The sequence below is a fragment of the Vibrio sp. 1CM7H genome (assembly GCF_023161645.1).
In the GTDB taxonomy this organism is placed as follows: domain Bacteria; phylum Pseudomonadota; class Gammaproteobacteria; order Enterobacterales; family Vibrionaceae; genus Vibrio; species Vibrio diabolicus.
On record NZ_JALNTV010000003.1, the window covers coordinates 197,702 to 255,372 of the forward strand.

Annotated in this window: 52 protein-coding genes (1 of these 52 cut by a window edge); 37 read left to right on the plus strand and 15 right to left on the minus strand. The window is 45.6% G+C overall.

All coding sequences use genetic code 11. From position 1 onward, the window contains the following. The first annotated feature begins 33 nt into the window (after window positions 1-33). Both MSG33_RS13000 and MSG33_RS13005 read left to right on the plus strand, forming a co-directional pair. Window positions 34-456 carry a MarR family transcriptional regulator gene (locus tag MSG33_RS13000; protein ID WP_005394653.1) on the plus strand — a complete coding sequence of 141 codons (423 nt, stop codon included), beginning with the start codon at window positions 34-36 and terminating at the stop codon, window positions 454-456. 124 nt (window positions 457-580) lie between these two features. Then, window positions 581-1,927: an MATE family efflux transporter gene (locus MSG33_RS13005; protein WP_248381252.1), complete on the plus strand. Its 1,347-nt coding sequence runs from the start codon at window positions 581-583 to the stop codon at window positions 1,925-1,927. Between the two features lie 52 nt (window positions 1,928-1,979). Here the strand turns inward: MSG33_RS13005 and MSG33_RS13010 are convergent, their stop codons facing one another. From MSG33_RS13010 to MSG33_RS13020, 3 genes are all read right to left on the minus strand, one after another. Then, window positions 1,980-2,858, minus strand: a complete 879-nt coding sequence (locus tag MSG33_RS13010) for a U32 family peptidase (protein ID WP_248381421.1) — start codon at window positions 2,856-2,858, stop codon at window positions 1,980-1,982. A gap of 20 nt (window positions 2,859-2,878) precedes the next feature. Beyond that, on the minus strand, window positions 2,879-3,892 hold the full coding sequence (locus MSG33_RS13015; protein WP_124008478.1) for a peptidase U32 family protein: 1,014 nt from the start codon (window positions 3,890-3,892) through the stop codon (window positions 2,879-2,881). A gap of 133 nt (window positions 3,893-4,025) precedes the next feature. Continuing rightward, window positions 4,026-6,065: a bifunctional diguanylate cyclase/phosphodiesterase gene (locus tag MSG33_RS13020; protein ID WP_005394646.1), complete on the minus strand. Its 2,040-nt coding sequence runs from the start codon at window positions 6,063-6,065 to the stop codon at window positions 4,026-4,028. A gap of 363 nt (window positions 6,066-6,428) precedes the next feature. Between MSG33_RS13020 and MSG33_RS13025 the strand changes: the two genes are divergently transcribed. Both MSG33_RS13025 and MSG33_RS13030 read left to right on the plus strand, forming a co-directional pair. Then, complete coding sequence (locus MSG33_RS13025) at window positions 6,429-6,956, plus strand: SCP2 domain-containing protein (protein WP_005394645.1); 528 nt, start codon at window positions 6,429-6,431, stop codon at window positions 6,954-6,956. After that, window positions 6,940-7,443: an N-acetyltransferase gene (locus MSG33_RS13030; RefSeq protein ID WP_104970909.1), complete on the plus strand. Its 504-nt coding sequence runs from the start codon at window positions 6,940-6,942 to the stop codon at window positions 7,441-7,443. The genes MSG33_RS13025 and MSG33_RS13030 overlap by 17 nt, the downstream gene beginning before the upstream one ends. A gap of 64 nt (window positions 7,444-7,507) precedes the next feature. Here MSG33_RS13030 and MSG33_RS13035 read toward each other — a convergent pair whose 3' ends face one another. Beyond that, entirely contained in the window at window positions 7,508-7,954 is a 447-nt protein-coding gene (locus MSG33_RS13035) for a hypothetical protein (protein WP_164666315.1), read from the minus strand. Between the two features lie 150 nt (window positions 7,955-8,104). Here MSG33_RS13035 and MSG33_RS13040 point away from each other — a divergent pair, with 150 nt between their 5' ends. The 10 genes from MSG33_RS13040 (at window position 8,105) to deoD (ending at window position 18,234) form a co-directional block, all read left to right on the plus strand. Beyond that, window positions 8,105-8,515: a DNA polymerase III subunit psi gene (locus MSG33_RS13040; protein WP_005394642.1), complete on the plus strand. Its 411-nt coding sequence runs from the start codon at window positions 8,105-8,107 to the stop codon at window positions 8,513-8,515. A 55-nt stretch (window positions 8,516-8,570) separates the two neighbouring features. Beyond that, window positions 8,571-9,026 carry a ribosomal protein S18-alanine N-acetyltransferase gene (gene rimI, locus MSG33_RS13045; protein ID WP_005394641.1) on the plus strand — a complete coding sequence of 152 codons (456 nt, stop codon included), beginning with the start codon at window positions 8,571-8,573 and terminating at the stop codon, window positions 9,024-9,026. Window positions 9,027-9,172: 146 nt separating this feature from the next. Then, on the plus strand, window positions 9,173-10,762 hold the full coding sequence (gene prfC / locus MSG33_RS13050) for a peptide chain release factor 3 (RefSeq protein ID WP_012841453.1): 1,590 nt from the start codon (window positions 9,173-9,175) through the stop codon (window positions 10,760-10,762). A 95-nt stretch (window positions 10,763-10,857) separates the two neighbouring features. After that, the gene (locus MSG33_RS13055; RefSeq protein ID WP_046875042.1) at window positions 10,858-11,055 is read left to right on the plus strand and encodes a DUF5363 family protein; all 198 of its coding nucleotides are present in this window, start codon (window positions 10,858-10,860) and stop codon (window positions 11,053-11,055) included. Then, complete coding sequence (locus MSG33_RS13060; protein WP_248381253.1) at window positions 11,042-11,815, plus strand: TatD family hydrolase; 774 nt, start codon at window positions 11,042-11,044, stop codon at window positions 11,813-11,815. The genes MSG33_RS13055 and MSG33_RS13060 overlap by 14 nt, the downstream gene beginning before the upstream one ends. A gap of 204 nt (window positions 11,816-12,019) precedes the next feature. Continuing rightward, the gene (locus MSG33_RS13065) at window positions 12,020-13,303 is read left to right on the plus strand and encodes a NupC/NupG family nucleoside CNT transporter (protein ID WP_006742377.1); all 1,284 of its coding nucleotides are present in this window, start codon (window positions 12,020-12,022) and stop codon (window positions 13,301-13,303) included. A 581-nt stretch (window positions 13,304-13,884) separates the two neighbouring features. Continuing rightward, the gene (gene deoC / locus MSG33_RS13070) at window positions 13,885-14,661 is read left to right on the plus strand and encodes a deoxyribose-phosphate aldolase (protein WP_006742378.1); all 777 of its coding nucleotides are present in this window, start codon (window positions 13,885-13,887) and stop codon (window positions 14,659-14,661) included. A 97-nt stretch (window positions 14,662-14,758) separates the two neighbouring features. Further along, entirely contained in the window at window positions 14,759-16,087 is a 1,329-nt protein-coding gene (gene deoA / locus MSG33_RS13075; RefSeq protein ID WP_248381254.1) for a thymidine phosphorylase, read from the plus strand. A gap of 68 nt (window positions 16,088-16,155) precedes the next feature. Next, on the plus strand, window positions 16,156-17,376 hold the full coding sequence (locus MSG33_RS13080) for a phosphopentomutase (RefSeq protein WP_248381255.1): 1,221 nt from the start codon (window positions 16,156-16,158) through the stop codon (window positions 17,374-17,376). 138 nt (window positions 17,377-17,514) lie between these two features. Continuing rightward, window positions 17,515-18,234, plus strand: coding sequence for a purine-nucleoside phosphorylase (deoD, locus tag MSG33_RS13085; RefSeq protein ID WP_006742381.1), 720 nt, complete (start codon window positions 17,515-17,517; stop codon window positions 18,232-18,234). A 96-nt stretch (window positions 18,235-18,330) separates the two neighbouring features. Here the strand turns inward: deoD and MSG33_RS13090 are convergent, their stop codons facing one another. Next, on the minus strand, window positions 18,331-18,936 hold the full coding sequence (locus MSG33_RS13090) for a YtjB family periplasmic protein (protein ID WP_041852892.1): 606 nt from the start codon (window positions 18,934-18,936) through the stop codon (window positions 18,331-18,333). Window positions 18,937-19,027: 91 nt separating this feature from the next. Here MSG33_RS13090 and serB point away from each other — a divergent pair, with 91 nt between their 5' ends. Continuing rightward, window positions 19,028-20,008, plus strand: a complete 981-nt coding sequence (gene serB / locus MSG33_RS13095; RefSeq protein ID WP_006742382.1) for a phosphoserine phosphatase — start codon at window positions 19,028-19,030, stop codon at window positions 20,006-20,008. Between the two features lie 64 nt (window positions 20,009-20,072). Here serB and MSG33_RS13100 read toward each other — a convergent pair whose 3' ends face one another. Continuing rightward, window positions 20,073-22,421 carry a PilZ domain-containing protein gene (locus tag MSG33_RS13100; protein ID WP_145473524.1) on the minus strand — a complete coding sequence of 783 codons (2,349 nt, stop codon included), beginning with the start codon at window positions 22,419-22,421 and terminating at the stop codon, window positions 20,073-20,075. A gap of 136 nt (window positions 22,422-22,557) precedes the next feature. Here MSG33_RS13100 and radA point away from each other — a divergent pair, with 136 nt between their 5' ends. Both radA and fusA read left to right on the plus strand, forming a co-directional pair. Beyond that, the gene (radA, locus tag MSG33_RS13105; RefSeq protein ID WP_046875036.1) at window positions 22,558-23,937 is read left to right on the plus strand and encodes a DNA repair protein RadA; all 1,380 of its coding nucleotides are present in this window, start codon (window positions 22,558-22,560) and stop codon (window positions 23,935-23,937) included. A 215-nt stretch (window positions 23,938-24,152) separates the two neighbouring features. Beyond that, entirely contained in the window at window positions 24,153-26,243 is a 2,091-nt protein-coding gene (gene fusA / locus MSG33_RS13110; RefSeq protein WP_012841459.1) for an elongation factor G, read from the plus strand. Between the two features lie 118 nt (window positions 26,244-26,361). On the opposite strand, the gene MSG33_RS13115 is transcribed toward fusA, so the two are convergent. After that, a complete protein-coding gene (locus MSG33_RS13115; protein WP_065645470.1) occupies window positions 26,362-27,312 on the minus strand; it encodes a LysR substrate-binding domain-containing protein in 951 nt (316 codons plus the stop codon). Between the two features lie 98 nt (window positions 27,313-27,410). Between MSG33_RS13115 and MSG33_RS13120 the strand changes: the two genes are divergently transcribed. Beyond that, a complete protein-coding gene (locus MSG33_RS13120) occupies window positions 27,411-27,620 on the plus strand; it encodes a DUF1127 domain-containing protein (protein ID WP_041852893.1) in 210 nt (69 codons plus the stop codon). A 68-nt stretch (window positions 27,621-27,688) separates the two neighbouring features. Here the strand turns inward: MSG33_RS13120 and MSG33_RS13125 are convergent, their stop codons facing one another. Continuing rightward, window positions 27,689-29,380, minus strand: coding sequence for an AMP-binding protein (locus tag MSG33_RS13125; RefSeq protein ID WP_012841461.1), 1,692 nt, complete (start codon window positions 29,378-29,380; stop codon window positions 27,689-27,691). A gap of 148 nt (window positions 29,381-29,528) precedes the next feature. After that, complete coding sequence (locus tag MSG33_RS13130) at window positions 29,529-30,254, minus strand: helix-turn-helix domain-containing protein (protein WP_006742387.1); 726 nt, start codon at window positions 30,252-30,254, stop codon at window positions 29,529-29,531. Window positions 30,255-30,584: 330 nt separating this feature from the next. Here MSG33_RS13130 and MSG33_RS13135 point away from each other — a divergent pair, with 330 nt between their 5' ends. From MSG33_RS13135 to MSG33_RS13200, 14 genes are all read left to right on the plus strand, one after another. After that, complete coding sequence (locus tag MSG33_RS13135; RefSeq protein WP_031781043.1) at window positions 30,585-30,758, plus strand: hypothetical protein; 174 nt, start codon at window positions 30,585-30,587, stop codon at window positions 30,756-30,758. After that, a complete protein-coding gene (locus MSG33_RS13140) occupies window positions 30,758-31,246 on the plus strand; it encodes an A24 family peptidase (protein WP_041852894.1) in 489 nt (162 codons plus the stop codon). The genes MSG33_RS13135 and MSG33_RS13140 overlap by 1 nt, the downstream gene beginning before the upstream one ends. Before the next feature lie 61 nt (window positions 31,247-31,307). Continuing rightward, entirely contained in the window at window positions 31,308-32,621 is a 1,314-nt protein-coding gene (locus MSG33_RS13145) for a hypothetical protein (protein WP_006742388.1), read from the plus strand. A 13-nt stretch (window positions 32,622-32,634) separates the two neighbouring features. Beyond that, window positions 32,635-33,390 carry a Flp pilus assembly protein CpaB gene (cpaB, locus tag MSG33_RS13150; RefSeq protein WP_006742389.1) on the plus strand — a complete coding sequence of 252 codons (756 nt, stop codon included), beginning with the start codon at window positions 32,635-32,637 and terminating at the stop codon, window positions 33,388-33,390. 7 nt (window positions 33,391-33,397) lie between these two features. Next, window positions 33,398-34,861: a type II and III secretion system protein family protein gene (locus MSG33_RS13155; RefSeq protein ID WP_006742390.1), complete on the plus strand. Its 1,464-nt coding sequence runs from the start codon at window positions 33,398-33,400 to the stop codon at window positions 34,859-34,861. A gap of 13 nt (window positions 34,862-34,874) precedes the next feature. After that, complete coding sequence (locus MSG33_RS13160) at window positions 34,875-35,099, plus strand: hypothetical protein (protein ID WP_012841463.1); 225 nt, start codon at window positions 34,875-34,877, stop codon at window positions 35,097-35,099. Between the two features lie 25 nt (window positions 35,100-35,124). Next, window positions 35,125-36,393, plus strand: a complete 1,269-nt coding sequence (locus tag MSG33_RS13165) for a pilus assembly protein TadG-related protein (RefSeq protein ID WP_048625933.1) — start codon at window positions 35,125-35,127, stop codon at window positions 36,391-36,393. A 1-nt stretch (window position 36,394) separates the two neighbouring features. Further along, a complete protein-coding gene (locus MSG33_RS13170) occupies window positions 36,395-36,859 on the plus strand; it encodes a TadE/TadG family type IV pilus assembly protein (RefSeq protein WP_048625932.1) in 465 nt (154 codons plus the stop codon). Further along, window positions 36,856-37,374, plus strand: coding sequence for a TadE family protein (locus tag MSG33_RS13175; RefSeq protein WP_041852895.1), 519 nt, complete (start codon window positions 36,856-36,858; stop codon window positions 37,372-37,374). The genes MSG33_RS13170 and MSG33_RS13175 overlap by 4 nt, the downstream gene beginning before the upstream one ends. Before the next feature lie 12 nt (window positions 37,375-37,386). Then, window positions 37,387-38,595 (plus strand): AAA family ATPase, encoded by a 1,209-nt coding sequence (locus MSG33_RS13180; RefSeq protein ID WP_048625931.1) that lies wholly within the window; start codon window positions 37,387-37,389, stop codon window positions 38,593-38,595. Window positions 38,596-38,607: 12 nt separating this feature from the next. Beyond that, window positions 38,608-40,053, plus strand: a complete 1,446-nt coding sequence (locus tag MSG33_RS13185) for a CpaF family protein (protein ID WP_006742393.1) — start codon at window positions 38,608-38,610, stop codon at window positions 40,051-40,053. A gap of 9 nt (window positions 40,054-40,062) precedes the next feature. Then, window positions 40,063-41,031 (plus strand): type II secretion system F family protein, encoded by a 969-nt coding sequence (locus MSG33_RS13190; protein WP_006742394.1) that lies wholly within the window; start codon window positions 40,063-40,065, stop codon window positions 41,029-41,031. 2 nt (window positions 41,032-41,033) lie between these two features. Beyond that, on the plus strand, window positions 41,034-41,975 hold the full coding sequence (locus tag MSG33_RS13195) for a type II secretion system F family protein (protein WP_047008928.1): 942 nt from the start codon (window positions 41,034-41,036) through the stop codon (window positions 41,973-41,975). A gap of 20 nt (window positions 41,976-41,995) precedes the next feature. Next, window positions 41,996-43,009 (plus strand): tetratricopeptide repeat protein, encoded by a 1,014-nt coding sequence (locus MSG33_RS13200; RefSeq protein WP_006742396.1) that lies wholly within the window; start codon window positions 41,996-41,998, stop codon window positions 43,007-43,009. A gap of 118 nt (window positions 43,010-43,127) precedes the next feature. Here MSG33_RS13200 and MSG33_RS13205 read toward each other — a convergent pair whose 3' ends face one another. Continuing rightward, window positions 43,128-44,243, minus strand: a complete 1,116-nt coding sequence (locus tag MSG33_RS13205) for a phosphatase PAP2 family protein (RefSeq protein ID WP_248381256.1) — start codon at window positions 44,241-44,243, stop codon at window positions 43,128-43,130. Between the two features lie 100 nt (window positions 44,244-44,343). Then, window positions 44,344-45,483, minus strand: coding sequence for a chromate efflux transporter (gene chrA, locus MSG33_RS13210; RefSeq protein ID WP_248381257.1), 1,140 nt, complete (start codon window positions 45,481-45,483; stop codon window positions 44,344-44,346). Window positions 45,484-45,571: 88 nt separating this feature from the next. Here chrA and MSG33_RS13215 point away from each other — a divergent pair, with 88 nt between their 5' ends. After that, window positions 45,572-46,516, plus strand: a complete 945-nt coding sequence (locus tag MSG33_RS13215; protein WP_248381258.1) for a LysR family transcriptional regulator — start codon at window positions 45,572-45,574, stop codon at window positions 46,514-46,516. Window positions 46,517-46,564: 48 nt separating this feature from the next. Here MSG33_RS13215 and MSG33_RS13220 read toward each other — a convergent pair whose 3' ends face one another. From MSG33_RS13220 to ebgR, 4 genes are all read right to left on the minus strand, one after another. After that, window positions 46,565-47,998, minus strand: coding sequence for an amino acid permease (locus tag MSG33_RS13220; RefSeq protein WP_248381259.1), 1,434 nt, complete (start codon window positions 47,996-47,998; stop codon window positions 46,565-46,567). A 78-nt stretch (window positions 47,999-48,076) separates the two neighbouring features. Next, complete coding sequence (locus tag MSG33_RS13225; protein WP_020835434.1) at window positions 48,077-48,529, minus strand: beta-galactosidase subunit beta; 453 nt, start codon at window positions 48,527-48,529, stop codon at window positions 48,077-48,079. Window positions 48,530-48,532: 3 nt separating this feature from the next. After that, on the minus strand, window positions 48,533-51,631 hold the full coding sequence (gene ebgA / locus MSG33_RS13230) for a beta-galactosidase subunit alpha (RefSeq protein WP_248381260.1): 3,099 nt from the start codon (window positions 51,629-51,631) through the stop codon (window positions 48,533-48,535). A 347-nt stretch (window positions 51,632-51,978) separates the two neighbouring features. Further along, entirely contained in the window at window positions 51,979-52,965 is a 987-nt protein-coding gene (gene ebgR / locus MSG33_RS13235; protein WP_005482344.1) for a transcriptional regulator EbgR, read from the minus strand. 379 nt (window positions 52,966-53,344) lie between these two features. On the opposite strand from ebgR, the gene galE reads away from it, so the two are divergent. The 4 genes from galE to galM all read left to right on the plus strand — a co-directional run. Further along, the gene (galE, locus tag MSG33_RS13240) at window positions 53,345-54,364 is read left to right on the plus strand and encodes a UDP-glucose 4-epimerase GalE (protein ID WP_248381261.1); all 1,020 of its coding nucleotides are present in this window, start codon (window positions 53,345-53,347) and stop codon (window positions 54,362-54,364) included. Between the two features lie 83 nt (window positions 54,365-54,447). Further along, window positions 54,448-55,500: a UDP-glucose--hexose-1-phosphate uridylyltransferase gene (locus MSG33_RS13245; RefSeq protein WP_140146706.1), complete on the plus strand. Its 1,053-nt coding sequence runs from the start codon at window positions 54,448-54,450 to the stop codon at window positions 55,498-55,500. A 109-nt stretch (window positions 55,501-55,609) separates the two neighbouring features. Then, window positions 55,610-56,770, plus strand: a complete 1,161-nt coding sequence (gene galK, locus MSG33_RS13250; RefSeq protein ID WP_248381262.1) for a galactokinase — start codon at window positions 55,610-55,612, stop codon at window positions 56,768-56,770. A 9-nt stretch (window positions 56,771-56,779) separates the two neighbouring features. Continuing rightward, window positions 56,780-57,671, plus strand: partial view of a galactose-1-epimerase gene (gene galM / locus MSG33_RS13255; RefSeq protein ID WP_248381263.1) — the 5' portion only. 173 nt of this gene lie beyond the right edge of the window; 892 of the gene's 1,065 nt are visible here — the first part of the coding sequence; its start codon is at window positions 56,780-56,782; its stop codon lies beyond the right edge, outside the window.

Here is a 57,671-nt window from a genome sequence, read left to right on the forward strand (position 1 = left end):
GTTAGTCTTGCTAACTAAGTGGCGGTGGCTTTTATGGCACTAGAAGAAAGCTTGATTGATTTAGAGCGTTTTTGCGCCAAAGCTTGGCGTGTTTATGCCAAAGAAGATCCGTTATCACATCTAAGCTTTAATGAGTTCGATTATTTACGTGTGATTCAGGTTTACCCTGAGGGTGTACGAATAACCGATCTTGCAGAAGAGTTGCAAGTGACTAAGCCTTCCGCATCGACAATGGTTGTTCGTTTGGAAAAAAAGGGTTTGGTGAAACGCATCGCATGTAATGAGGATGCCCGTGCTAAGCGTGTATTGCTGACAGAAGAAGTCGCAGAAAAAATGTCTTTGGAGCAGGTGGTTTACAAAGATATCTCTGAACAAATGATGCAACAATTAAATCAGCAAGAAGCTGAGCAGTTACAAGCTTTACTGAATAAAGCATTGAGCAATAAGTCATTTTAAATTAAACCAAAGGCCTCCGCTGTACGCATTAGCCTTTGGTGTTTCATTTTTCTTTTATTTAATTTAACCATTTAGTTAGCCTTGCTAATTAAATGGTTAGCTTTGCTAACTACTGGTGGCAGTCATGCAAAACTCAATTTATAGACAGTTTTGGAAATATACGATTCCAACCGTCGCAGCAATGCTCGTGAACGGTTTATATCAAATAGTTGATGGCATTTTTATTGGCCGTTATGTTGGTGCTGACGGATTAGCAGGGATCAATGTTGCGTGGCCGATCATCGGTTCTATCCTCGGTATAGGGATGATGATTGGCGTGGGGACTGGTGCGCTAACGTCGATTAAGCAAGGAGAAAACGATCATGAAGGTGCGAAGCGTATTTTAACGACCGGATTGGGGTTGTTGGCGATATTGATGCCGGTCGTTGCTACCATATTGTTCTATTTTGCCGATGAATTTATTCGCTGGCAGGGGGCGGAAGGGCGAGTGTTTGAACTCGCGCTGCAATATCTGCATATTCTGATTGTCGCGTGCGTATTTACGCTAGGCTCTATCGCGGTTCCATTTCTTTTACGCAATGACGACAGCCCGAACTTAGCAACGATGCTGATGGTCATCGGTGCCGTCATTAATATTGTATTAGACTACGTATTTATTGCTTGGTTGGGGTGGGAGTTAACCGGAGCGGCCATTGCTACAGCGCTGGCACAATTGGTGGTAACCGGGCTTGGTATTGGTTACTTCTTTACTTCAAAAGCGACCTTACGCCTTCGAATCAGTGACTTTAAGGTTCGAGTTGATGTTGCACCAAAGATTATAATGATCGGTACATCTAGCTTCTTTATGTACGCGTACGGCTCTGTGATGGTGGCAATGCATAACGCATTATTTGCTCAGTACGGAAGTGCAATGTTGATCGGGGCGTATGCTATTTTGGGATATATCGTGACGGTTTACTATCTGATTGCAGAGGGAATCGCGAACGGTATGCAACCTCTAGTGAGTTTCAATCACGGGGCGCGCAACCAGGCGAACGTCAGAAAATTACTGCAAGTCGCAATGGGGACATCTGTGCTTGGTGGTGTGGCGTTTGTTGGTTTGATGAACCTTTTCCCGTACGAGTTGGTCTCGGTGTTTAACAATGCTGATCAACAGTTGATTGATAGCACGGTGATCGGGATTCGTTTACACATGTTTGCGTTGTTTCTAGATGGCTTTTTAGTCGTGGCGGCTGCGTACTACCAATCGGTAAACAAAGGCAGCAAAGCCATGTTTGTGACACTCGGCAACATGTTGGTTCAACTACCGTTTTTGTTCGTTATGCCGAAACTGTTTGGCGTGACAGGCATTTGGCTGGCTTTCCCATTGTCCAATATTGCGCTGAGTTTAGTCGTGGTCAGTATGTTGTGGCGGGATGTGAAAAAGCTGCTAAACGAAGCTTCGGCTGAGCCAACAGTGCAAGCCTGTTAATAATGGCTGATAGAGAAAAGCGAGGTTGGGCCTCGCTTTTCTTTTTGGGGAGCTAAATGTTTTTTACTTCTAAGCCAGCTAGCTGATGCCAATAGCCATTGCATTGGCGGCTTTCGAGTTTTTCAGGGTTGTCGCCGTGCTCGTTTGAGCGAAAATGCTCTAACTCAGAAAGTGTACTCACACCGAGAGGGCTTAATCGGACCACATCAACCAGCCCTTGCATGCTTGGTAAGTCATTGATCAGGTTGTAACAATACCCTGATTGCGTTTGAATGCCGTTAAGGTTAAAGACTTCTTGCCCTTCTTGGCTGCTGACCTGGATACCCGTAGGGTATTTGATACAGCAGGTTTCGCAATCGTCTTTCGCTCGGTTTTCAGCTCGGGCTGTGAAACAGCGAGCGGAATATGCTAAAGGCAAATAACCGTGGCTAAATACCTCAATTTCAAACTTGTTACGAATACCAAGCTCGTCACACTGAACTAAAGTATCGTTTAACCATTCGCGAGAGAGCTCGACAGGCATGCACCAACGCATCATACCTTGCTTCAAAAATAAGTTGAGCGTGTGTGCGTTATAAGTATTGATTGCAGGACCAACGACGAAAGGCACTTTATGCTCTGATGCTAATTGAACCGCCGCTACGTCATTAGCCTCAATGGCGAAGTCACCGTTATTGATGTACTTCTTCATGATGTTTACTTCACTCGGTGCTTCCAGTAGCGCCATCGTAGAGATAACGACTTGCTTGCCAGAGGAAGATAAGTCTTTGGCGATTTCCAACCAGTGGGCTGGTTTCATTTCTCTGCGTTTAGAGCAAACCGATTCACCCAGGTAAATAATGTCTGCAGAGCTTTGTTTTGCTTGTTGGTAGAAGGCTTCTACATCTTGTTTTGGCCAAAAATAGAGTAGTGGGCCAAGTGCGTATTTCATTGAGTTATCCATCTTAACCTCTACTGCCATTTACGGTGGTAAGCACCTAGGGTGGTTTGCGTTCCTTCTGACACATTTGCGAGCGTCGCATCCCATGCGGCTTCAACTTGGTAAGCTTCTGGGTTGGCTTGGTAGCGATCGATCGCGGCTCGCCATGTTCGAGTGACTTGCTCTACGTAAGCTGGGCTGCGTTGGCGCCCTTCAATTTTTACAGACGCGACATTAGCGGCAAACAGTTCTGGCAGCATCGAAAGGGTGTTCAAACTGGTTGGCTCTTCCAGAGCATGATAGCGTTTTTTCTCACCATCAATTTCTGTTTCAAAACGACCTTTACAAAGTGTAGGGTAGCCCGCGTTTTCTCCTGCGCAGTAGCGGTCAATTAGGATATTGTTTAGACGAGACTCAAGACCTTGTTCAGTTTCTTGCCAACGAACGTATTTGGCAGGAGAACAGGCACCCACAGTGTTTGGTGACTCACCCGTCATGTATGATGACAAATAACAACGGCCTTCGGACATAATACAAAGGCTACCAAAAGCAAAGACTTCTAATTCGACATCGCTAGTGATGTTGCGCGAAAGCTGTTTCACCTGATGAATCGATAAGACGCGAGGTAGTACCACACGTTTTACGTTGAAGTTTTGTTTATAAAAATCAATGGCTGCGACGTTAGTCGCTGATGCTTGCACTGAAAGGTGTAGTTCCAGATCGGGATATTTGCGAGCCGCGTACTCCAGCACTGCAATGTCTGCAACAATCAGCGCGTCCACACCCAGTGCCGCAGCATTGTCTACCGCGTTCGTCCAGCGCTCGAAGCCATTGGGATGAGCGAAGGTATTCAGCGCGACATGAATTTTTTTGTCGCGGTCGTGAACGTATTGCACCGCTTTTTCTAACTTTTTGCCGTTAAAGTTGAGGCCAGCAAAGTGACGGGCGTTGGTATCATCTTTGAAGCCAATGTAGACGGCATCGGCACCGCAATCAATCGCAGTTTTTAACGCAGGCAGGTTACCCGCGGGACACAAGAGTTCCATATGCTCACAATCATTGAGAATAAAAAGGTGTCCGCATTTTATGAAGAATTATGAATAGCGAAATTGACCTAAGTTAGGTTTAGCTCAATAAAGTCGATATTTACCCCTTGAGGGTAAGGATATCGAGTCGGGGTTAGTTCTTGTGACGACGATTCTGTACAAACAGCTCTTCAATTTCATGTTTTGGCTGTGGGCGATAAAAATGGAATCCTTGAATCGCATTACATTGAAGGTTAGAGAGCAAAGTAGCTTGCTGGTGGGTTTCCACCCCCTCGGCAACGACCGTCAAGTCGAGTGACTTACCCAGATTAATGATGTTTTCAATCACAGTGACCTGTTTGGGTAGCGTGTCGATATCGTTAATAAACGCGCGGTCGATTTTCAGCTCGTCGATAGGGAAGCGCGCTAAGTAGGAAAGGGAAGAGTAACCAGTACCAAAGTCATCGATAGAGAGGGCGAAGCCCAGTTTCTTAATCGCATTCAGCATTTGCAGTGTATGTTCGCTATCACTCATCACGGCACTTTCGGTTAGCTCGAAGGTAATGCAGCTTGGATCAAGCTCGGTAGTGCGAAGCAACTTTTCCATAAAGTCGATCAGCTGTGGGTTACCAAATTGCTCGGGAGAGAGGTTGATAGCGACACGACCTGGCAGTATGCCTTGTTGTTTCCAACGTTTTACCGTATTGAAAACATCACGCATCACGACGCGTCCAAGATGTTCGATTAACCCTGCACGCTCGGCGACAGGAATGAATGAACCTGGGCTAATGTAACCTTCGACAGGGTGTTTCCAACGAACGAGCGCTTCGGCACCGTTAATGCTGAAGTCACGCGCGTTAACCTTTGGTTGATACCACACCTCCAAACCGTTCTGCTGCAATGCTTTTTGCAGTTCGATTTCAAGCCACAAACGCATGCGCGCTTCTTTGTTCATCTGGTCGTTAAATTTGATCAGGCGATTTCGGCCACGATCTTTGGCTTCATACATCGCAGTATCAGCATTTTGTAGCAGGATTCTCGCATCTTGCCCGTCTTCAGGGTAACGAACGCTACCAATTGAGCACGCAAGGCGTTTGCTGAAGTGGTGTAAATCGAAAGGCTGGTTGATCAACGAGATAATGCGATCTGACAAAATTTCAGCCATGCGGGTATTTTCTGGTTCTGGCAGAATGACGCCAAACTCATCGCCACCCAAATGACCAATAATCGCTTGATTTGGCAGTAATCGTTTAAGACGGGCCGATACCTCTTGAATCACTTTATCGCCAATGTGGTGACCAAGTGAGTCATTAATATTTTTGAAGTTATCGATATCCAAATAGAACACCAGAAGCGGTGTTTGCTTTTTGATCAGCTGTTCCAAACGTTTGGTGAAGCCAAAGCGGTTGTAGAGTTTGGTGAGCGAATCAATGTGTATGTCTTCATTCGATGCAGAAGACAAATTCTTGGGTGTATCGTCAGCGTCTTGGATCAAGATGATTTGAGACTCGCTGCCTAATATCGCCGTAGAATCTGCGTGTAACTGAACTTTTCGTTCAAAGCCACATCTCGCGCTGGTTAAGCAAACAAACGGCTTGTCAGAAATTAATGCACTCAAACGATGACTAAACACTTTCTTGCTGTTTTCATCGATGAATAGACGGCTGAGCTCCTCGCCTAGCAACTCATGGGGAGAGTTCAGTCCCAGAAGGCGTGCTGATGCAGGGTTGGCAGAGATGATAATGTCATCTTCGATAAGCAGCAGACCGTCAGGCAGTAGTTGTGTTAATTTCGCAAACTTACTTTCGGACTCCTCTAAGGAGCGTACGAGGATCTGCTTTTCTGAAGTATCCACGGCGTGAAAAACGACAAAGCGAATTTCGTTACCTTCAAAAACCGGTGACAGACTAAAGTGCAGGCTGGTTTCAAGGTCGGTTTCATCGAGGGTGATTTCGGCTTCGACATGCGTTCCTTTGAATGCACGCTGATAGTAAGGGGCCAGCTTTTTATAAAACTGCTCACCCAGTACCTGGCAATCGTTTAAGCCGATGATTTCCTCATGACTTAAACCTGCGATATCGCAGTAACGGTCACTTACCATTCGATAATTGTGTTTTTTATCAAGAATGGCAAAGAAGAAAGGGCTATTTGAGGTTAGCGTGGCAAACCAATGTTTTAATTGCTGGGAAGGCATTAGGGTATTACCGATCTCCAATGAGCCAGATTATTCGTCCGTGTATAAAAAGCGACACCCTGATAAGCCTGCGGCGGTCTACTATCAAGTCACAGTATCGCTTGCCATTAAAGGGCTCGCGGTTTTAACTTTACAGTCGACAATCACATGGATACGCTCAGATAACTATAACTTTGAAAATACGGTTGTAAAAGTGTTTATCCACCTGTTCGCATCAATAATACACGTAACTTCAAAAAAAGAAGCGTTAGTGAACAATAATCCACCAATCTAAAATAAGCACTTTATTGATACATAACAGTAATCTCATTGCCACGATTGCTTAATATAGGCAACCTAATGACAAAGTAACGGATAATGAACGTGTTAAACAAGATTCGCAGTCAACTAGTAAAGAACGCAGCTAACATTTTGCGTTCTCCAGTCCAGTTATTACCACAGCCAATTCAGCAAAAAGCATTGCTGGAGGGGCTAAAAATGGTGTTTAAAGAAGCCTTGGAAGATGGTGACTTTGAGTTCCTTGAAGACAAGTGGTTAAAAGTTGCGATTAAAGACTTGAACTTAGCATGGTACATCAGCTATCAAGACGAAAAATTAGTGGTAGCTGAAAAACCAGTTCAGGAAGATGTGAGTTTTAGTGGTAATCTAAACGACCTAGTACTGATTGCTGGTCGTAAAGAAGACCCTGACACACTGTTCTTCCAACGTCGCCTTTCAATTGAAGGCGATACTGAGCTTGGCTTAGAAGTGAAAAACTTAATGGACAGTGTCGACTTAGAGCAGTTACCGAAAGCAATGCAAGTCGCTTTGAATCAATTGGCTGATTTTGTTCAGAAAGGGGTTCAAGCGCCAGCACAACCAACCGGAGTAGCGAATGCTTATTCGAACTGAAGCCCCTGCGGACATTCTTACCATTGACCGCTTATTGAAACACGCCTTCCCGACGGAAGCTGAAGCTAAGCTTGTGATGCGTTTGCGCGAAAACAGCAAATTCACACTTTCCTTAGTCGCGTGTACAGATGAGGGAGAGGTAATAGGCCATGCTTTATTTAGCCCAGTGACCTTAAATGGTGAAGATTTGTCGTGGCAAGGGCTGGCGCCATTGGCTGTTCATGAAGATTACCGTCGTCAAGGCATCGCTGCAGAGTTGATCAAAGAAGGTTTTGATTCACTTCGTGATTTTGGCTATCCAGTGTGTGTGGTGTTGGGCGATCCTGATTATTACGCGCGCCAGGGTTTTCAATCATGCGACGAGATGGGATTCGAATGCGCTTGGGATGTTCCTAAAGGTGCATTTCGTATCGCAGAGTTGGTCGAAGGTCAATGTGCCGGACTCTCCGGACGCATAGATTACGCGCCAGAGTTCTCTGAACTGTAAATGAAAGAAGCCCACTAACTCAGTGGGCTTCTTTCTTAGTTCATTGAAAACTGAGATAGGGAGATTAGGATGACTGGTCACTTTTCTTCTTACCCCAAACCTCTATTTTTGCTGTCTTACTTAGCCCTAAAACATTGAGTTTTCTGCTGCCCCAACTGCTGTAAGTCATTTCAATCCGTTTTAGCTTCGCTTCTTTTGAGCCAGGAAGGCTCCATGCACGAGTCGATAATCCACTTGTTAGCACACCCATAGAGGTTAGCTTTTTCTCACTACCGTCCGTCATCACGACTTTTAAGTCGTTAATGTCTACCGTGCCCTGCATACATTTCAGTTTAATTTTACTGAAGCTGCGATTTCGGAATAGGCTATTTGGTGTCACGGTATCCGTTTCTGTTTGGAATTTGACGGTTTTCGTTGCAATCAGCTCCCACTCATCGCTGCTATTAGCAAAAACACTCATGCTGGTGGTGGCTACCAGTGCGCAAAGCAGCAGTGTAGGTAAGAATTTCATAATGTACCTCATATGTTATACCTACGGTGTGGCCATTGTCATAGGCAGAACAGTTCAATCATTCCAATGTATTGAGGTGTTCCTTGAAGTCCTTTAGGTATAATCACGATTATTTGTTAGGATTGCCCTCGTTCAAATAGGTGACGGAAAATGTCAATTAACGAGAAACAGTATTTACACGAAATGGGCATCAGCACATGGGAGCTGGTACACCCAGATAGATTGGCAGGTTACCAATCGCCAAAAATCGATTTGCAAAGTTCTTGCAAACTCCTGTTGATCTCTCCGGTATGTCCAGAGAATGAGACGGCGGTTTTGTTTGAAAACATCCTAAAGAGTATGAAGTTAACGCTTGACCAAGCGTTACATATTGAGCCAGAGCGATTTCCATTACTTGGCCAGCACGAGCTTGAGTGGGTTTGGTTTGCTGGGTGTGAAGCCGAAGTATTGCCTGACACTAAACCGCTGACATCGCCATTGTTGCAAGATGTGGATGGGAATACCCAACAAAAACGTGCACTTTGGCAACAGATTTGTTCTTACAACAATTCGAGCAAATAAGCATTAATCCCCGTTTTACTGCAATTGGTATTGCACATGAACCCCTAGGTAAATAATGACAACTAAAATCTTACCAATGTGCGCTGAGCACTTAGATCAAGTTTGGCAAATTGAGCAGCAAGCACACTCGCATCCGTGGGCAGAGTCTTTGGTACGTGATTTATCCAGCCGTGGAGCATGTCATCATGTGATGCTCGATGGCGAGATGGTGATTGGCTACTTCTATGCGCAGAATATTGTCGGTGAAGTTACGTTGCTGAATATTGCTATCGCGCCGCATCTTCAGGGTAAAGGCTATGGTCAAAAACTGTTGGATGCGTTCTTAGAACATTGTGAGCAATCAAAAGCGGAGAGTGCTTGGCTTGAGGTGCGAGAGAGTAATAAGCCTGCTATTTATATTTATGAACAAGCTGGATTCAATGAAGTTGATCGACGTCATAACTATTACCCTGCGAAAACTGGCACGGGAAAAGAAGATGCGATCATCATGAGTTATCTCTTCTTTCACTAACGTTAACGCATCCCATAAGGGAAGTCGCCCCTAAAGCGATCAGTTGCCCCTGAGGCAATAATAAGCGAGAATACCGCGCAATATTGAATCTAAAAAGCGTGTTTGCTTTTCGAGCAAGCATTCAGACATCAAAGAAGACCAGTTTCATGTCAAATACACCTTTTCTAAGCGAAGTGTCTAAACGTAGAACGTTCGCTATTATTTCTCACCCGGATGCGGGTAAAACCACCATTACTGAAAAAGTCCTTTTATTCGGAAACGCGATTCAAAAAGCAGGTACGGTTAAAGGTCGTGGTAATGCACAGCACGCAAAATCAGACTGGATGGAAATGGAAAAGGAACGTGGTATCTCGGTAACCACGTCTGTGATGCAGTTCCCTTACAATGATTGCCTGGTAAACCTACTTGATACTCCTGGACACGAAGACTTCTCGGAAGATACATATCGTACTCTAACGGCAGTCGACTCGTGTTTGATGGTTATCGATGCTGCGAAAGGTGTCGAGGATCGTACTCGTAAGCTGATGGAAGTAACCCGTCTACGCGATACGCCAATCGTGACCTTCATGAACAAACTTGACCGTGACGTTCGTGATCCAATGGAAGTATTGGACGAAGTAGAAAACGAATTGGGCATGATGTGTGCGCCTATCACGTGGCCAATCGGCTGTGGTAAAGAATTTAAAGGTGTGTACCACATTCACCGTGATGAAACGATTTTATACGAATCTGGTCACGGTCATGAGATTCAAGAAGTTCGAATCATCAAAGGTCTAGATAACCCAGAGCTTGATGAAAAAGTCGGTGCAGGCCTTGCGGAAAGTGTTCGAGAAGAGCTTGAGCTTGTTATGGGTGCTTGCCCTGAGTTTGATTTGGAAATGTTCTTAACGGGTGACCTGACGCCAGTTTACTTCGGTACCGCATTAGGTAACTTCGGTGTAGACCACATGCTAGACGGTCTAACAGAGTGGGCACCAGCACCGAAAACGCGTCAAGCGGTTGAGCGTGAAGTTGAAGCGACAGAAGAGAAGTTCTCTGGTTTCGTATTCAAGATCCAAGCAAACATGGACCCGAAACACCGTGACCGTATCGCATTCATGCGTATTGTATCGGGTACTTACACGCAGGGTATGAAGATGAACCACGTTCGTCTTGGCAAGCAGGTGAGTATCTCTGATGCAGTAACCTTTATGGCTGGTGACCGTTCACGTGCAGAACACGCTTACGCGGGTGACATCATTGGTCTGCATAACCACGGTACTATCCAGATTGGTGATACCTTTACTCAAGGTGAGTCACTGAAGTTCTCTGGTATTCCGAACTTTGCCCCGGAACTGTTCCGTCGTATTCGCCTGAAAGATCCACTAAAGCAGAAACAGCTACTAAAAGGCTTGGTGCAACTATCAGAAGAAGGTGCGGTACAGGTATTCCGTCCACTACAAAACAACGACCTGATCGTTGGTGCCGTTGGTGTACTTCAGTTCGATGTTGTTGTGGCTCGTTTGAAGTCTGAATATAACGTTGAAGCGATTTATGAAGGCATTAACGTTGCAACTGCGCGTTGGGTTGAGTGTGATGATGCGAAGAAACTGGATGAGTTCCAACGTAAGAACCAAGCAAACTTAGCATTGGATGGTGGTGATAACCTAACGTATATTGCGCCAACAATGGTTAACTTAAACTTGGCGAAAGAGCGTTTCCCTGATATTGATTTCCGTGCGACGCGTGAGCACTAATCAAAAAGCGGTTTGGGTAAGCTTTAACGCAAACTAGATTTTAAAACGCCCTTGGCTATAAACTTAGCCAAGGGCGTTTTTTATAAGGATGAGGTATGAACTGGTTTAAACGAGGATTGAAGCGTTACGACGACTGGTGCAAGGAGATGGGGCTAACCCCCGATCAAAAACGCAGCTGCGTTCCGTATCGAAAAGATCCTGCCCATCAAAATGAAGAGAACAGTGAAGCTCTGCTATTTTCTGATTCTCAGTTTGTCGGTACAGATAAAAAGTCTCAAGATGAAGCTCTTTGATACCCATTGTCACTTTGACTTTGATGTATTCCAAGGTGACTTTGCACATCAACTTGAGCTAGCTCAAACGCAAGGCGTGACAAGAATTCTGATTCCTTCAGTGGGACCTCAAAACTGGGCTCGTATTCAAACCTTGGCAGATCAACATGCCAATTTGTATTACGCCCTTGGGTTTCATCCGTATTTTCTTGAAGATAACGTCGAGCAGCACTTTGCTGAATTGGAACATTATCTAAAACAAAATGCTCCCCAGTGCGTGGCAATAGGAGAGTGTGGGCTAGATTTTGCCATTGATGTTGACCCACAGTTGCAAGAAAAGACACTTGAAGTTCAATTTGAACTGGCTAGACGCTTCGAACTCCCAGTTATTTTACATAGCCGAAAAGCGCACAATCGCCTTATTCAAATGGTTAAAGCGGCGAAGCTCCCTCGGGGTGGTGTGCTACATGCTTTCTCTGGGAGTTATCAGCAAGCAATGGAGTGGGTCAAATTAGGTTTTTTTATCGGTGTAGGAGGAACCATCACCTACCCAAGAGCGAAGAAAACGCGCGACGCAATTCAAAAATTACCACTCAAACATCTCGTGATCGAAACAGATGCACCGGATATGCCTATACTTGGGTATCAAGGGGAGTCGAATCACCCAGCCAAACTCATTCACGTCTTTAATGAGCTCGTAGAGTTGCATAAGGGTCCAAAGCAATCGATTGCCTCTCAGTTATGGAAAAATAGCAATTTTGCTTTCTCGATATGTGAATAAAATCTAAAGATGTGGTTTGAAATAGAAAACGTTTTCCTGCTTATTGTGAATTAACTCACAAAGCTGGCTGAATCAATCATGAATCTTATAGGAAAGTGTGAGGCTGGCATTACTTTAATTGATTCTGCATGAGTATAATTGCTCCCGCTTTATAGCTCCATTTTGTAACACGCCAATAAATAACTTATAAGGAAGTCATAAACTATGAGCCTGTTTATGAGCCTAATCGGTATGGTAGTGCTTCTTGCGATTGCAGTGGCATTTTCTAATAACCGAAAAGCTATCAATCTAAGAACTGTGGGTGGCGCATTCGCTATCCAATTCGCATTAGGTGCATTTGTTCTGTATGTACCTTGGGGCCGTGATCTACTAAACGGTTTCTCTTCAGGTGTTTCTAACGTTATCAACTACGGTAACGATGGTTCATCATTCCTGTTCGGTGGTCTTGTTTCTGACAAGATGTTCGAAGTATTCGGCGGCGGCGGTTTCATCTTCGCATTCCGTGTTCTTCCTACACTGATCTTCTTCTCTGCACTGATTTCAGTTCTTTACTACATTGGCGTTATGCAATGGGTTATCAAGATTCTTGGTGGCGCACTACAAAAAGCGCTGGGCACTTCACGTGCGGAATCAATGTCAGCAGCAGCAAACATTTTCGTAGGTCAAACAGAAGCACCTCTAGTTGTTCGTCCATTCGTTCCAAAAATGACTCAATCAGAGCTATTCGCGGTAATGTGTGGTGGCCTAGCTTCTGTTGCTGGTGGTGTACTAGCGGGCTACGCTTCAATGGGTGTTCCACTAGAGTACCTAGTAGCAGCATCATTTATGGCGGCACCAGGTGGTCTACTATTCGCTAAAATCCTTCACCCAGAGACTGACCAGCCTCACGAAAGTATCGAAGAAGCGATGGACGGCGGCGACGACAAACCAGTAAACGTAATCGACGCAGCAGCGGGCGGTGCGGCTTCTGGTCTACAACTTGCGCTTAACGTAGGTGCAATGCTAATCGCATTCGTTGGTCTAATCGCGCTGATCAACGGTATGCTAGGTGGCATCGGTGGTTGGTTCGGCATGCCAGAACTAACGCTAGAGCTAATCCTAGGTTACGCATTCTCTCCACTAGCATTCCTAATCGGTGTTCCATGGGCTGAAGCAGTAACTGCTGGTTCATTCATCGGTCAGAAAATCGTAGTGAACGAATTCGTTGCTTACTTGAACTTCACACCATACCTAGGTGAAAACGCTCAAGTAATCGCGGCAACTGGTGAAGTAATGTCTGAGAAGACAACAGCTATCATCTCATTCGCACTATGTGGTTTCGCGAACCTTTCTTCTATCGCGATTCTACTTGGTGGTCTAGGTAGCCTTGCACCAAACCGTCGTAGTGACATCGCTCGCATGGGTGTTAAAGCTGTTCTTGCAGGTACGTTGTCTAACCTTATGGCAGCGACAATTGCAGGCTTCTGCTTAAGCCTTGCAGCACTATAATTAGAATCGGTTCTTAATATATAGACGCCGTTTTACATCATGCCCTGTAGCAAGAGATTGCTGCGGGGCATTTTTCGTTTTTCGGGCTCTAAAATTTCACCGGGTGCCGGACTCAGTCTATGAGTTACGCAGCCGATGGAATAGGGGCTAGGAAATTTTGAGATACAAACCGTTTGCGCTCTATTTGGTGCTACAGTTTTGCGGTGAAACTCTATAATGTATTAATCACAGGATAGTGGTTAAGGTTGATACTTAATCACGTAATGAATATTACATAATCGATGGGCAAATGACTTGCCCAGCAATATCAGATCTAATAGGCGTTTTGCTGTGTGATGTGATATTAAAGACACCGCAATCATAGATTGTTGTGCCATAGGCCAAACTGGTACTGTGCGGTGACAAGGATAGCAATTGGCATATGAAATTTTCGCTGTATATGCCGAGTCTTCAGGGAACCAAGTCCGTTCATTAATAGACTGTTTAGCTATTTACTCACATTGTCTCGACTTGTTGATTATAGTTAGAGACGTGATGTAAGGCTGAGTAGTGAATTTTTTGAATATTGATCGGAGATAGAAATGAGCGATTTAAAAGCAGCAGCGCTACGTGCACTTAAACTTATGGACCTAACTACGTTGAATGACGATGACACTGATGCAAAAGTGATTTCATTATGTCATGACGCGAAAACAGCAGTAGGCAACACAGCTGCAATTTGTATTTACCCTCGCTTTATTCCTATTGCTAAGAAGACACTTCGTGAGCAAGGTACGCCAGAGGTTCGCATTGCAACAGTAACGAACTTCCCACACGGTAACGACGACATCGAAATCGCTGTTGCTGAAACAAAAGCGGCGGTTGCTTACGGTGCAGACGAAGTTGACGTTGTTTTCCCATACCGCGCACTAATGGCGGGTGATGAGAAAGTAGGCTTCGAACTAGTTAAGCAATGTAAAGAGGCTTGTGGTGATATTCTTCTTAAAGTGATCATCGAAACGGGTGAACTAAAAGAAGAAGCACTAATCAAGAAAGCATCTCAAATCTGTATTGAAGCAGGTGCTGACTTCATTAAAACTTCAACTGGTAAAGTGCCAGTAAACGCAACACCAGAATACGCACGCATGATGCTTGAAGTTATTCGCGACATGGGTGTTGCAGAAACTGTTGGTTTCAAACCAGCAGGTGGTGTGCGCACTGCTGAAGACGCAGCTGCATACCTAGCAATGGCTGACGAAATCCTAGGTGACAACTGGGTTGATGCCCGTCACTACCGTTTCGGTGCGTCTAGCCTGCTAACTAACCTACTAAATACATTAGAAGTGACAGACGAAACTGCTGATCCAGCAGCGTACTAATCCCAATAATATGTCTGAACGGTAGCACCTAAACGGGTGCTACCAAACCTCTTCTATCCTACTTAACCATGGCTCACTGAGAGCATGGGAGGCACTAATGTATTTACCACAAGAAATCATTCGTAAAAAACGTGACGGTGAAGTACTTACCGCAGACGAAATCAACTTCTTTATTCAAGGCGTAGCAAATAACACCGTATCTGAAGGTCAGATCGCGGCGTTTGCTATGACGATTTTCTTCAATGAAATGACCATGGATGAGCGCATCGCCCTAACGTGTGCAATGCGTGATTCGGGCATGGTTATCGACTGGAGCCACATGAACTTTGGTGGCCCAATTGTCGACAAACACTCTACTGGCGGTGTGGGTGACGTAACGTCTTTGATGCTTGGCCCTATGGTGGCAGCATGTGGCGGTTTCGTACCAATGATCTCTGGCCGTGGTCTTGGCCACACAGGCGGTACGCTAGATAAGCTTGAGTCTATTCCAGGCTACAACATCACACCAAGCAACGATGTGTTTGGGCAAGTAACTAAAGACGCTGGTGTGGCGATCATCGGTCAAACAGGTGACCTTGCTCCAGCGGATAAGCGTGTTTACGCGACTCGTGATATTACCGCAACCGTAGACAACATTTCTCTGATCACGGCTTCCATTCTTTCTAAGAAATTGGCGGCGGGTCTGGAGTCGCTAGTGATGGACGTTAAAGTCGGCTCTGGTGCATTCATGCCAACTTACGAAGCGTCTGAAGAGCTAGCAAAATCAATCGTTGCAGTAGCAAACGGTGCGGGTACTAAGACCACTGCAATCCTGACAGACATGAACCAAGTATTGGCCTCTTCGGCAGGTAATGCGGTGGAAGTTCGTGAAGCGGTTCGTTTCCTAACGGATGAATACCGTAACCCACGCCTACTTGAAGTCACCATGGCTTCTTGTGCAGAAATGCTGGTACTTGGCAAACTGGCTGAGAACACAGAAGACGCACGTGCGAAGTTGATGGAAGCGCTAGACAACGGTAAAGCAGCAGCATGCTTCGGCAAGATGGTTGCTGGTCTTGGCGGCCCAGCAGACTTCGTAGAAAACTACGATAACTACCTAGAAAAAGCGGAAATCATCAAGCCTGTTTACGCGACGGAAACGGGCATTGTTTCAGCAATGGACACGCGTGCGATTGGCATGGCTGTCGTTGCTATGGGTGGTGGTCGCCGTGTTGCTACTGATGAAATCGACTATGCCGTAGGTTTCGACGAGTTCATCCGCTTGGGTGAAGTTGCAGATAGCGATAAACCTCTTGCCGTTATCCACGCTCGCAGCGAAGAGCAGTGGGAAGAAGCGGCAAAAGCACTGCGCAGTGCAATCAAAGTAGGTGGTGAGTACACACCAACTCCAGAGGTTTACCGCCAAATTCGTGCAGAAGATATTTAATAGAACAAGTAATTACACAAGGCCTACTCAACCATAATAAAAAGCCGAGTGGGCCTAAGGAACGAGCAATGAAAAGAGCATTTATTTTAGTACTAGACTCATTCGGTATTGGTGCAACCGCTGACGCTGAGAAATTTGGTGATGTAGGTTCAGACACACTAGGCCACATCGCAGAACAATGCGAAAAAGGCTTAGCAGATAACGACCAACGTCATGGCGCACTTCGCCTTCCAAACCTATCTAAGTTAGGTTTGGCAATGGCACATAAAGAGTCAACAGGTCGCTTCGCACCTGGCCTAGACGCTGATGCAGAAATCATCGGTGCTTACGGTCACGCTGCTGAGCTTTCTTCTGGTAAAGACACTCCGTCTGGTCACTGGGAAATTGCTGGCGTACCAGTTCTGTTTGACTGGGGCTACTTCACAGATAAAGCAAACAGCTTCCCTAAAGAGCTGACTGACCGCATTCTTGAGCGTGCAGGTCTAGATGGCTTCCTAGGTAACTGCCACGCATCTGGTACTCAAGTTCTTGATGACCTTGGTGAAGAGCATATGAAGACTGGGCAGCCAATCTTCTATACCTCTGCGGACTCTGTATTCCAAATCGCCTGTCACGAAGAGACATTCGGTCTAGACCGTCTACTAGAGCTTTGCCAAATTGCGCGTGAAGAACTAGAAGATTACAACATCGGCCGTGTAATCGCGCGCCCATTCATTGGCCCGGGTAAAGGTCAATTTGAGCGTACGGGTAACCGTCGTGACCTATCTGTAGAGCCACCATCAGCGACTATCTTACAAAAGTTAGTTGATGAGAAGGGCGGTCAGGTTCATTCCATCGGTAAGATTTCAGATATTTATGCTGGTTGTGGGATCACTAAGAAAACCAAAGCAACAGGCATTCCAGCACTATTTGAAGCAACGAAAGAAGCGATCAAAGAAGCGGGTGATAACACCATCGTATTCACTAACTTCGTCGACTTCGATTCAGCTTACGGTCACCGTCGTGATGTGGCGGGTTACGCTGCAGCGCTTGAGTACTTTGATGGTCGCATCAATGAAGTGCTAGAACTGATGGGTGAAGATGACGTGCTTATCCTAACAGCAGACCACGGCTGTGATCCAACATGGCCAGGTACTGACCATACTCGTGAGCACATCCCAGTATTGGTTTACGGTCAAAAAGTGCCAGCAGGCTCTCTTGGCTGCCGCGAAACATTCGCAGACATTGGCCAAACATTGGCGAGCTACTTCGGTACTTCTCCAATGGATTACGGTAAGAATTTCCTATAATTAGGATATTGAAAACTAGGAGCTGAATGCTCCTAGTTTTATGTTTGCAGTATGTAAGTACTGCTTGTCGGAAATGAGAATACTCTGGCTTATATCGCCTTAAGCGCGGAGCGCTAGAGAAAGGTTAAGGAAAAGAAAATGGCAACTCCACATATCAATGCTGAAATGGGTGCATTCGCAGACGTCGTACTGATGCCGGGTGACCCGCTACGTGCAAAATACATCGCAGAAACCTTCCTTGAAGACGTTGTGCAAGTGTGTGATGTGCGTAATATGTTCGGTTACACGGGCACATACAAAGGCCGTAAGATCTCGGTAATGGGCCACGGTATGGGTATCCCATCATGCTCGATTTACGCAACGGAGCTAATTAAAGACTTCGGCGTGAAGAAAATTATCCGTGTAGGTAGCTGTGGCGCAGTAAACGAAGACATCAAAGTGCGTGATGTTGTGATCGGCATGGGCGCGTGTACGGATTCTAAAGTGAACCGTATCCGTTTTAAAGGTCATGACTTTGCTGCAATCGCAGACTACAAAATGGTTCGCGCGGCAGAAGACGCAGCAAAAGCACGTGGCATTGATGTGAAAGTCGGTAACCTATTTTCAGCGGAGCTTTTCTACACGCCAGATCCAGAAATGTTCGACGTAATGGACAAGTACGGCATTGTTGGTGTTGAAATGGAAGCGGCGGGTATTTACGGCGTAGCGGCAGAATACGGTGCAAAAGCTCTGACAATCTGTACGGTTTCAGATCACATCAAAACGGGTGAGCAAACAACTTCTGATGAGCGTCAAACAACATTCAACGACATGATGCTAATCGCACTAGATTCAGTATTGCTAGGCGACGAAGAATAAGCGACAAAGAGTCATCTTAGTTTCTTGACATTAAGAACTAAAAGAACAGCCCGCACAATGCGGGCTGTTTTTGTATTAGATGCGATTACCGACTGACTATTTGGTTAGCAGTAGATTTTGCGCTTTTTTACGGCGGATAGGCTGTCTACGTAAAATCATAATGAATAACATGCCGCAAACAAAACTCATTAGCACCATCATGTACATGTAGCGATCACTCTTACGATAGTGGTGGTCAGAAATCGCGGTTACACGACCTGTCTCAAAGGTGACGCGAACAAAACCGATGAGTGCTTCATCGGCAAATACTGGTTCAACCAACTGCTGGCGGCCAATGGAAGCTGTTGCCAAAGGCGTGTCTAAGCCTAAAACTTCGCGTACCGATAGCGCATCTTCACTAGACGCTAAACGTACGCCTTGTGCATCATATATTGTCGCATCAAACACCAAACGGTCTTGTGCTAGCTGGTTTGTCAGCTTAAGTAAGCGTTCTTGATCTTTGGTCAAAATCATTTCACTGGCAGAAAGAGACGCCTGTGAAATCAAAACTTTGGTGAGTGTCTCAAGCTGCTGTGCTTGAATTTTCTCGTTGCCCTTACTGATCACAACACTGTTTTTGATCGTGATAAACAACATCACACACAGTAGGATTAGTGCCAGAATTCTTAGGGCATTCCTTACTGAGAACAAGGATTCACTCATGCTCTTTACTCATCCATTTAAAATAAAACAAAGACTTGCCTTTTTAGTTTGTTGAGGTAACGTTTTAGCAAAGTCATAAGGGATTATATACATGGACGCGTCAAAAAGCTTGCCTATCAGAAAACATACGACACTTTTAAAACGATTACCCGAGACTCGATTTGCCTCCCAACTAGATAAAGCAAAAGCAAACTGGATAGTGTTTGCAGAATACCTTTCGCCACGTCATTTTGAAGACATTGATTTCTTCACAGGTGTCTACAACCCCGTGTTAGAAACGTGGAAAGTTGGCCAATATGAAGTCGCCTTGATGGCAGGAGAGTTGACCCCTCAACACGAAACGATCTTACAAAGCCTCAACTTGGATTACGCCTCGCTTAATGAAGTTCCAGATCTCTCAACCCAAGGGTTGATTGTATTTGACATGGACTCAACGGCAATCCAGATAGAGTGTATTGATGAAATCGCAAAATTGGCCGGAGTCGGGGATGAGGTGGCAGAAGTTACTGAACGTGCGATGCAAGGAGAACTGGATTTTGAGCAAAGTTTGCGTCAACGCGTAGGCAAGCTCAAAGGTGCTGATGAATCAATTCTTGAACAAGTTCGTTCCCAATTGCCATTTATGCCGGACTTTGAAGCGTTAATCGCAACGTTAAAAGCACTAGGCTGGAAAACAGCGATTGCTTCCGGTGGTTTTACTTACTTCTCGGACTACATCAAAGATAAAGTCGATTTAGATTTTGCTCGCTCTAATCAGTTGGAAATCATTAATGGTAAGCTCACGGGGAACGTACTTGGCGATGTGGTTACCGCGCAGATGAAGTCAGATATCCTGGTGGAGTTGGCGGATGAATACGAAATTGAGCAGCACAACACGGTTGCTGTCGGTGATGGCGCTAACGATCTTGTGATGATGTCGGTGGCGGGCTTAGGTATCGCGTACCACGCAAAACCTAAAGTGGAAGCTCAAGCGCAATCTGCGATTCGATTTGCAGGCTTAGGCGGTGTGCTCTGTATTTTATCTGGTGCACTGGTGAAGCAGCAAAAGGTCAGCTGGAAAGCAAAACCTTAATTTATCCATTCAAAAACACCGCCTTTCTGGCGGTGTTTTTCGTTGACTTAGTATGGCTCTAAATTTACTCGGTTAACTCCAACCTAATTACAACTTCTTCCGTAATGTCTTCAAACTCACTGTAACCGACCAAAGCGGTCAGCTCCTTTTCTAATTTGCTCGCTTGATGTACACCAAATTGGGTTAAGTCACTTAAATCTTGTTGCAGCAACGATGTCATCGGATCGAAAATTGGGGCTGTAGATAAGCGAATCACGTAGAAGTCCCCCATCATTCGCGCTTTCTTTATAAATTGAATCCGTTCTTTTACGCTGTTGAACTCTTGATGAAGCTTAGACTCAATGCCTGTAATTTTATTGCCGACTTTGGCTGCGCTAATGTAGATATCCTGATGTCTTGCTTGAGCACCTTCTACACGCTTTATCGGCTCTGCGATTAATGTGCTTGTTCGACCTTTAAAGATAGGTTCAAGTGACAACAGTTGATCGTGTCCAAGGCGGGCAAAAAGCTCAATGTGCTTAGGTAGCGGCAAATTCACCCCAATAACGGGGGTTTTGATTGAAGACGACGCAGTTTTACTAATAAAAATGGGTGTGCTCAGAGTTCGAGAGAGCAACATGCTGTGCAGTCTTTCAAGTAACGCATTACTCGGTAGCATTTCTTTTTGCGGGATCAACTTATCTTGATTGTGCTCGATAATGCTGTTGAAAAAGGCGATCACTTTAATGGTGTGGCTGCTTTCATCAATAACTAACTGTACGCTACAGCCATCTGGGCTAACACGAATTACCCGGTATGGCACCGACGTTAAAGGCAGCTTTTTGTCGTAGAGTTGTAACTCTCGGAAGTTGACCTGAACCTCTTGCCCAGAGCGCAACATGGTAGGTTCGTCCAGTTTAATGCCGAGCCCTCGCTTTGAAATATCGACGGTGCTGCCGATCGCTGTGACGGGCCCAGAACGCAGTTCTATTGGGGTCTTAAATCGGTAACGAGGCTCTTTGCGACGAGACTTGGCATCAAAATAAATGCCTTTCGGGTTGCCTATAATTCTTCTCGGATGGCGAAATGCATTTAACGTATTTGCGGGTAAGCGCGGCTTTTCAGTGAGCAGATAATCCTGCCCTGATTTTTCGTCAGCAATTTCTTGCAAGATGCCAATGTGAGTCAATGATTGGGACGTTTCAGCTAACTGCGGAGAGAAAGCGGCTAAGTCTTCCTGTTCTTGCTCTGACAGTTCAAATATCGAAATTCTAAACGCGCGCCAACTTTCACGTTTAGCACCTAAATGCCAAAATAGCTGGCGTTGTTCACGAGTGGCCTCAGGACGAAGCATCGAATAGAAATAGGTTCGGTTTTCGTGCTCGTGAGTAAATGAATAAAGGACATTGGTGGTGCCTTTAACGCCAGGCTTAATGAGTGACGCGACTCGCTTCTCATTAAATAAGGACCCAAACATTTGCTGGTTCCTTTCATCATGCCAGTACTGCCAAAGCTTTTGATTGTTTGGCGTCAACATAGCGAGTTTCAGCTCACTGCCATCAAAGAATAGAGGTAAGCTGCTGGTGTGCTTAAGCGCGATGTGCTCATAACCACGAGTTCGAGCTCGAATGATCTTATCTTGATTATCGTGACGAGCTCTTTTCGCTGCGCTGTTGAGCGCTTCATCGATCACTCGAGTAACGACATTGGTTTCAGTTAAACGTATGGTTCTGAGGTATCGAACTGAGTCATTCTCGTAACAGTCATCAACCGCAAGTATGCGGTACGCCAGCGGTTTCTCGATACCGGCAACCTGAGATTTGCTGGCAAATTCAGTAAACGTGACCTGAATAATCTCCCCAAGGTTATATTTAAACGCACTTGGGACTTTGAACTTTGCGCCAGAGCAGGATAAGTCAATGCTTAACCCATGCAGAAGTTGCCCTTTAGAGCGGCAAATCTCGACTTGAGATTGGACTTTCAAGCGCTTTTCTTGGCGCTTTAAGTCATAGCCGAGGTGAACGGGCTCCGCTAAGAAAGGGCTTTTAGGATCCGTTAACGATTGCGTTTTTTGTTGAGTAAGACGTTTGCTCATTACGCGAAAGTTATTCCGTGTGTTGACCAAAGCTTCCCACATTCCCTCAGTGTAGCCGCCAAACTTTTTGATGTTTTTATGGTAAGCGTTGAAAGCAACGTCATCTAACCAATGTGGAATACCATCCAAAATATACTCGCGACATTCACCTTGGACGCGACCGCGCAGATCGATGCTTTTTTTGCACGGAGCCATCAAGCGGTTAAGTTCCATTTTCACTAAGATTTTGGCCGAAGGCGGCTCTTCCTCGGTCAATTGGCCAAGGACAAAGTCAAAGTCATCCGAACCGTAAACGGGAATGAGTCGTTCTGCGATCGAGAGAATTTCAGATTGCTGCATTATTTCTGTTAGAGTATGTCGTTACTTTAAATTGTATCGGCTAAGCGAAGTAAAACTTAAGTATATCAATAGTTCATTTCAGTTAAGGTCTGACTTGGCTGTGCTTAGTCACATTTGTAGAAAAAATCGAGGCATCATGGCGAAAGCAAAACGAGCGTATGTTTGTAATGATTGTGGCGCGGATTTTCCCCGTTGGCAGGGGCAGTGTAACGCATGTGGTTCGTGGAATACGATAACAGAAGTCCGTATCGCTGCATCGCCAACGGTTGCTCGCAATGAACGTTTATCCGGCTACGCTGGCTCCGCAACAGAAGCAACAGTTCAAACGTTATCCGAAATTGATCTGCAGGAAGTGCCACGCTTCACCAGTGGGTTTAAAGAACTTGACCGCGTATTAGGTGGGGGTGTTGTGCCCGGTGCCGCTATTTTGATTGGTGGTAACCCTGGCGCTGGTAAATCCACCTTGTTGCTGCAAACCATGTGTAGTTTGTCTGCGCAAATGCCAACGCTCTACGTAACAGGTGAAGAATCGTTGCAGCAGGTAGCAATGCGTGCTTCTCGACTAGGGTTGCCGAAAGAGCACTTAAAAATGCTATCGGAAACGAACGTCGACAAAATTTGCCAAATCGCCGAAAAAGAGCAACCTCGCATTATGGTGATTGACTCGATTCAGGTAATGCACGTTTCAGATGTTCAATCGTCACCGGGCAGTGTTGCTCAAGTACGTGAATCTGCGACTGCTCTGACACGATACGCAAAACAGAATAACGTCGCGGTATTTATTGTTGGTCACGTAACAAAAGATGGTACCCTTGCGGGCCCTAAAGTTCTTGAGCACATTATAGACTGTTCAGTGCTGCTTGATGGTGGTACTGATAGCCGCTTTCGCACATTGCGTAGTCATAAAAACCGCTTTGGCGCTGTGAATGAGCTCGGTGTCTTTGCAATGACAGGCCAAGGGTTGAAAGAAGTGAGTAACCCATCCGCGATTTTCCTTTCTCGTGGTGAAGAAGAAACATCAGGTTCTTCTGTTATGGTCGTGTGGGAAGGTACGCGTCCTCTATTAGTAGAGATTCAAGCGTTGGTGGATTACTCGCAATTGGCAAACCCTCGCCGTGTTGCGGTCGGTTTGGAGCAGAACCGCTTATCACTTTTGCTCGCTGTGTTGCATAAGCATGGTGGCTTACAAATGGCAGACCAAGATGTCTTTGTTAATGTGGTTGGCGGTGTTAAGGTGACGGAGACGAGTGCCGATCTTGCGTTAGTTATGGCGCTTTTATCGAGTTTTCGTGACCGTCCACTACCCAAAGATGTGGTTATTTTTGGTGAGGTCGGGCTTGCAGGCGAAATCCGTCCTGTGCCAAGTGGGCAAGAACGTTTGAATGAAGCGTTCAAACATGGTTTCAAGAAAGCCATTGTGCCTGCAGCCAACATGCCGAAAGGCGGCATTCCTGGCATGCAAATTCACGGCGTTAAGAAATTGTCGGAAGCTATAGAGGCTTTTGACGAGCTGTAATGCTCATAAGAATGGTATTTGTGGAATCACAAACTGTTCTATCCGTCCTCAATAAAATGCGAATAAAGTACATAAATTGCTGTGTTTGACTATGCTTTGGGGACGGAAATTTCACGTTAAAATTTTTTTTCTTCCATCCGCACGCAAGGGTATCAGTATTGACAGAATGTGATATACTCTGCGCGCACTTTATACCTTATTAACAGAGTAAGACAATGACTGATTTATCAAAATACAGAAACATTGGTATTTTTGCTCACGTAGACGCGGGTAAAACTACCTCTACAGAGCGTATCCTAAAGCTAACTGGTAAGATCCATAAGATCGGTGATACACACGACGGTTCAACTACAACTGACTTCATGGAGCAGGAAGCTGAACGTGGTATCACAATCCAGTCTGCAGCAACAACTTGTTTCTGGAACGATCACCGTCTAAACATCATCGATACTCCTGGACACGTTGACTTCACTATCGAAGTTTACCGTTCTCTAAAAGTACTTGACGGTGGTATCGGTGTATTCTGTGGTTCTGGTGGTGTTGAGCCTCAGTCAGAAACTAACTGGCGTTACGCTGACGAATCACACGTATCACGTCTGATCTTCGTTAACAAACTAGACCGTATGGGCGCAGATTTCTACAAAGTTGTAGATCAAGTACAAAACGTACTAGGTGCTACACCTCTAGTTATGACTCTACCTATCGGTATCGAAGAAGATTTCGTAGGTGTTGTAGACGTACTAAGCCAACAAGCTTACGTATGGGATGAGTCTGGCCAGCCAGAGAACTACGAAGTTCAAGATATTCCAGCAGACATGGTAGAAAAAGCTGCTGAATACCGTGAAATGCTAATCGAAACTGCTCTAGAGCAAGACGAAGATCTAATGATGGCTTACCTAGAAGAAGGCGAAGAGCCATCTCTAGAAGACATCAAACGTTGTATCCGTAAAGGTACTCGTGATCTAGCATTCTTCCCAACTTACTGTGGTTCAGCGTACAAGAACAAAGGTATCCAACTTATTCTTGACGCGGTAATTGATTACCTACCATCTCCAACAGAAGTTGATCCACAGCCTCTAACTGATTCAGAGACTGGTGAGCCAACTGGTGAAGTTGCGACTGTATCTGCAGACGAGCCACTACGTGCGCTTGCATTTAAGATCATGGACGACCGTTTTGGTGCTCTAACCTTTATCCGCATCTACTCTGGTAAGATGAAGAAAGGTGACACAGTACTTAACTCTGCAACTGGTAAAACAGAGCGTATCGGCCGTATGGTTGAGATGCACGCAGACGAGCGTAACGAGATCGATTCAGCACAAGCTGGTGACATCATCGCTGTAGTTGGTATGAAGAACGTTCAAACTGGTCACACTCTATGTGATCCTAAGCACGAATGTACTCTTGAGCCAATGATCTTCCCAGATCCAGTAATCTCTATCGCAGTTAAGCCTAAAGATAAAGGCGGCTCTGAGAAGATGGGTATCGCGATCGGTAAAATGGTTGCAGAAGATCCATCATTCCAAGTTGAGACTGATGAAGATTCAGGCGAAACTATCCTGAAAGGTATGGGTGAACTTCACCTAGACATCAAGGTAGATATCCTTAAGCGTACTTACGGCGTTGAGCTAGAAGTTGGTGCTCCACAGGTTGCTTACCGTGAAACTATCACTCAAGCAATCGAAGACAGCTACACGCACAAGAAACAGTCTGGTGGTTCTGGTCAGTTCGGTAAGATCGATTACCGTATCAAACCAGGTGAGCCAAACTCTGGCTTCACGTTCAAGTCAACAGTTGTTGGTGGTAACGTACCTAAAGAATTCTGGCCTGCAGTTGAGAAAGGCTTTGCGTCAATGATGGAGCACGGTGTTCTAGCTGGCTTCCCTACTCTAGACGTTGAAGTTGAACTATTCGACGGTGGTTTCCACGCAGTTGACTCTTCAGCAATCGCTTACGAAATCGCTGCTAAAGGCGCATTCCGTCAGTCTATGCCTAAAGCTGGTGCGCAACTTCTTGAACCAATCATGAAAGTTGACGTGTTCACTCCAGAAGATCACGTTGGTGACGTAATCGGTGACCTTAACCGTCGTCGTGGTATGATCAAAGACCAACAAGCTGCGTCTACTGGCGTACGTATCAAGGGTGATGTACCTCTATCAGAAATGTTTGGTTACATCGGTACTCTACGTACAATGACTTCTGGTCGTGGTCAGTTCTCTATGGAGTTCTCACACTACGCACCATGTCCAGCAAACGTTGCTGAGCAAGTAATTGCTGACGTTAAAGAGCGTAATGCTAAGAAGTAATTCTTAAGTTAACTCTATAACTTGAAAGCCCCGCCTAGTGCGGGGCTTTTTGTATCTAACCGCTTACACACAGCGCGTTTTTGTTTCGCTGATATAAGTCTTTGGTGTTGTTTACCGACTATTCTGAAGCTGAGCCAGTATTGCTAACATTGAGGTCGATGGTTTTAAAATCTGGTATCACTGACTTTTCAAATGTTTCTATTTCTTCTCTCAACCATTGTGCGAACAATTGGGCTTTAGGTCGCTTTAAGTAGCCTTTTGGAGCGCACAGGTAATACGCAAATTTGGGTTTAATGGCTATATCACCAATTCGGACCAGTTTGCCTGAACGGAAATATTGATGAGCTAAACTGTGTTTGACGAGCGCTACGCCTTGTAGTGATAACGCCGCTTCTAACACTAAGTGTGAGCCACTGTATTTTAAAGCAGGCTTTGCCGCTGAATGACCAAGTCTCGCTAACCACATGTTCCAGTCCAGATCTGGCCAAACGTCTTCGATGAGCTCTGCTTTGCTTAAATCTTCAATGCGATAGATGCCGTGCTCTTTCTGATATACCGGGTGACAGGCAGGATAAAAAGCTTCATCCATTAGCCATTGTGATTCTAAATTAGGGTATTTTCCTAAACCGTAACGGACACACAAATCGATCTGACTATCTTGAAAAGACACCAAATCATTGGTTGGTTCTAATAGTAAGGCGATATCAGGGTGACGCTGACGAAAAGCCGTAATTTTCGGGACTAACCAATGGTGAGCGAAAGAGGGGAGTGTTGATATCGAAAGGTGGTTAGGATTAGGATCTTGATTAACCAATCTCACCCCTTGCTGCAAATGAGCAAACCCTCTTTCTGCCTGAGTAAACAGCAGCTCTCCCTCAGGTGTGAGCACTATTTTTCTGTGCTGGCGAACAAATAAGTCCGTTCCTAAAAACTCTTCAAGATGACGAATTTGCTGACTGATGGCAGCTGGCGTAACAAACAATTCTTTTGCCGCTGTTTTAAAGCTACCTTCCTTTGCTGCAACGAAGAAGTAATACAGGCCCTGTAAAGGAGGCATTCGATCTTTCACATTAGTTTTCCTTAACTCAATGGCAGATTCTATCGTTTGAGGATATCAGCGTAGTCGCTGATTATTAAGTGGTCAACATTGTTATAGGAGTTGGTTACATGGAAAACATGACACACACTTGTGAGCGCACTTTACCAGCTGACCATCAGACCGGATTACAGTTAATTTATTCTAAACTTGCTAGTTGGAGAAGAAACTACAAGACACGTCGTCACTTGAGAGAGTTACCAGAACATCTTTGGGACGATATAGGATTAGATGAAAAGGAGATTAATAGTGAAGTGAGGAAGCCGTTTTGGAGAGAGTAGTTTATGAGTTTGATTCAAGCTCAGAATTAAACTGCACTCCCCAATGATATTGAGGAGTGCAGACAAGGCTATAAGTCTTCTTCCCACACAACCAATTCACCTTTCGGCCAGTTGTGACCAATTTCATGATACTTTTGCTCAAGCACATGACGTTTAATTTTGAGTGTTGGCGTCAATACGCCATTTTCAATGCTCCAAGGCTCTTTAATCATTAATACGCCTTTGATTTGCTCATGAGAGGCGAGTTCTTGATTCATTTTTGCAATGACTTTGCGGGTGGTTCGTGCGTACCGCTCTCGATCAAAGTTAGGAAAATCATGTGGCACAACCAAAAGAATCGGGGCTGGTAGCCCTAAACCGATTAGACACATCATCTCTACGCGACTGTATTCGAAAAGTTTTTTCTCGATAGGAACTGGAGAGACAAACTTACCTTTGGCGGTTTTAAAGTTATCTTTTTTACGGCCTTGAATGGTTAGGTAACCATCTGAGTCGATAGAGCCGATATCGCCTGTGTGTAGCCAGCCCTCTGAATCAAAAGACTCTTGGGTGGCAATGTCATTTTTGTAGTAGCCAGAAAATAGCCCTTTGCCACGCACCATGATTTCATCATCGTCAGCGATTTTTAACTCAATACCTGGTCCAGCATTACCGACACTACCAATTTTGTCAGCTCTAAATGGGTAGTTGAGCGTGCTATAAGCAAATGATTCTGTCATGCCCCAAGCTTCAGTAATATTGAGTCCTACAGAGTGGTACCATTCCAGCAGTGCTGGTGATACCGGGGCAGAGCCACAGCCTAATACTCGAGCCTGATCCAACCCCAATCCTTCTGCGAGCTTTTTCTTGATCAGAGAATTGACGAATGGGATTTTCAACAGAATGTTGAGCTTCTTCTGTGGAAGTTTGTCTTGAATACGTTGTTGGAATAGCGTCCATAATCGCGGGACTGAGATAAATAGAGTCGGGCGGTGCATTTTTACATCTTCGATAAAGGTATCCAATGATTCTGGAAATGCTGTTGGTACACCACCCATGATGGATGAGCCAAAAATGTAGACGCGCTCTGTAATATGAGCCAAAGGTAAGTAAGAAAATAGACGATCATTTTCTTGAATACCGATATGGTTTATCAGTTGTTGTACTGACCAGTTAAACGCTCCGTAGGTCAGCATCGCACCTTTCGGTAATCCTGACGTACCAGAAGTATACACCAAAGACATTAGCTTATCGTCGTAGTGCTGTGGACGCTCTTCACTTGGCATTGCATCAGCAATGAGCGCTTGATATTCATACTGACATTTTGGCGCGGTATCGTAGGGGAGCGCGATACTAATGAGCTCCGGCATTGCATCAATGACTTGCTGGGTTGCTTTAGGATCATCGAGTTTTCCGCCAATGAGCGCTTTACTCTCACTATGAGTCACACAGTATTCGATGGTGTCCGCGCCCGCGGTAGGAAAGATTGGCACACTGACATAATCGCCAAGCATCATCGCAAGATCGCAAATAAACCACTCTGCACAGTTTTTAGACACTAACGCCACTTTGTCGCCAGGCTGTACTCCGAGGTTGCGTAGTGCACTGACGAGTTTTAAGGCTTGATCGGCAACATCAGCGAACGTGTATTCAACAAATTGTCGGTTAATAATTTGCTTTAGGTAGACCTCATTTGGGCGCTCTTGAGCCCATTTGAGAATCATTTCATTTGGTGGTGGGAGAGCGCAACCAGCAGCGCTGTTTAGATTCGGCTGATTCATTTTTAGTGACTCCATGTCTTCTCGTTGTATTTATAATTGTTAACGCATTGTTAACTTTAGCATGTTAAATAACGACACGGGAATGCATTTTGATGAAATATGTGGGGAGGTTAGCGTTAGTTACCCCTAAAGTCGGTACTAATAGCGCCTAAAACTGTTGCCGATAATTCGCTGGGGACAGGCCTGTTTTTTTCTTAAAAATTCGAGAAAAGTAAGAGACATCTCGGTATCCACATTGATAAGCAATATAGGCAATTTTCATGGATTCATTTTCAACGAGCATTTTCTTTGCTAATGAAATGCGTTTCGCAGTGACATAATCACGAAAGCACATACCAACTTTGCGATGAAATACTTTGGAAAAGTAGTTCGGTGAGTAGTGACAAAGCGCAGCAGCTTCCTCTTCTCTTAGGTCTTTATGGACGTTATTGGCGATGTAATGAACCACGTCAGAAAAATTCGACTTTCCGCTTCGAGAAAAGAGTTTATCGACCGAAATTTGTTCTTCGTCGACCTTGCTGTGCAAAAAGTATTTCAATTTTATCTGTGATAGCCAAATCGGGAGGGTGATTTCATTCAACGTATAATATTCCGCACAAATATGCTTTGGCGGTAAGTGAGGCTCGATATCGGTTGGATGTATAACGATCAGTTTTTTGTCGAGATTTTCACAGAGCGTGATGACGCCTTTCAGGTGCTCTCGATGATCGCAAGTCATGTAGTAGAAGAAATAGCTGTGTTCTTTATCGCTAAGCACAGAGATATCTTTGCTACAGTCCATAATCTCAAAGCTCTTATCAAACTCACAGCGAAGTGATTCCGGCAGCGAGCAAAGAGTCTCTCCAATCCAATAAGCTTTGGTCAGTCTATCCATATGAATCCCGCTCAGCACGTACTACACCAACGTTAGTATGTATTGAGGTCAGTCGAGCCTCATTCCTTGAGCTTCAGACCTCACCCTTTCGTTTATTAAGCTTAGGCTTATATAGTCATACTGCAAGTGTGAAAGGTGTCACATAGTTGGTGGTGATGTGTCTCGTTATTGATACATTTTGATTCTGAAGCGCAGGTAGGCAAGAAAGTACCAACCTTTGGCAAAAAAGTCCTAACCCCCCTAATTCTCGGTGACTAATGTTTAAGCATGATTCAGGTGCACATGAGACCTGTATCATTAATAGCGAGATACGTTAAAGGGGATAATCTTATGGATAACTTTCGCAATCTAATCAAGGACTTCATGGAAGATGAAGAGGGGCTAACACTTTTAGAGTACATTCTAGGTGCGGCGTTAATTGTTACAGCGTTCTTGACTTCAGGCTTCTGGACGACTTTGTCTAACAAGTTTACTTCAGTAGCTGGTCGTATCAGCAGCTCGTAATGGTTAGCGAGTTAGTTATTTGGTCATTGCTTATTGCGATTGGAGTATCAGACGCTCAGAAACACAGAATACCAAACAAAGCGGTGCTTATGCTTTTGGTTGCTGTTACTGCAAACGTAATTTACAACCCAGCAACAAGTGGCTTGGATCATTTATATGGTGGGTTGGTTGCGTTTGCAGTGTGTTTCGCGCTGTATCTGTTCAAAGTAATGGCTGGAGGAGACGTTAAGTTGCTCGCCGTCATAGGGGCATGGCTGGGTCTGAGTAACCTTGGGGAAGCGTCTACTGGAATAATACTTGCTGGAGGCATCGTGGGCATTTTTTATCTAATGTTACACGTGTCATCGACTAGTGTTGCTCTATCACACCAGATAAAAGGGTATTGCTTAGAAAAAGTAACACCAGGCTTTAGGTCTAATAAGCCGTTAGTCATTCCTTTCGCGCCGATAATCGTAATTGGATTAGCTTATTTCTCCTACACCCATTAAATAATAATAAAAAATGGCATGCAGCATCAGTTGACTAGGCAACTTCAAGAGGGGAAGTGTGATGGGCTCTGTGTATTGGGAAAAACTCGTGCCACAAATAAATCCACCAAAGGTGCCTTCGTCTGTCGAGGGTCTTGGCGTGCCGTCTTCAGTTGTTGAAAACCTAGTGTTGAAACATCTGTCTGCCTATCCCAAATGTGACTTAATCGAATTAACGCAACGGCTTTGTATTGTTTCGAATATTGTCGAGCTTGCTTTGGCGCAGTTAAGAAAGCGAAGTTGGGTAGAAGTTTATCAGCCAGCATCAGACAAGTTGAGTACATCGTATTCCAACGTACGCTACAGTTTAACTGAGCTTGGGCTTGCAGAAGCAGACATTGCGTATAGAAAAGATCCGTATATCGGTCCTGTTCCCGTCTCTTTGGAAGAATATTGGACGGTTGTTGAGGGACAAGATCTTCGCAAGCATCCTATTAATCGCAATGATGTTGAGCGAGCGCTGTCTGACGTGTTTGGTTCGGATCATTTGATACCCGTTTTAGGACCAGCCATTAACTCGGGGCGCGCTTTGTTGCTGTATGGTCATGCGGGTACCGGTAAAAGCTACGTCGCATCAAGAGTGCTCAATGCAATGAACACTTCGGTATTCATTCCTTATGCCGTATATGCCGATGGCAACATCATCAAAGTGTTCTCAGAGCATCATCACCGTCGTTTAGACAACTCCCATTCTCAGGTTTTCGTTAAGTTGGAAACGCATTACGACAAACGCTGGGTTCTTTGTGAAAGACCAAACATTCAAGTGGGCGGTGAGCTGACATTGGATATGCTTGAGGTAAACCACAGCGAGCATAATCGTGTATGGATTGCGCCACTGCAAATGATGGCTAACAACGGAATCTTGGTGATTGATGACCTTGGTCGTCAGTCAATGCCTGTTGATGCCCTGCTAAACAGATGGATCGTTCCAATGGAGTACTTATTTGACCACCTAGCTTTGCCAAATGGTCAACAAGTCACGGTGCCGTTTATGCTCACTCTGGCATTCTCCTCCAACTTTGCACCAAGCAAAATTGCAGACCCCGCTTTTTTACGTCGTTTGGGTTACAAGATAGAGTTTACACCGCTTGGTTTGACAGATTATCAAGCGCTTTGGGTTTCGCTTGCTAAAGATTACCAAATGACGCTTGTGCCTGAGTTTTTCGATACGTTAAGTCAGTTACATCGCGACAATGATGTCGCCAACTACCCTTGTTTACCAAAAGACTTACTCGGTATTAGCCGCGATATTTTGGTGTTCGAAGGGAAAGAGAAGGTCGTCTCATCAGACATTTTAACCCGTGCCTGGGGACTGTACTTCACAGTGGATGAATAGGGAGATCTAAATTATGAGTCGGACTCAAGTCATCATGTTGCTGTTGCTCTCCATTGTTTTCGGCCTTGCCGCCGTGTTGATCGCTAAACAATGGATGGATGGCAGAAACCAACCAACTGTCGAGTTAGAAGAGGTCGAAAGACACCCAGTTTTAGTTGCCGCCATGGAACTAGAGCCAGGGACCATTCTATCTGAGAAACATTTGTCTACTAAGCTCATGGAAGTGGATTGGATAGACGATGAAACGCTAAAAGTACAAGAACAGGCATTGGGAAGAATTGTTGCCAATACCATTTATGCGGGCGAGCTGGTTAACTCGAATCGTCTTGCATTGCCCGGTGAGGGCGCGACACTTGCTGCTTTAATCCCTGAAAACAAACGAGCAATCACCATTCGTGTTAATGACGTTATCGGTGTGGCTGGGTTCTTGTTACCGGGCAATAAGGTCGATGTATTGAATACCGTGAGTTATGGACAAGGTAAAAACGCCACAACAAAAACGGTGCTTAAAAACATCAACGTTCTTGCGGTCGACCAAACAGCCAAAACCAATGATAACAAACCCGTTATTGTGCGTGCGGTGACTTTAGAAGTAACACCGAAAGAGGCAGAAAAGCTCTTATCGGCGAACAGCAAAGGCGACATTCAACTTGCTCTACGCAACCCTCATGAAGTGGATAAACCTGTTGTAGCAAGAAAATACACGCCACGACCTAGTGTGACCATTATTAAGGGATCTCAGGCATCCAGTGTCCGAGTCAGCAATTAGGTGAATTATGAAAACAATAATATTACTCGTTAGCCAGTTACTTTTTGTCAGCTTGTCTGTTAACGCAGCCACGGTGCAGTCAGGAAAAGTCGTGACCGTTGCGCATCACCAATCAACCCAATTGATGATATCCGGCCAAGCGAAGAAAGTGACGTTAGGGGATCCAGAAGTCTTGGATATTTTAGTGCTCAGATCGAACGAGCTGTTTCTTATTGGTAAGAAGTTAGGTACCACGAATGTGTCGGTGTGGGATCGCCGAGGCCGGTTAATTGAGCAGTTTAACGTGGAAGTCACGCATGATCTAAACACGCTTAAGTCGAAGCTTTATCAGTTCTTGCCGGATGAAAATATCGAAGTGCACAGTGCGCAAGAAAAAGTGGTACTTAGAGGCTTGGTCAGCAGTCAGCAAAACATGGACACTGCGGTCAAAATTGCTGAAACCTTCGCTTTGGGTGAAGCGGCAGATGAAGAAGATGACAGCTCTAAAGATGATGACAGCATGGTGATCAATCTACTTTCTATTGGCGGGGCTCAACAGGTGACGCTAGAAGTGACCGTTGCCGAAGTGCAGCGCACACTGGTAAGACGTTTTGACTCAAACTTCCACTTTTTCCAAAGAAGTGGAGACTTTACCTGGGGTGGTACGACTGCTGGTGGTGGTATTGATGGCATTGGACCGATTTTGAACGTCCCAACAGTCGAAGATTTCGGTTTTCTAGGGTCGTTTATCGATAGCAATACCTTGTTTACCTTCGCGCTTGATGTGGCGAAACAAAATGGCGTGGCGAAAGTGTTGGCAGAGCCTAGCCTTACCGCATTAAGTGGTACGCAAGCCGAGTTTGTCGCTGGTGGTGAATTCCCAATTCCAGTACCAAATGAAGATGGTATTACCATCGATTATAAAGAGTACGGTGTTCAACTCGACTTCGTTCCGTTTATTTTGAGTGATAAGAGAATCAACCTCAAATTGAACGTCAATGTGAGTGAAATCTCCAACTCAGGTGTGCTGACGTTTAATCCAAACGAAGTGAATGCCACGTTCTTTATTCCGCCAATCACCAAACGAAGTGCTGGCACCACGATTGAGCTGGCTGATGGCCAAACCATTGGTATTGCAGGCTTATTGAGTGAAAACGCACGTAATGTCGCGGATGGCATACCTGGAGCGAGTGATTTACCTGTTTTGGGGCGCTTGTTCAAGAGTGAAGAGTTTACCTCAGGGGAAACAGAACTTGTCATTCTGGTCACCCCTCGATTAGCAACCCCAATCGATCGACGTCGAATCACACTGCCAACGGATGGCTTTGTGGCTCCGAACGATGTGGAGTTCTATTTGCTTGGTAAAGGTGCTGAGTTGGATTTTGATAGATACCAGCTAAACGACATCAGCGAAGAAGATACTAACAACAACTTTATTCAATACGGTTCGTCAGAAGGTGGCTCTGAGGGCAAGTTTGGGCACAGTCTATAAGTGGGAGAGCAAGATGAAAAGCATAATGATAATGACCATTTGTTTCACATCATTCGGCTTGTTTGGCTGTGCGAATGACCCCGAGCTTGGTATCTCGGTTAGCCAGTTGCGCGCTGAACAAACTCTTAATCCAGAAGCGTGGTATGAGAATTTGGGTTATTTACCGGAAGGTAGTGGTGAGCGTACACAAGTTAGCTTAGAGGTATATAACAACAACGGGGTAGCCAAAGATGAGTAAGTGATGTGTTCACTTAGGAGGGGCTATGCGAAGGAATATGCATATAGCACCAAGGCGAACCCAGAAAGGGATTACCTTAGTGTTGATAAGCTTGGTTTTGTTGATTCTGCTAGGCGTTGCGGCGTTTGGTATTGATTTAAACCACCAAGTTCTTAATAAAACACGTTTACAGAATGCGGTCGATACTGCGGCCCTTGCAGGTGCTGTCGTTGCCGATAAGACAGAGGATGTGAATCAGGCTGAAACCGCAGTGAGAACAACGCTTAGTGGAATATCAACCGAGCCTGGAAATTCTGAGCTGACGTTTAGTGACAGTAATACAGCAGTGACATTCTCGCATGATATGCAGACGTTTGTAAGTGCAGCAAGTTTTACACCGCCATTGGGGGAGTACGATATTTATGTCCGCGTAGCGGTCACCGATATTAGCCTAACGCAGTATCTGAGTGGTTTGTTTGGGATTGATAAAGAGGTCTCTGCGAGTGCGGTTGCAGGGCGGAGTGCGGCTATTGCATATACGTGTAATTTAACGCCAATCGCCATGTGTGGTGATCCTGCTGGTGATGTGAGTGATGCATGGGGGTATCGTCCGCCGGGTTACGACCCTAATGTAGATATGGATCCTTCTCTAGTGCATGAGCTGAAAGTCGGGGATCAGAATAACACCGATATGGGGCCCGGGAACTTTCAGTTACTCGATTTTGGGCAAGAAACGGGTAATAGTGGTGCAGCCTTAGTTCGTGATGCATTGTCTGGTGCTTACAACGGTTGCGCCTCAATTGGCGATACCGTTACGACTAAACCAGGTAATAGTGCAGGTCCAGTTGCACAGGGACTGAATGTGAGGCTCAACGACTTTTCGGGACCGATTAAAAATGACGGAACGGTTTTACCAGACAAATACGTGAGAGAGCCCGATGTTTTGGCTGAGACCGATGCGGAGTACGCAGGTGACCTGTATTACGCCAACTATCGTCAGGAGCTAAGCTCTTGTGAAAGCGGTGGTGCTTGTGATGGCAGTAGTTATACCGGTGATGGTGGTCTGAACGGACGCCGTATTTTGCGTATCCCTATCGTAGATTGTACGGCCTCGACAGGTAAGTCTGATTTTGATGTTTTGGGCTTTGGTTGCTTCTTTTTACTACAAAAAGTCAGTAACTCAGGTCAATCATCAGTATTTGGGCAATTTCTTTATGATTGTTTAATTAATAACGGTTCTACTGGCACGGATCCGACAGATAAAGGCTTCTACCGTATCCATCTATACAAAGATCCGTTTAGCGGGGCCTCTTGATATGTTGTATTCAAATAGAAAGCATCAAAGGCCAAATATTTGCAGTCAACAAGGGCTGGCAATCATAGAGTTTATTCTCGCCTTGCCAGTGCTATTGATGCTAACCGTTTTAGTGATCGATGTGAGCCGAGCTTTTATTCAGTATACCGAGGTCAATAAAGCGCTGCAGAATGGGGCAAGGTATGCCGTCGTTGATACGTACGGCACGTTGAACTTTGAGTCAATTGCTGACGAAACCAGCATCAAGAATGTCGTTGTGTATGGAAGCCCAATTGCCTCTACTACACCTGTGATAGACCATATCAGTGTGGATGATATTGTCATTACCCAACCAACGAGTACCAATAAGGTGGTCACTCTATCGGCGACTTACAATTACGTGCCGATATTCTCGACCTTACCTTTTTCGACCACTTCTTTGCAATTTAGCATTGGGGCGACCACGTCTATGAGGACAGGCCCATGAAACGATTGATAACGAAACAAAAAGGAGTGACGCAGCTTGAGTTCTCGGTCATCGCTTTGGCCGTTATATTAGTCCTGTTTTTGATCATCGAGTTTGCGATCTATTTCTTTTCGGTGCAAATGGTCAATGAGGTAACACGAAGAGCTGCGAGGCTTGCTACCGTGTGCTATATCGCTGATAGGGATGACATTCCTAACTTACCAGCTGTATCAGATCTCTATCCATCAGGCTTTTCTGCGAGTAATTTACAGATAGATTATCTTGATGAAGCTGGTGCAAGTGTTGACGTATCAGGCTTTCTTTCTACCCCTCCAGCGTCTAATGACGTATTAAATGCGCAGTTTTCTCAAATTAAATATGTTCGAGCAAGAGCGGTGAATTATACTTTTCAGTTTTTTGTTTTAGCTGCTTTAATTAATGCAGTAGGGAGTACTCCAGCTTTTGAAACTATATTGCCTGCAGAGAGTTTAGGAATACTTAGACCCGAAGGGACCAATGTCATTACGGATTGCTAATGGAGTAGCTTTATGTTGAAACCAGTTAAAATAAATGAAGAAACATATAAAAGTTTAAAAACTAACTTGATAGTTTGGATAGTTTATTCTACGTCAAACTTTAAAATTCATATTGCTGATGAATTATCCGGATGTGTCAATCTAAATATTGATTGGATAGAGCTAGAGTCTTTTAATTTAGACTTTGTGAAAAATAAGCAAATTCCCGATCTTATTTATATTGAAACCGGTGAAAGTTGGGCGCAGAAAGTGGCTCATGTGTACTCTAGTGACAGTAGCTTACAGCATAATCACACCGCTTTGATTGTCTTTGGTGATGAAAACGATACGGCATCTCTCAAAATGGCGTTGAGGCTTGGCGCAACAGACTATTTGTCGCGTTCTGTTGATCTTGGTGAGCTTTATCCGCTATTAAAATCGACCGCGGATGAAAAGATTGCCAATAAACAAATGGGCGATTTAACTTTATTTATCAATACAAAAGGTGGTTCGGGTGCAACAACACTGGCGATCAACACCGCGATAGAACTGTCAAGTTACGCGAAGAGTAAAGTATTGCTCATTGACTTAGATATGCAGTTTAGTGATGCGGCCGATTATTTAAACTGTAAGCCAAAATACAATATTAATGATGTGATTGATTCTGTTAATGATTTGGATGAGTTATCACTAGAAGGTCTCGTATATCAACATCCTTCAGGTTTGAATTATTTATGTTTTAACCAAAATGATACCAAGGATAATCATAAACACGCAGTTCAAGTCAGTAAGTTATTACCTATTCTGAGACAGTTTTACTCACATATTATTGTGGATTTGTCTCATGGTGTTGAGCATGTTTATCAACAAATTGTTTCTCCGGCTACGCATATCTTTTTAATTATGCAGCAGAATGTTACTTCGGTTAAGCATGCTGTCAGCTACATACGTTCTTTAGAATTAGACTATGGTTTAAGTAGTCATCAGGTTGAACTGATTGTTAATCGTTTTGAAAAGAAATCAACAATATCTTTGAAAGACATTGAAAATGCAGTTAGTGGACATGCGATACATTTAGTACCTAATAATTTTGCTATTGCTATCGAGAGCGCTAATTTGGGTAACCCAATTGTTCAATCTAAGAAAAATAGTGCGCTGAAAGCTTCTTTGGCTGAAATATCGCACTTATTAGAAAGTCCGACCAAAGAGAATCAAAGTTGGATCAAAAAACTATTTTCTTAGTAAGGGGGAGTTATGTTTTTCAAACGGAAAGGCGTCGGGAGTTCTTTCAATTCCGTAGATGAAACAAAAGAATCCAAAGTTGTGAATGTCGAGTTGGCAAAATCTGACGAAGATACGTCAGATGAGCAAAGGGCTTTATCGCCTGTTGAAGCCAAGATGAAAGCGATCGAGGAGCAGAAAAAACAGCTAGAACAAGATCTCTCGATCAAACACTACTATCACAAAAAGCTACTGGATACCTTGGATCTCGGGCTTCTATCGCACTTGCAAGAAGATCGTGCGAAAGAGGAGTTACGCGAAGCGGTCGTTCAGCTCATTGCTGAAGATCAAACACACCCGTTGAGCTCTGAAGCTCGCAATCGCGTGATACATCAAATTGAAGATGAAGTGTTTGGTCTAGGGCCGCTGGAACCGCTGCTTGAAGACCCAACGATTTCAGATATCTTGGTCAATGGTCCGAAAAATATCTTTGTCGAACGTTTTGGTAAGCTCGAGAAAACGCCACATACCTTCTTAGATGAGCGCCATCTGCGCAACATCATTGATCGCATTGTTAGCCAGGTTGGACGAAGAATCGATGAAGCATCACCAATGGTGGATGCTCGACTCAAAGACGGTTCGCGTTTCAATGCGATTATTCCTCCTCTTGCCATTGATGGCCCTTCCGTTTCTATTCGACGTTTTGCGGTTGAACGTTTGAATATGGATAACCTATTAGAGCTTGGTTCGTTATCTCCAGAGATGGCGAAGTTTCTCAATGCTGCGGTCGTGGGGGAAATGAATATCCTGATATCTGGTGGTACAGGCTCTGGTAAAACAACCACGCTGAATATTTTGTCGGGCTTCATTCCAAGTGATCAACGTATTGTGACCATTGAGGATTCGGCAGAGTTACAACTCCAACAACCACATATTATTCGCTTAGAAACACGTCCTTCTAACATCGAGGGTAAAGGCGAAATATCTCAGCGCGATTTAGTGAAAAACTCGCTACGTATGCGTCCTGACCGGATAGTTGTTGGTGAGGTTCGTGGCTCAGAAGCGGTGGATATGTTATCGGCAATGAACACGGGTCATGATGGGTCGCTGGCCACCATTCACGCGAACACACCAAGGGATGCGTTGAGCCGTATTGAGAATATGTTCTCGATGGCGGGTTGGAATGTGTCGACCAAAAACTTGAGAGCGCAGATTGCCTCCGCCATCAATATTGTCGTGCAAATGGATCGCCAAGAAGACGGTAAACGCCGCATGGTCAGCGTACAAGAAATCAATGGCATGGAAGGCGACGTTATCACCATGTCGGAGATCTTCACCTTCCAAAGAAGAGGGGTCGATCAAGAAGGCAATGTGTTAGGTGATTACATGGCAACAGGGATTGTACCAAGCTGTCATGACCAATTAGTAAAACGAGGCTTAGACGTACCATTTGAAATATTCAATGAAAAAGCCCGTTAGGAGATTGCTATGGATAGTCAATTCCCCCTTTTTCTTGTGCTGCTTTTTTTGTCCGTATTCTTTATTAGCCAGGCGTTAATTCTGCCTTCTGCGGGTAAAAAGGTTAAGCATAAGCAGTTAATTAAGCGGATACACGAAAGCCATAAACACATCGATCAAGAGAGTATTTCCCTACTAAGGGAAAACTCGCTCAAAAACCTTTCTCCATTAGAGCGATGGCTTGTGAGGTTCAGCCTATTCGATAACTTTAAGAAGAAATTGGAATTGGCTGGGATACACATGGGGTTCAGTCGGTTTATTTTTCTCACCTTCCTCGGTGGGGTTGCGGTTGGGCTATTTCTGTTCTTATTCGGGCAAGTCTGGTACCTCTGTGCCGGTGTTGCTGTCGCTTGTTGGGTGTCGGTTTACTTCTACTTACAGAAAAGAATTGCAGATCGTTTAATGAAGTTCGAAGAGCAACTGCCAGAGGCGCTCGATATCATTAAGCGAGTACTACAGGCCGGTCAGCCAATTACACAAGCGTTTGGGGAAGTAGGCAGAGAGGTCAGTGCGCCGCTTGGCCCTGAGTTCATGAATACCTTTAACTTACTCAACTATGGTTATGACCTCCGCTTGGCGATTATGCAAATGTCGGAAAGAACCCCTACGGTATCCATGCTTGCTTTCTCGAGTGCGGTGTTACTGCAAAAAGAAACTGGTGGTAACTTAGTCGAAAACATTGAAAAGCTCTCTCATATCCTACGTGCTCGTTTCAAACTCGCTCGAAAAATCAAAACCATTTCTGCGGAATCTCGAATGTCGGCATGGGTATTAGTATTAGCGCCTTTTGGGTTGTACGTCATCATTTCACTCGTTCGGCCTGAGTATATTGAGCTGCTTCATACGCACCCAATGGGGATCAAAATGGTGATTGGTGGGATGGTGGCCTTATTTATCGGGACGCTGTGGATTCGTAAAATCGTCAATATTGAGGTGTAGCTATGGAAAGCATTCAAGGATGGTTAAACGGTTTTGCTGTCGGCCAAGAGACGTTACTCATGGGGTTGATCCTCATCACCACCGTGTTAGTGGTGATGACGCTGGGCTCGATAATTATCGGGGTCAACTCGCCAATTAAAAGAAAGTTAGCCGAACTGTCTGGTGATAAAAAGGAAGTCTCTCACCACAACAAAAAAATGGCTGACACATTGGAGTCGTTAGCGCCTTTAACTTCGCCAACCAGTGAAAAAGAGCGCCAAACGACACGCAATAAACTGATGCATGCTGGGTTTCATGAAAGCAATGCATTGTCGATGTTTTATGCCATTAAATCGGTCACAACAATACTAGGTGTGATGGTGGCAGCACTGGTGTATTTCTCGATTCCGGAATCTAAATATCTGTACACCTACATGGCGTTATCCGTATTTATTGGGCTTCTGATTCCTGATTTTATTTTGCGCCGAATGGTCAACAAGCGTCAGCAAGCGATTCGTGCAGGTGTGCCCGACATGCTCGATTTGCTGGTGGTTTGTACCGAATCAGGGCTTGGCTTTAATGCGGCTTTGCGTCGCGTTGCAGACGAGTTGGTTATCTCTCACCCAGAGCTTGCCGATGAAATCGACACGGTGTGCAACAAAATTAAAGCGGGTAAACCAATGCCTGAAGCCTTAAGGGAGCTAGTATTAAGGACAGGGTTAGAAGAATTGATGGGGCTGGTGAGCATGCTTAGCCACGCCTCTCGAATAGGTGGGAGCTTAGTCAACTCCTTGCGTGAGTATACCGAAGACTATAGGGATAAGCGTCAACAAGCAGCAGAAGAAATTGCTGCAAAAATCCCAGTCAAAATGATGTTTCCAATGGTGCTGTTTATTTGGCCATGTTTTTTCATCGTGGCTATTGGACCTGCGTTAATTTCATTGGCTGAGGCATTTTCTAATTAAAAAGCAAAATAGGGATCGTTATGTGGATTAAGAAATACGTCATCATCTCGTTGTTGGTGCTTACCGCATGTTCAACAACTGAACAGTCATCAGACTTCGATTCAACGCTGTACTCAGGTAAGCCCGTTGAGTCACTCACCAATGATGAACCTCCAAAAACAGAGGAGGAGGCAATCTCTCGAGGGGATATTGCATTAAGCAATAAAAATGTCGACTTAGCGTTGTATGAATACATTCGCTCGCTCTCTTTTCCTAACGCGGTCCATAAAGACAAAACGTTATACACCGTGGGGCGCATCCATTTGGCAAGAGAGAATTCAGAACTTGCGGATAAATCATTTCGAGCATCTTTAGCAGAGAACCCTGATCACATTGGTTCCCTCACAGAACTTGGCACTCTATATACGAAACGTGGCGAAAAGGACGTCGGGAAGAGTTACTACATCCGCGCTTTGAATGCTGACCAAATTCGTATGGATGGCGATCCTATTATCACCAAAGACAATATTACAGCTGAGAGCGTTGCAACGTATCGCTATGATGATAAATCACCGGTTTCTGCTTACTCTGGTCTAGGTGTACTTTACGACATTCGTGGCGACCACGATATTGCGCAGGCATTGATTCGAAAAGCGTTGGATATTGATTCAAGAAACGTCAATGCTTTAGTCAGCCTAGGCTATTCCTACTACATGGAAAAAGCTTATTCAAAAGCGGCGCACTTTACTCAAGCTGCGCTGAGCATTAAGCCGGGGGATGAAAAGGGAATCAATAACTTGGGTCTCATTGCACTGGCAAAAGATCAACCACGACAAGCTCTGAGTATTTTTAGTCGACACATGACAGAGCCGGAAGCACTCAACAATGTTGGTTACTTCTTGATCCTTCAAGGCAAACCAGGCGAGGCGATTCCTTATCTACAACAGGCTATTGATAAGAACCCTGCCTACTATGAACTGGCAAATAAAAACTTAGAGCGAGCATTAGCAATGGTCAGAGAGCGAGGAGATACCTCTACCGCACTTCTCCAATAACTTCACAGTCTATTTAAAAAGAAAGCCACTCAGCAAGATAGAGTGGCTTTTCATTTTTGGGGACTTTTTCATTTCTGGGGAGTAGTGCCGTTGTAAAATTGTTTGTTCAATTAGCCGTTCATTCGCTTCTTTCAGGGTAAGAAGCATAGCGCCGCAAAGCCCAACCAACTATCTTCCATAACATCACCGTCAAGAGTGTTGCGAGGTAGCCATCAATCGCATAATGCCAGGCTAAATGTACCGAACCGATTTGAATGATGACGACGAAAGCGTAAGCAAAGTAGCCGATGGTTTTGTTGAGTCTATAAATTGATAGCGCCATCAAAACAGCAATGGAAACGTGCAAACTCGGCATTGCCGAAATGCCAGAGCCAATACCATTGGCATTCGCGATGTACTCATCCCAAAGATATTGCTGTGTAGGCAATGCCCACAATTGCCCAGCGTCCACATTGGTAAGATATTGGCTTTGGGCTTCGAGCGTTTTCATCAGAGGAACAAACTGTTCATCTCCGGTGATAAGCTCCACGTAGCAAGGACCTGCTGAAGAGAGTAACGTGGCGAAGAAGACACCAAGAATCATCCAAGACAATGCGAACGTGAGTAAAAATTGTTGCCTTACCAACGGGTATTTTTTGTAGATAAGGAAAAAGATGAGTATACCCCACATACAAAAAAACCATGCGTTGTAGGCAACGTTTAGCGTCAGTGAGGCCCAAGCATTGGAGAATAATGCATGGGTCAATTCCCAAGGTGCAACGCCGAAGTGCAACAGCGTATCAATATTCGCAAAGGTTAGATCCCATTTAAAAGGATTGATGATTGGAATAAGCGATTTCAAAAACGTGTGGTTAGAGAAAATCAGGTTAAGTGCCATCATCGAAACAAACACTGATACAGGGCGGTGCAGTGGAAAAATAAGATGTTTCAGTTTTCGTATGAAGCGCTTTGCTGGCTGTTTTTCTTTGCGCAGTATGAGATAGAAATAATAATAGATACACCAGCTTAAACCTGTGACATACAAAGCTTGCATGAGCGTTTCAAGGTAAGTGGTAAAAGAGTAATCAATAGGGAAATCGAGGTATAAAGAACAAAGATAAATGACAGCAGTCGAGATAAAGCAATAGGTGTAGAAAATCTTATCGATCAATAACTCGTTCTTCATAGACTGGAGCCAAGTCGCTGCTTTTTGCTGCCAACTTACGTTGATCTGGTAATTGTTGTCTTGTTCCATCGACGATCCATCATCTCTATCCTTCCAATGTCATTAAGCTTAGTTGAGAAAACGGGCACTTGTATTTAAGTGCCCGCTAAGAGTTTGTCGTTTAAGATTTTTACATCATGCCCGTGACAAGGCCTGCCGCCACAAAAAACACGATCATCCACAGCACCGAAAGGTTGAGCTTTTTGTGTATATAAAAACCTGCAATCACTAACGCCATGTCGATGGGAGCAACAACTGCGCTGCTAAATACTGGCTGGTAAAGTGCCGCGAGTAACAATCCTACTACCGAGGCGTTTACACCGTTGATGGCGCAGGAGACCAGCGGTTTACCTACCAATGCTTGCCAGTTTTTAAGAACGCCAAGCAGTAAAAGAAACCCTGGGAGGAATACGCCAAGCGTTGCGATCAGCGCGCCTAAAATTGGCGTATCCGAAAGCTCATAGCCGATAAACGTCGCAAAGGTGAACATTGGCCCCGGTACAGCTTGTGCAGCGGCGTAGCCTGTTAAAAATGCATCTTGGCTGAGCTGGTCGCCAACAATGTTTTGCAGAAGCGGCAGCACCACATGACCGCCACCAAACACTAAACTACCAGCTTGGAAAAAATCACTAAACAGCCCAAGCAAAGGCAACGTATGAGCCACTAACGGTAAGCCGAGTAAAAGCACCGCAAATAGAGCCAATGGCGCGATAGACGGTTTAAACGGCTCGGTTGATGGCGCGGAGTCTTTCTTCAGATATCGCATGCCGACAAAACCAGCTGCGATCAACACGAACATTTGCGTCATGATGCTTGGTGCCACCAGCAACGCAATCGCAGTCGCGACGCACAAACCCGCGGTCAGTTTGCTTTGGCAGAAGTTTTTGTACATGCCCCAAGTCGCATCCGCCACGACCACGACTGCGAGCAGTTTTAGGCCGTGAACGATGTTTTGGAACACTGCGGTGTCGGTGATTTGGCTGCTCACCATCGCCAGCGCCAACATGATGATCACCGAAGGAAGCGTGAATCCGACAAATGCTGCGCATGCGCCACCTAAACCGCCGCGTTTATAGCCTAAAGCAAAGCCGACTTGGCTTGATCCCGGTCCCGGCAAAAACTGACTGAGCGCGACGATTTGCGCGTACTCGCTGTCATCAAGCCATTTCAGTTTCTCAACAAAGGTTTGGCGAAAATAACCGATATGAGCCGCAGGGCCGCCGAAGCTGAACCAACCCAGCCAGAAAAAAGTTTTGAAGATGGTGAACATGTCGAGCCTGTTTATCTAAAAAGCATTGTTGCTAATTTATCGGATGCTCTAAAATGACTCAAATTGATAAATTTAATTTCATTTATGAATGAAATGGGATGAGGATATTGAAGTGAAAGAGGACATTCAGTGGCGCAACATTGACTTGAACTTATTGGTGACGTTTTCCTACTTGTATCGCTATCGAAGCGTTAGCGTTGCGGCAGAGAAAAGTTACGTTAGCCAGTCGGCGATGAGTCATAGTTTGTCTCGTTTAAGGTTGTTGTTTGACGACCCGCTTTTTGAGCGAAAAGGACACAAGATGGAGCCCACCGAGCACGCTCACCACATCGCGCCAACTGTGCATCATTTGCTGGACTCTATCGCCAAAGACTTGCTCACTAAGTCTGTCTTCCAGCCTGAAAATTATGCGGGTGTATGTCGCATTGGGTTAACGGATTATGCCGAGTTTATTTTTGCTCCTCGGCTTTATGACGAAATACGCCAGCGCGCCCCAGAGGCGCAGATCAGTTTTATTAACGTCAATCGTAGCAACTACGTGGCATTAACTGAGCACGAAAAGCTCGATGTCATTATTGGCAGCATGCCAGTGTTGGATGACAACTTTGAGAGCTTGTACTTGTACACGGAAAAACACGTGTGTATGTGTGATAAACAGGTATTGAAAGGGGAAACACAGCTGTCTCTGGAAGCGTTTGCGAACATAGAGCAAGCTCTGGTAAGTCCCGATGGGAGCTTAAAGACACAAGTAGACCAAAAGCTCGCAGAACATGGCTTGAGCCGTAAAGTCACCGTGGCGTCGCGCAACTTTCTCACTATTCGGCATCTATTGAAAAAGCGCGATCTCATTGCCATCGTGCCAGAAAAAATGGCGTTGGCGGAGGGCTTTTCGGACGATCTCATTACTGTTAAGCCGCCGATCGCCGTTGCGGATTTTGATATTGCCATGCTGTGGCATTCCAGCCGAAACAATGAAGACAAAGGCATTTGGCTACGCGAGCTGGTTTCTTCGACCATCACCTCTCACATATAAAAAAGGGCACCAAAGGGTGCCCAGAATGTTTGTCATTGAGAGTCTGTGTTATACCGCTTGCGAAGCTGGCGCGGCTTCTTTTATACGCTCTTCCTGATTCAATGATTTTTCGTATTGGCTGTACTTCCACCAAGCAAAGCCAAGGAAAATCACGATACCGCCAACGTTGTAGAAAATGATGGTCATGATGTCGGCCCCTGTAGGGAAGGTCGATGCTAAGAAACCAACCGTAAAGATAGCGATCAGTACCGATACGGTAGCGATGCCCATTTTGCGTGAGCCCATTTTGAAATCACGCTCGACGTGATCCAGTTTCAAGCGCAGATTCAGGTACGCCAACATGATAAACAGTGGTGGCAGCATCGAGGCGGCTGCCGTCATGTTGATCACAGTGTTCATCAGATCTTGAGCGGTGTTAGAACCTAATGTTGGGATGAGCATCAGTGGGACAACGATAAGGAACTGATACCAAGCTGCGCGAGCTGGTACGCCGTTTTCGTTCAGCTCTACGGTTTTCTTACCAAAAATGCCTTCTGGAATCTCAGAGAAGAAGATTTTCACTGGCGTTGCTGTCCACATCAGTAGAGAGCCAAACATAGCGGTAAAGGATACCAAGCCTACAAAGCGGTTCATCAATACTTCTGGCAAACCAAAGTACGCAGCCAAACCTTCAAATACTTGTACCGAGCCACCCGTGTATTTTAGGGTTTCGCTAGGAACAAACACGTTAATCAAAACAGACGCGACTGAGTAAAGCACACCGATAAAGATACCTGCGATGATGATGACTTTAACAAACGATTTCGAGCCGCCTTTCACATCGTTTACGTAAACCGCGACCGATTCCGCACCGCCTGCCGCCATAAAGATCCATGTAGTAATGCCTAAAAATGCCCAGCTGAAATCAGGGATCATCGCTTCTACAGTAATTGGGTCAGCTGGTTCTATGCCGCCGATCAACGCAGCGCCAGCCAGTAAAATGTACGACATTGTCAGTAGCAGCATGAGGGAGGAGGTCACCGACGTAATTGGCCCCAACATTTTCGCGCCGTTTGTCGATACGTAGGTTGCAAACGCAAACAAAATCATACTGAGCACGGTAGTGGTGAATGGCGTCAGAATGTATTCATAGCCCAAGAACGCGTAAGACGCATAAGCGATAACACGCGGCAGCAAGGACGTGAAGAAGAATAGGTTAACGAACCAATAAGTGTAGGCAGAGATAAACGCCCAGCGACCGCCGAGTGAGCTTTTTACCCATGCGTAGACACCCGCTTCAGAATCTTTATTCAGAGATACGAATTCTGCGATGATCAAACAGAAAGGGATGAAATAAAAAATGGTCGCCAGAAAGAACATTGGCGCAGACGCTAGACCGATCTCGATATTGTTATTGATTACGTTATTAAAGCTAAATACTGCGGCAAAGGTGAGGGACAACAACCCGAATTTGCCTATCGTATTACGTTTGGATTCAGACATGTTCTATCTCCGGTGAATCACGTTGGAATTGTAGGGAGGAAGGGCTTGTAATGCTGTGACCACAGCCCTTCTCTTGTTTTATTTATTTAGGAAGTAGCCATCTTCGATGGTCACTTTGAGCACCACTTTTCTTACGCGGTTGTCTCCGTGGAAGCGGTACGCTTCACTGTTTTCAAAAATCGCCACTTGGCCTTCGCAAAGCTCACGTGTTTCACCCTGACCAGAAAAAAATTCGCGGTCGGTTTCATCACGATAAGCTTGTTCTAGTGTCAAAGCGGTTTTATCCGCGAACTCAACGGTTTCTCGGCCTTCGAGGTAGTAATGCACATCGAAGTAACGACGGTTACCGATGAACGTTTCGGTTTGTTTTGCGATGCCATCCTCAACCATGTAAACCAGTGAATCGCCAATCGAGTGCATCACGCCATCTTTGATGTTGCCGATGTTGCCAATGGCTTCCACACAGCGGTTCCATTTACGACCGTTGCGATATACCTGTTTGAATTGCTCTAAGCTGTCTAACACGATCATGGGTTACGCCTCGTTGACTGGTTGAGTATTGGTTTGAGTGAAAAACGCGTTGTCGAAATCATGGTTTGCCATCACTTGTGCGTTGCAATCGCCTGCTTGCAGTGGCATCAGCGTCAAACCGTAACGGAACTCGTCCATGTACACGCGGTAAGAGTCGAGCACTTCGCTGCCCCATGAGTTCGAGCCTAACCCCATCACTTGATGGTCAAGGTTAAGGGTGATGTAGCCACTCTTTTCTAGCTCGATCGTATGTTGCGCTTCATGCAGATTTTGGTTGGTGTAGAACCACGCGCTGAAGTTGATTTCTTGCTGAGGTTTCACCAATAACCCTGTGCCATGACGGTTGGTGAGTGAGGCCCATCGCACGTGTTGGCGGTTGCCATTGTTTTGCGGGAACGGGTAGTTCTCGAACATGTCCTCGACGGTGCTGTGGTAAACATCAATGAGGTTGGCTTGGCAACTGTCTTGGTAGTTTTCTTCTGGGCCACGACCGTAGTAACTCACTTGATCAAAGCTGCCGTTGATGCCCAAATCCAAGCCGATGACCGGAATCACGTGAGGGTAGTCGCCGTAGCGCTCGCCACTCAGTTCCACGTTCAAATGGCCTTGAGCATTGATTTGATAGCGATAGGTACAACGCATGCCAAAATCAAAGACCGGCGGCGCAATGATGCTGGTGGTCGTAATCAAGACGGAATCATCGGTTGCTTCCACTGCAAGCGTGCGGAAGTGTTCCTGCATGATTTGCAGATGCGCAGGGTGCCACAACCCTTCGTACTCTTGTTTGTGGTTATCAATCATTGGTTTGAAGAAGTTCAATCTTGGCTCTGATTGAATCAACTCTTCACCATTCACACGCCATGAGGTCAGTTTGCCGTTTACTTTCGAGAAAGTGAGCGTGAAGTTATGACCTGTGATCACGTGCTCTAGGCGGCTTTCTTCAAGTACCAATGGTTGAACATTGTGGTTGACCAACGCAGGCAACGTCGCGGTGTTTTCTTTCAGTTGGAATTGATACACCGCAATTTCATGGTTGGCTTCGCTGTAAAGCGTGCGACTGTCTTTGCGTACGGTGAAGTTAACAAAGGCTTCGCGCTCATCCAATTCTGGCAAGTCGATGGTCACTTTACGTTCGCTGTTGGCGACCAAAGCTTCGACTTTGAATTGCACGCTACGCAGGGTTTCACCTTCGGCACGCACGTCAGCAGTAATGGTGTAATCATCGAGGTTGGTGAACCACAATTTGTTCTCAACGATAAAGCGGTCATGGCAACCTTCAACGGCGCGGATTTTCACCGGTGCAATGACTTGTTTGTATTCTTTCAGGCCAGGGCCCGGGGTTTGATCTGGGTAAATCAGACCATCCATGCAGAAGTTGTAGTTGTTTGGGTAGTCGCCATAATCGCCGCCGTATTTGTAGAACTCTTGGCCGTGCTCATCACGCGCTAGAATGCCGTGATCACACCATTCCCAAACGTAGTGACCTTGAATGTGGTCGTGCGCATAGAACACGTTTTGGTATTCCGTCAGACCACCCGGCCCGTTACCCATCGCGTGGGCGTATTCGCAGATAATGCGTGGCTTCTCGTGTGGGTGTTCGCCAAAGTAATTCATCAGTTGAGCACGTGAGTACATCGTCGAAATCACATCGACGACTTCAGCATCGCGGTCTTCTTCGTAGTGAACCAAACGGGTGTCATCAATTGCTTTGGTCGCGGTATACATTGCACGGATGTTACAGCCATAACCCGATTCGTTACCGAGTGACCACATGATGATAGAAGGGTGGTTCTTTTGCGCATGGACATGACGCACTGCGCGATCGACAAACACCGCTTCCCAAGTAGGATCATTGGTGATACGGCTCAGGTCGCCAACGTTGGCAAAGCCGTGGGTTTCCACATCGGTTTCTGCCATCACAAACAGGCCGTAAATATCACACAACTCGTAGAAGCGTGGGTCGTTCGGGTAGTGTGCGGTGCGAACTGAGTTGATGTTGTGTTGCTTCATCAAAATCAGATCTTTTTCCACGCGGTCCATGCCCACTGCGCGACCTTTTAGATGATCGTTGTCATGACGGTTGACACCATGCAGCATCACGTATTGGTTGTTGATGTAGAACAGGCCATCGCGCACTTTGATATCACGGAAACCCACGCGTTGTGGGATCACTTCCACTACGTTGCCTTGGTGATCTTTTAAGGTAATGAACAAGTGGTAAAGGTAAGGGTTTTCAGCCGTCCAATGCGTTGGATTCACCATATCAATCGCAAAGCTTGTTGAGTGGTGGTTTTGGATAGTCAGTGAATCGCATTGACCACTGGCTACGACAGTGCCTTTGTCATGCAGCGCGTATTCCAGCGTATAGCCAGACGCGATAGCGGTAGAAAGATTTTCCAATTCGACTTGAGCACTGAGCGTCGCACTTTGGTAATCGTCGGCGAAATCGGTGCGAATTGTTAGGTCTTGGACGTGAATGTTCTCTTTTCCGATTAGGTAAACATCACGGAAGATCCCCGCCGTCCACCACATGTCTTGGTCTTCAATGTAAGTGGAATCGGCCCACTGCATCACGCGTACAGAGAGTAAGTTTTCGCCTTGTTGGACGAACTTGGAAATGTCGAATTCCGCTGTGAGTCTGCTGCCTTTACTAAAGCCGACGTACTCGCCGTTTATGTATACTTCAAAGTAGGTTTCCACGCCGTCGAACTTGATGATGGTTTGTTGGTTATCCCACTGTGGACCAAGTGTAAATGTGCGTTGATAAGCGCCCGTTGGGTTGTCGGTTGGTACAAACGGGACGTCGATCGGGAATGGGAAGCCCTCATCGGTGTATTGCAGATCGCCGTGGCCTTCCATTTGCCACATGTTTGGGACGGTAATGTGTCCCCAGTCGTTCATTGTTTGTGAGTAAAACTCATCAGGTACCAACATTGGGTTGGTGAAATAACGGAATGTCCATTGGCCGCTGAGCAACATAAAGCGGCGACTCAGTTCACGTTGAAAGGTTTGTGCGCTCTGAACAGAGTCGTAGGAGAAAAAGTACGCACGCGGTGCCATACGATTCTCGTGTAAGTGTTGGAAGTTTTCCCAATTGTTCACGTTTTGATCTCCCCTCGGCTTGGTGCGCTTATGTTGGAGTGCGGGACGGTTTCATCGCGGCTCAACATCAGTGCAAAAATAACGGCCGATGTATTGTGAAAAATGCTTATGAATAATCTGAGAAAGATATTAGTAAAAGTTTTACTAAAATAAATTAGTGAAAACGTTTTACTTTAACTTGGTCACGTTTTAAATGACCAATGTTGAGCAAGATGTGATCAGCGTAAAGGAATGCGTTCTAGATTGTTTTGGAAAGTAAAAACAGTAAAAATTCGGTAGAAAATAAAAGAAGAGATAAAAAAGCACTGAAAATTCAGTGCCTTATTTGAGTAGTTTTGAGGGTGTTTTTATCGAGTTGTGCCGCGTAGCTTGAGCTTGCTTGGAACGTACACTTGAAGGGGCAGTGCGCGTCCGTCACGGTATTTTTCTACTAACAAGTTCACGCCTTGAATGCCCATCATTTCAGAATGAATACGAACGGTAGATAGAGGTGGGAAGGTAAAGCGCGCGGTAGGGATGTCGTTCACGCTGATCAGCGCAATATCATCAGGAATGTTTAAACCAAACTCATGCACTGCTCGTAACACACCAATCGCAATGGAGTCCGAAGCAATGAACATCGCTTTTGGGAAATCGCCTTTGGCCAGCATCTCTTTCGCTAAGTCATAACCGGACAAGCTAGAGAAATCGCCACGATAAATGTCGTCTTCAGAAACTACACCTTTTAGATTGCCGTAGTCCACAAACGCATTTTCACGAATGTCTGCGGTGTTGGGCTCGTCTTGTCCACCAATAAAGCCGATGCGTTCGTAGCCTTGTTGTACAAAGAAATCAACCACTTGCTTGCTGATTCTTACAAGGTCGATATCAACGCAATCGTAAGGGCTAGTTGGATCTGAAAAGTCGATGTAACAGATGCTATCGGCTAGGCGTTTAGGTAACTTATTGACCACCTTTTGGTCGACTTTCCCGACTAAAAGGACACCCGTAATCTTTTGCGTTTCAACATCAATTTCGCTGTTGTAGCAATTGGTTAGCGTAATGCCGAGTTTGTCGCACTGAGTTTCAATCCCATGACGAATCGACAAGTAGTACGGGTCATTCACTTCTGCTTCTTGTTTGTAATTGTACAAGGCTAAAAAGTGATGTTTTTGCTTGGCTTCTTTGGTGGCTTTCTTCGAGCTGCTGGTGCGGTACTCCAGCTTTTCTGCGATTTCTAAAATGCGGCGTTTGGTTTCTTCTTTAACGCTCAACGTCGGATCGTCATTCAAAACTCGCGATACAGTTGCAAGTGAGACGCCCGCTTCAGTGGCGATATCTTTTAGTGTTGCCATGTACATTTCCCGTTGGCATTGCTCACAGTCCAAGTGAGAACTCAATAATCTGGCTATTGTAAACAGCTACTTAGGGATGCACAAACTTTTAGTAAAATCGTGCGATCCACGAAAGAGAGCGGTATCTGCTCGACTCATCTTAACTGCTCATCATCTTCCTGGTTTAATTTAACTAAATCCTGCATCTAAAATAAGGCTTTTGTGTAATTTTGTGGAAACGTTTACACAATTTGAATTCGATCACGGATCTGGATCGAGATTGGTTGCTAGACTTTTAGCCAGTTAAGAAATGGGCGTACCGATTCGATGCAATGGCGATTGGCTTTTAGCGCATCAGAGTGAGGTATGAACAGAAAGCAGCAAACGTGGAGAAGCAAAAGTGAAAGTTCTTGTCACAGGCGGTATGGGATACATCGGTAGTCACACTTGCGTTCAGATGATTGAAGCGGGAATGGAACCTATCATCGTTGATAACTTGTGTAACGCCAAACTGGAAGTGTTAAACCGTATTGAAGCGCTGACAGGCAAACAGCCTGCGTTCCACCAAGGTGACATCCGTGACGAAGCCTTTTTGGATACGGTATTCGCGCAGCACGACATCCAAGCTGTGATCCACTTTGCTGGCCTCAAAGCGGTTGGCGAATCGGTGGCAAAACCACTTGAGTACTACGACAACAACGTCAATGGCTCATTGGTGTTGGCGCGCAGCATGCGTAAAGCGGGCGTGAAAAGCATCGTATTCAGTTCATCGGCAACGGTTTACGGTGACCCTGAAATAGTGCCGATTACGGAAGATTCACCAACAGGCGCAACCACCAACCCATACGGACGCAGCAAATATATGGTGGAGCAGTGCTTAAGCGATCTGTTCCATGCTGAAAACGACTGGAGCATCACCTTACTGCGTTACTTCAACCCAGTTGGCGCGCACCCATCGGGCTGCATGGGGGAAGACCCACAAGGCATTCCCAATAACCTGATGCCATTTATCGCCCAAGTCGCTGTTGGTCGCCGAGAAAAACTCGCGGTATTTGGTAACGACTATCCAACCCCTGACGGCACTGGCGTGCGTGATTACATCCATGTGATGGATTTGGCCGACGGCCACATCGCCGCATTGAAATCGGTGGGTGAGAAATCGGGTTTGCACATTTACAACTTAGGTACAGGTAAAGGCTCGAGCGTACTTGAGATGGTGGATGCGTTCGCGGCCGCTTGCGGTAAACCAGTGCCTTACGAGCTATGCCCGCGTCGTCCTGGGGATATTGCTGAATGTTGGGCAAGCACGGAAAAAGCTGAGCGTGAACTAGGCTGGAAGGCAACACGCACTGTGGCTGAAATGACCGCCGATACGTGGAACTGGCAGTCAAACAACCCTAATGGCTATTCCCCGGAGTAATTACAGTCGCCGCGTTGCCATCTGCGCTTCTCACGGTTTTGGGAAGCTGAGTTTGAAGAATTTTAAAGAGTTGAGTAAGTAACATGTCGAATGTCGAATTTAACCCAGTGGATCATCCACACCGCCGTTACAACCCTCTGACTGGGCAATGGATTTTGGTTTCACCTCACCGTGCAAAACGCCCTTGGAGCGGCGCAGATGAAAAGCCCGCATTGGATGAGCTACCAAGCTATGACGGTAAATGTTTCCTTTGTCCAACCAACGAACGTATCTCTGGCGATGTTAATCCAGACTACCAAGGCACCTATGTGTTCAATAACGATTTTGCTGCGCTGATGGTGGATTCACCAGATGCACCGGAGTCAAACAACCCGCTATTCAAAACGCAAGGCGTGCGTGGTTTGAGCCGAGTGATTTGCTTCTCGCCAGATCACAGCAAAACCTTACCGGAACTACCAGTGGATAAAATTCGCGGCGTGATTGATACATGGAATGAGCAAATTGAAGAGCTCGGCAAAGAGTACGTTTGGGTTCAGGCGTTCGAAAACAAAGGCGAAACCATGGGCTGTTCTCAGCCTCATCCGCACGGTCAAATCTGGGCGAACAGCTTCTTACCAAATGAAATCGAGCGTAAAGAGCACAACCTAAAAGCCTACTACCAAGAACACGGCAGCAACTTGCTGGTGGATTACGTACAAGCGGAACTCAAAGACGGTTCACGTATTGTGGTGGAAACCGAACACTGGCTGGCGGTGGTGCCTTACTGGGCTGCTTGGCCGTTCGAAACCATGTTGTTGCCGAAAACGCACATTCGTCGCATGAGCGAACTCAGCGATGAGCAACGAGACGATTTAGCGCTAGCGATTAAGAAGCTGACCAGCCGTTACGACAATTTATTCCAATGCTCTTTCCCTTACTCGATGGGCTGGCACTACGCGCCGTTTTTTGACCAAGACACAGACATCGACCATTGGCAGCTTCATGCGCTTTTTTATCCGCCACTGCTGCGCAGTGCCACGGTTCGTAAGTTCATGGTGGGCTACGAAATGCTGGCAGAAAGCCAACGTGACCTTACCGCAGAGCAAGCGGCGCAGCGTCTGCGTGATGTGAGTGATGTCCACTACAAAGAATGCTAAGTCTTTAAATTGGACTGATTACGAATAACGGGATAGCGCGACTTTACAGATAGAAAGTTAGGCTCAACGCGCTATCCCACACAAATTACTATTTTAAGAGAACGTCCCTATGTCTGAACTTATCCAAAATGTGAAAGCGTCATTTGAGCAAGTATTGGGCTACGCACCTAGCCATATTATCCAAGCGCCTGGTCGTGTGAACTTGATTGGTGAGCACACCGATTACAACGATGGTTTTGTCCTACCGTGTGCCATTAACTACCAAACGGTCGTGGCGGCGGCAAAGCGTGAAGACAATATCGTGCGTGTGGTGTCGGTCGATTACGGTAACGCAATGGACGAATTCGATATCACGCAAGCCATTACCTTCCAGCAAGACAAAATGTGGGCGAACTACATTCGCGGCGTGGTGAAGTGTCTTCTGGCGCGTGGCTACCAGTTTACTGGGGCGGATATTTCAGTCAGCGGCAACGTACCTCAAGGCGCGGGTTTGAGCTCATCGGCGGCGTTGGAAGTGGTGATTGGCCAGACGTTCAAAGTGCTGTTCAATCTTGAGATCAGCCAAGCCGAAATTGCGTTAAACGGTCAGCAAGCTGAGAACGAATTCGTCGGTTGCAACTGCGGCATCATGGATCAAATGATTTCAGCGGAAGGGCGTGAAAATCATGCGATGCTATTAGATTGCCGTAGCCTTGAAACTGAAGCAGTCTCTATGCCAGAAGACATGGCAGTCGTGATCATAAACTCGAATAAAAAACGTGGTTTGGTCGACAGCGAATACAACACTCGTCGTCAGCAATGTGAAGAAGCGGCGCGTATTTTCGGTGTGAAAGCTTTGCGTGATGTGACGATTGAGCGGTTCAACGAGAAAGTCGCTGAGCTGGATGAAATGGTGGCCAAGCGTGCACGTCACGTCATCACAGAAAATGATCGTACTGTGGAAGCGGCACAAGCGCTACGAGCACACGACATGAAGCGTATGGGCGAGCTGATGGCCGAGTCTCATGCCTCGATGCGCGATGATTTCGAAATTACGGTAAAAGAAATCGATACGCTGGTGGAGATAGTCAAAGAGGTGATCGGCGATCAAGGCGGCGTGCGCATGACTGGCGGTGGCTTTGGTGGTTGCATCGTGGCACTTGTACCGCCAGCACTGGTTGATGACGTGAAAGCGGAAGTTGAAGCGAAGTACCAAGCGGCTACGGGCTTAAAAGAGTCGATTTATGTTTGCCAAGCCCAAAATGGTGCGGGTTTGGTTGAAGTGCTGTAAGGAATGATGATGAAAGCCTATTTTCAACAACTAGAACAAGCGATGGCGCAAACGCCGTCGTTTGATGGCCAAACTGCGAATCTGATTCATTTGACCAACGCGAATGGTATGACAGCGTCGTTTATGGATATCGGTGCGACATGGTTGAGTTGCACATTACCGGTAAATGGTGAAAACCGTGAAGTGTTGTTGCGCTCACCAAATATGGCTGAACACATGAAGCAAGACGCTTACTTCGGTTCCATTGTTGGCCGCTTTGCTAACCGAATTGCGAAGGGGCAGTTTGAGATAGACGGAGAGAAGTATCAACTTGGTATCAATAACGGTGAAAACTCACTGCACGGTGGCCTAGAAGGGTTTGATAAACGCCGCTGGAAGGTTGAAGAGCAAAATGATCAACAGGTCACTTTTTCACTTCGCTCACCGGACGGTGACCAAGGCTATCCGGGAAACCTCTATGTGAAGGTGACGTACACGCTCACTGACGAGAATGAACTAGCTATCGCCTATGATGCTAAGACCGACAAAACATCACCAGTGAATTTAACCAATCACGCCTACTTTAACTTGGCTGGTGAGGCGAGCCGCGCGAAAAGTTTGGATCATACTTTACAGCTCAATGCTGGGCATTACTTGCCAACGGATGCGGGGTTAATTCCTACCGGTGAACAAAAGCCAGTTTCGGGTACCAGTTTCGACTTCACCGAGCCAAAATCGATTGGCCAAGAATTTCTTGCCGAGCAAGATCAGAAAACTGCTGGTGGCTACGATCACGCCTTTGTCTTCATGCCTGAAGTGACTGATGGCGTGTCTGTCGCTGCGGTTTTAATTGCACCAAAAGAAGATGTGGTGATGAAAGTGAAAACCACCAAGCCTGCCATCCAGTTTTATTCAGGTAATT

Bases quoted from the DNA above. Each gene is read 5' to 3' on its own strand.
- MSG33_RS13220 (WP_248381259.1), bottom strand. From the start codon at position 47,998: ATGTCTGAATCCAAACGTAATACGATAGGCAAATTCGGGTTGTTGTCC.
- MSG33_RS13060 (WP_248381253.1), top strand. From the start codon at position 11,042: ATGAAGCTCTTTGATACCCATTGTCACTTTGACTTTGATGTATTCCAA.
- radA (WP_046875036.1), top strand. From the start codon at position 22,558: ATGGCGAAAGCAAAACGAGCGTATGTTTGTAATGATTGTGGCGCGGAT.
- MSG33_RS13245 (WP_140146706.1), top strand. From the start codon at position 54,448: ATGTCGAATGTCGAATTTAACCCAGTGGATCATCCACACCGCCGTTAC.
- MSG33_RS13030 (WP_104970909.1), top strand. From the start codon at position 6,940: ATGCTTATTCGAACTGAAGCCCCTGCGGACATTCTTACCATTGACCGC.
- MSG33_RS13170 (WP_048625932.1), top strand. From the start codon at position 36,395: ATGTTGTATTCAAATAGAAAGCATCAAAGGCCAAATATTTGCAGTCAA.
- MSG33_RS13185 (WP_006742393.1), top strand. From the start codon at position 38,608: ATGTTTTTCAAACGGAAAGGCGTCGGGAGTTCTTTCAATTCCGTAGAT.
- MSG33_RS13015 (WP_124008478.1), bottom strand. From the start codon at position 3,892: ATGGAACTCTTGTGTCCCGCGGGTAACCTGCCTGCGTTAAAAACTGCG.
- deoA (WP_248381254.1), top strand. From the start codon at position 14,759: ATGTATTTACCACAAGAAATCATTCGTAAAAAACGTGACGGTGAAGTA.
- MSG33_RS13135 (WP_031781043.1), top strand. From the start codon at position 30,585: ATGGATAACTTTCGCAATCTAATCAAGGACTTCATGGAAGATGAAGAG.
- MSG33_RS13130 (WP_006742387.1), bottom strand. From the start codon at position 30,254: ATGGATAGACTGACCAAAGCTTATTGGATTGGAGAGACTCTTTGCTCG.
- MSG33_RS13035 (WP_164666315.1), bottom strand. From the start codon at position 7,954: ATGAAATTCTTACCTACACTGCTGCTTTGCGCACTGGTAGCCACCACC.
- chrA (WP_248381257.1), bottom strand. From the start codon at position 45,483: ATGTTCACCATCTTCAAAACTTTTTTCTGGCTGGGTTGGTTCAGCTTC.
- MSG33_RS13160 (WP_012841463.1), top strand. From the start codon at position 34,875: ATGAAAAGCATAATGATAATGACCATTTGTTTCACATCATTCGGCTTG.
- MSG33_RS13195 (WP_047008928.1), top strand. From the start codon at position 41,034: ATGGAAAGCATTCAAGGATGGTTAAACGGTTTTGCTGTCGGCCAAGAG.
- MSG33_RS13125 (WP_012841461.1), bottom strand. From the start codon at position 29,380: ATGAATCAGCCGAATCTAAACAGCGCTGCTGGTTGCGCTCTCCCACCA.
- MSG33_RS13155 (WP_006742390.1), top strand. From the start codon at position 33,398: ATGAAAACAATAATATTACTCGTTAGCCAGTTACTTTTTGTCAGCTTG.
- ebgR (WP_005482344.1), bottom strand. From the start codon at position 52,965: ATGGCAACACTAAAAGATATCGCCACTGAAGCGGGCGTCTCACTTGCA.
- deoC (WP_006742378.1), top strand. From the start codon at position 13,885: ATGAGCGATTTAAAAGCAGCAGCGCTACGTGCACTTAAACTTATGGAC.
- cpaB (WP_006742389.1), top strand. From the start codon at position 32,635: ATGAGTCGGACTCAAGTCATCATGTTGCTGTTGCTCTCCATTGTTTTC.
- rimI (WP_005394641.1), top strand. From the start codon at position 8,571: ATGACAACTAAAATCTTACCAATGTGCGCTGAGCACTTAGATCAAGTT.
- MSG33_RS13040 (WP_005394642.1), top strand. From the start codon at position 8,105: ATGTCAATTAACGAGAAACAGTATTTACACGAAATGGGCATCAGCACA.
- MSG33_RS13180 (WP_048625931.1), top strand. From the start codon at position 37,387: ATGTTGAAACCAGTTAAAATAAATGAAGAAACATATAAAAGTTTAAAA.
- MSG33_RS13100 (WP_145473524.1), bottom strand. From the start codon at position 22,421: ATGCAGCAATCTGAAATTCTCTCGATCGCAGAACGACTCATTCCCGTT.
- MSG33_RS13190 (WP_006742394.1), top strand. From the start codon at position 40,063: ATGGATAGTCAATTCCCCCTTTTTCTTGTGCTGCTTTTTTTGTCCGTA.
- MSG33_RS13055 (WP_046875042.1), top strand. From the start codon at position 10,858: ATGAACTGGTTTAAACGAGGATTGAAGCGTTACGACGACTGGTGCAAG.
- MSG33_RS13010 (WP_248381421.1), bottom strand. From the start codon at position 2,858: ATGAAATACGCACTTGGCCCACTACTCTATTTTTGGCCAAAACAAGAT.
- MSG33_RS13205 (WP_248381256.1), bottom strand. From the start codon at position 44,243: ATGGAACAAGACAACAATTACCAGATCAACGTAAGTTGGCAGCAAAAA.
- MSG33_RS13080 (WP_248381255.1), top strand. From the start codon at position 16,156: ATGAAAAGAGCATTTATTTTAGTACTAGACTCATTCGGTATTGGTGCA.
- serB (WP_006742382.1), top strand. From the start codon at position 19,028: ATGGACGCGTCAAAAAGCTTGCCTATCAGAAAACATACGACACTTTTA.
- MSG33_RS13090 (WP_041852892.1), bottom strand. From the start codon at position 18,936: ATGAGTGAATCCTTGTTCTCAGTAAGGAATGCCCTAAGAATTCTGGCA.
- deoD (WP_006742381.1), top strand. From the start codon at position 17,515: ATGGCAACTCCACATATCAATGCTGAAATGGGTGCATTCGCAGACGTC.
- MSG33_RS13000 (WP_005394653.1), top strand. From the start codon at position 34: ATGGCACTAGAAGAAAGCTTGATTGATTTAGAGCGTTTTTGCGCCAAA.
- prfC (WP_012841453.1), top strand. From the start codon at position 9,173: ATGTCAAATACACCTTTTCTAAGCGAAGTGTCTAAACGTAGAACGTTC.
- MSG33_RS13065 (WP_006742377.1), top strand. From the start codon at position 12,020: ATGAGCCTGTTTATGAGCCTAATCGGTATGGTAGTGCTTCTTGCGATT.
- fusA (WP_012841459.1), top strand. From the start codon at position 24,153: ATGACTGATTTATCAAAATACAGAAACATTGGTATTTTTGCTCACGTA.
- MSG33_RS13215 (WP_248381258.1), top strand. From the start codon at position 45,572: ATGAAATGGGATGAGGATATTGAAGTGAAAGAGGACATTCAGTGGCGC.
- MSG33_RS13225 (WP_020835434.1), bottom strand. From the start codon at position 48,529: ATGATCGTGTTAGACAGCTTAGAGCAATTCAAACAGGTATATCGCAAC.
- galK (WP_248381262.1), top strand. From the start codon at position 55,610: ATGTCTGAACTTATCCAAAATGTGAAAGCGTCATTTGAGCAAGTATTG.
- MSG33_RS13200 (WP_006742396.1), top strand. From the start codon at position 41,996: ATGTGGATTAAGAAATACGTCATCATCTCGTTGTTGGTGCTTACCGCA.
- MSG33_RS13140 (WP_041852894.1), top strand. From the start codon at position 30,758: ATGGTTAGCGAGTTAGTTATTTGGTCATTGCTTATTGCGATTGGAGTA.
- MSG33_RS13005 (WP_248381252.1), top strand. From the start codon at position 581: ATGCAAAACTCAATTTATAGACAGTTTTGGAAATATACGATTCCAACC.
- MSG33_RS13020 (WP_005394646.1), bottom strand. From the start codon at position 6,065: ATGCCTTCCCAGCAATTAAAACATTGGTTTGCCACGCTAACCTCAAAT.
- MSG33_RS13175 (WP_041852895.1), top strand. From the start codon at position 36,856: ATGAAACGATTGATAACGAAACAAAAAGGAGTGACGCAGCTTGAGTTC.
- MSG33_RS13165 (WP_048625933.1), top strand. From the start codon at position 35,125: ATGCGAAGGAATATGCATATAGCACCAAGGCGAACCCAGAAAGGGATT.
- MSG33_RS13120 (WP_041852893.1), top strand. From the start codon at position 27,411: ATGGAAAACATGACACACACTTGTGAGCGCACTTTACCAGCTGACCAT.
- MSG33_RS13145 (WP_006742388.1), top strand. From the start codon at position 31,308: ATGGGCTCTGTGTATTGGGAAAAACTCGTGCCACAAATAAATCCACCA.